53 protein-coding genes and 2 pseudogenes (1 of these 55 cut by a window edge) are annotated in these 56127 nt (G+C 60.4%); 28 read left to right on the top strand and 27 right to left on the bottom strand.

The features are described from left to right. From ACTJJN_RS05950 to ACTJJN_RS05940, 3 genes are all read left to right on the top strand, one after another. Positions 1-1112, top strand: the 3' portion of a protein-coding gene (locus ACTJJN_RS05950) for an MFS transporter (RefSeq protein ID WP_049770730.1). It extends 196 nt beyond the left edge of the window; the window shows 1112 of its 1308 coding nt (coding positions 197-1308); the start codon falls outside the window, past its left edge; it ends in the stop codon at positions 1110-1112. Between the two features lie 125 nt (positions 1113-1237). Next, positions 1238-2887, top strand: a complete 1650-nt coding sequence (locus ACTJJN_RS05945; protein WP_221100143.1) for a VRR-NUC domain-containing protein — start codon at positions 1238-1240, stop codon at positions 2885-2887. After that, on the top strand, positions 2884-5145 hold the full coding sequence (locus ACTJJN_RS05940; protein ID WP_440781100.1) for an ATP-dependent DNA helicase: 2262 nt from the start codon (positions 2884-2886) through the stop codon (positions 5143-5145). Before ACTJJN_RS05945 ends, ACTJJN_RS05940 begins: the two co-directional genes overlap by 4 nt. Before the next feature lie 97 nt (positions 5146-5242). Here the strand turns inward: ACTJJN_RS05940 and ACTJJN_RS05935 are convergent, their stop codons facing one another. Beyond that, positions 5243-6424 carry an NnrS family protein gene (locus ACTJJN_RS05935; protein ID WP_192907456.1) on the bottom strand — a complete coding sequence of 394 codons (1182 nt, stop codon included), beginning with the start codon at positions 6422-6424 and terminating at the stop codon, positions 5243-5245. 216 nt (positions 6425-6640) lie between these two features. Between ACTJJN_RS05935 and ACTJJN_RS05930 the strand changes: the two genes are divergently transcribed. From ACTJJN_RS05930 to ACTJJN_RS05885, 10 genes are all read left to right on the top strand, one after another. Next, positions 6641-7555 (top strand): site-specific integrase, encoded by a 915-nt coding sequence (locus ACTJJN_RS05930; RefSeq protein WP_047605149.1) that lies wholly within the window; start codon positions 6641-6643, stop codon positions 7553-7555. A 277-nt stretch (positions 7556-7832) separates the two neighbouring features. Further along, positions 7833-8666: an urease accessory protein UreD gene (locus ACTJJN_RS05925; protein ID WP_003253930.1), complete on the top strand. Its 834-nt coding sequence runs from the start codon at positions 7833-7835 to the stop codon at positions 8664-8666. Positions 8667-8675: 9 nt separating this feature from the next. Continuing rightward, on the top strand, positions 8676-8978 hold the full coding sequence (locus tag ACTJJN_RS05920) for an urease subunit gamma (RefSeq protein WP_003253929.1): 303 nt from the start codon (positions 8676-8678) through the stop codon (positions 8976-8978). Between the two features lie 19 nt (positions 8979-8997). Next, entirely contained in the window at positions 8998-9315 is a 318-nt protein-coding gene (locus ACTJJN_RS05915) for an urease subunit beta (RefSeq protein WP_102885441.1), read from the top strand. After that, the gene (gene ureC, locus ACTJJN_RS05910; protein ID WP_014591285.1) at positions 9312-11015 is read left to right on the top strand and encodes an urease subunit alpha; all 1704 of its coding nucleotides are present in this window, start codon (positions 9312-9314) and stop codon (positions 11013-11015) included. The genes ACTJJN_RS05915 and ureC overlap by 4 nt, the downstream gene beginning before the upstream one ends. Before the next feature lie 9 nt (positions 11016-11024). Next, entirely contained in the window at positions 11025-11534 is a 510-nt protein-coding gene (gene ureE / locus ACTJJN_RS05905) for an urease accessory protein UreE (protein ID WP_392521975.1), read from the top strand. An 18-nt stretch (positions 11535-11552) separates the two neighbouring features. Beyond that, positions 11553-12098 carry a HupE/UreJ family protein gene (locus tag ACTJJN_RS05900; protein WP_003253925.1) on the top strand — a complete coding sequence of 182 codons (546 nt, stop codon included), beginning with the start codon at positions 11553-11555 and terminating at the stop codon, positions 12096-12098. Beyond that, on the top strand, positions 12098-12772 hold the full coding sequence (locus ACTJJN_RS05895) for an urease accessory protein UreF (RefSeq protein ID WP_003253924.1): 675 nt from the start codon (positions 12098-12100) through the stop codon (positions 12770-12772). The genes ACTJJN_RS05900 and ACTJJN_RS05895 overlap by 1 nt, the downstream gene beginning before the upstream one ends. An 11-nt stretch (positions 12773-12783) precedes the next feature. Beyond that, entirely contained in the window at positions 12784-13407 is a 624-nt protein-coding gene (gene ureG, locus ACTJJN_RS05890) for an urease accessory protein UreG (protein WP_012052571.1), read from the top strand. Positions 13408-13675: 268 nt separating this feature from the next. Next, on the top strand, positions 13676-16144 hold the full coding sequence (locus ACTJJN_RS05885) for a phosphatidylinositol-specific phospholipase C domain-containing protein (protein ID WP_012052570.1): 2469 nt from the start codon (positions 13676-13678) through the stop codon (positions 16142-16144). A gap of 439 nt (positions 16145-16583) precedes the next feature. Here ACTJJN_RS05885 and ACTJJN_RS05880 read toward each other — a convergent pair whose 3' ends face one another. The 12 genes and pseudogenes from ACTJJN_RS05880 to mcpP form a co-directional block, all read right to left on the bottom strand. Next, positions 16584-17312, bottom strand: coding sequence for a DUF899 domain-containing protein (locus tag ACTJJN_RS05880; RefSeq protein ID WP_012052569.1), 729 nt, complete (start codon positions 17310-17312; stop codon positions 16584-16586). 94 nt (positions 17313-17406) lie between these two features. Then, positions 17407-19608, bottom strand: coding sequence for an LTA synthase family protein (locus ACTJJN_RS05875; protein ID WP_012052568.1), 2202 nt, complete (start codon positions 19606-19608; stop codon positions 17407-17409). Between the two features lie 135 nt (positions 19609-19743). Beyond that, positions 19744-21024: a hypothetical protein gene (locus tag ACTJJN_RS05870; protein WP_004577464.1), complete on the bottom strand. Its 1281-nt coding sequence runs from the start codon at positions 21022-21024 to the stop codon at positions 19744-19746. 46 nt (positions 21025-21070) lie between these two features. After that, complete coding sequence (locus tag ACTJJN_RS05865) at positions 21071-21823, bottom strand: hypothetical protein (protein WP_004577465.1); 753 nt, start codon at positions 21821-21823, stop codon at positions 21071-21073. A gap of 45 nt (positions 21824-21868) precedes the next feature. Further along, complete coding sequence (locus ACTJJN_RS05860; RefSeq protein ID WP_012052567.1) at positions 21869-22549, bottom strand: C39 family peptidase; 681 nt, start codon at positions 22547-22549, stop codon at positions 21869-21871. Positions 22550-22610: 61 nt separating this feature from the next. Beyond that, positions 22611-24062: a hypothetical protein gene (locus tag ACTJJN_RS05855; protein ID WP_012052566.1), complete on the bottom strand. Its 1452-nt coding sequence runs from the start codon at positions 24060-24062 to the stop codon at positions 22611-22613. Between the two features lie 49 nt (positions 24063-24111). Beyond that, the gene (locus ACTJJN_RS05850; protein ID WP_012052565.1) at positions 24112-24690 is read right to left on the bottom strand and encodes a hypothetical protein; all 579 of its coding nucleotides are present in this window, start codon (positions 24688-24690) and stop codon (positions 24112-24114) included. 1 nt (position 24691) lies between these two features. Then, the gene (locus tag ACTJJN_RS05845) at positions 24692-25129 is read right to left on the bottom strand and encodes a hypothetical protein (protein ID WP_003253914.1); all 438 of its coding nucleotides are present in this window, start codon (positions 25127-25129) and stop codon (positions 24692-24694) included. 297 nt (positions 25130-25426) lie between these two features. Further along, positions 25427-25996 (bottom strand): AAA family ATPase, encoded by a 570-nt coding sequence (locus ACTJJN_RS05840; RefSeq protein ID WP_012052564.1) that lies wholly within the window; start codon positions 25994-25996, stop codon positions 25427-25429. Beyond that, entirely contained in the window at positions 25993-26559 is a 567-nt protein-coding gene (gene pnuC, locus ACTJJN_RS05835) for a nicotinamide riboside transporter PnuC (protein ID WP_088512249.1), read from the bottom strand. Before pnuC ends, ACTJJN_RS05840 begins: the two co-directional genes overlap by 4 nt. 525 nt (positions 26560-27084) lie before the next feature. Beyond that, positions 27085-27819, bottom strand: a complete 735-nt coding sequence (locus ACTJJN_RS05830; protein WP_404940839.1) for a methyl-accepting chemotaxis protein — start codon at positions 27817-27819, stop codon at positions 27085-27087. 138 nt (positions 27820-27957) lie between these two features. Beyond that, positions 27958-28629, bottom strand: a pseudogene (gene mcpP / locus ACTJJN_RS05825) (methyl-accepting chemotaxis protein McpP); the annotation flags it as partial. Positions 28630-29019: 390 nt separating this feature from the next. Here mcpP and ACTJJN_RS05820 point away from each other — a divergent pair. Next, on the top strand, positions 29020-29850 hold the full coding sequence (locus tag ACTJJN_RS05820) for an undecaprenyl-diphosphate phosphatase (protein ID WP_003253910.1): 831 nt from the start codon (positions 29020-29022) through the stop codon (positions 29848-29850). Next, on the top strand, positions 29843-30256 hold the full coding sequence (locus ACTJJN_RS05815) for a DUF1294 domain-containing protein (protein ID WP_003253909.1): 414 nt from the start codon (positions 29843-29845) through the stop codon (positions 30254-30256). The genes ACTJJN_RS05820 and ACTJJN_RS05815 overlap by 8 nt, the downstream gene beginning before the upstream one ends. A 58-nt stretch (positions 30257-30314) precedes the next feature. Here ACTJJN_RS05815 and ACTJJN_RS05810 read toward each other — a convergent pair whose 3' ends face one another. From ACTJJN_RS05810 to ACTJJN_RS05795, 4 genes are all read right to left on the bottom strand, one after another. Continuing rightward, on the bottom strand, positions 30315-30674 hold the full coding sequence (locus tag ACTJJN_RS05810) for an MmcQ/YjbR family DNA-binding protein (protein ID WP_047605158.1): 360 nt from the start codon (positions 30672-30674) through the stop codon (positions 30315-30317). Continuing rightward, on the bottom strand, positions 30667-31584 hold the full coding sequence (locus tag ACTJJN_RS05805; protein ID WP_088512248.1) for a LysR substrate-binding domain-containing protein: 918 nt from the start codon (positions 31582-31584) through the stop codon (positions 30667-30669). The genes ACTJJN_RS05810 and ACTJJN_RS05805 overlap by 8 nt, the downstream gene beginning before the upstream one ends. A 176-nt stretch (positions 31585-31760) precedes the next feature. Continuing rightward, complete coding sequence (locus tag ACTJJN_RS05800; protein ID WP_129932661.1) at positions 31761-32684, bottom strand: LysR substrate-binding domain-containing protein; 924 nt, start codon at positions 32682-32684, stop codon at positions 31761-31763. A 146-nt stretch (positions 32685-32830) separates the two neighbouring features. Continuing rightward, positions 32831-33211 (bottom strand): helix-turn-helix domain-containing protein, encoded by a 381-nt coding sequence (locus ACTJJN_RS05795; protein ID WP_440781094.1) that lies wholly within the window; start codon positions 33209-33211, stop codon positions 32831-32833. Positions 33212-33934: 723 nt separating this feature from the next. On the opposite strand from ACTJJN_RS05795, the gene ACTJJN_RS05790 reads away from it, so the two are divergent. Beyond that, positions 33935-34435, top strand: coding sequence for a hypothetical protein (locus ACTJJN_RS05790; RefSeq protein WP_088512246.1), 501 nt, complete (start codon positions 33935-33937; stop codon positions 34433-34435). Positions 34436-34560: 125 nt separating this feature from the next. Here the strand turns inward: ACTJJN_RS05790 and ACTJJN_RS05785 are convergent, their stop codons facing one another. The 5 genes from ACTJJN_RS05785 to ACTJJN_RS05765 all read right to left on the bottom strand — a co-directional run bounded on the left by ACTJJN_RS05785 (position 34561) and on the right by ACTJJN_RS05765 (position 39552). Then, positions 34561-34950 carry a hypothetical protein gene (locus tag ACTJJN_RS05785; RefSeq protein ID WP_088512245.1) on the bottom strand — a complete coding sequence of 130 codons (390 nt, stop codon included), beginning with the start codon at positions 34948-34950 and terminating at the stop codon, positions 34561-34563. A gap of 13 nt (positions 34951-34963) precedes the next feature. Further along, a complete protein-coding gene (locus tag ACTJJN_RS05780) occupies positions 34964-35356 on the bottom strand; it encodes a hypothetical protein (RefSeq protein ID WP_088512244.1) in 393 nt (130 codons plus the stop codon). Positions 35357-35955: 599 nt separating this feature from the next. Further along, entirely contained in the window at positions 35956-37452 is a 1497-nt protein-coding gene (locus ACTJJN_RS05775; RefSeq protein ID WP_088512243.1) for an FRG domain-containing protein, read from the bottom strand. Between the two features lie 172 nt (positions 37453-37624). After that, positions 37625-38989, bottom strand: coding sequence for a reverse transcriptase domain-containing protein (locus ACTJJN_RS05770; RefSeq protein ID WP_085706262.1), 1365 nt, complete (start codon positions 38987-38989; stop codon positions 37625-37627). After that, complete coding sequence (locus tag ACTJJN_RS05765) at positions 38986-39552, bottom strand: SLATT domain-containing protein (RefSeq protein WP_088512538.1); 567 nt, start codon at positions 39550-39552, stop codon at positions 38986-38988. Before ACTJJN_RS05765 ends, ACTJJN_RS05770 begins: the two co-directional genes overlap by 4 nt. A 579-nt stretch (positions 39553-40131) precedes the next feature. Here ACTJJN_RS05765 and ACTJJN_RS05760 point away from each other — a divergent pair. From ACTJJN_RS05760 to ACTJJN_RS05740, 5 genes are all read left to right on the top strand, one after another. Beyond that, positions 40132-41184 (top strand): nucleoid-associated protein, encoded by a 1053-nt coding sequence (locus tag ACTJJN_RS05760; RefSeq protein ID WP_088512242.1) that lies wholly within the window; start codon positions 40132-40134, stop codon positions 41182-41184. Beyond that, positions 41153-42685 carry a hypothetical protein gene (locus tag ACTJJN_RS05755; protein WP_256596093.1) on the top strand — a complete coding sequence of 511 codons (1533 nt, stop codon included), beginning with the start codon at positions 41153-41155 and terminating at the stop codon, positions 42683-42685. Before ACTJJN_RS05760 ends, ACTJJN_RS05755 begins: the two co-directional genes overlap by 32 nt. Before the next feature lie 48 nt (positions 42686-42733). Beyond that, positions 42734-43027 carry an IS3 family transposase gene (locus ACTJJN_RS05750; protein ID WP_023661668.1) on the top strand — a complete coding sequence of 98 codons (294 nt, stop codon included), beginning with the start codon at positions 42734-42736 and terminating at the stop codon, positions 43025-43027. Further along, the gene (locus tag ACTJJN_RS05745) at positions 43024-43887 is read left to right on the top strand and encodes an IS3 family transposase (RefSeq protein ID WP_088512241.1); all 864 of its coding nucleotides are present in this window, start codon (positions 43024-43026) and stop codon (positions 43885-43887) included. The genes ACTJJN_RS05750 and ACTJJN_RS05745 overlap by 4 nt, the downstream gene beginning before the upstream one ends. Before the next feature lie 312 nt (positions 43888-44199). Continuing rightward, positions 44200-44811, top strand: coding sequence for an FMN-dependent NADH-azoreductase (locus ACTJJN_RS05740; RefSeq protein ID WP_003253906.1), 612 nt, complete (start codon positions 44200-44202; stop codon positions 44809-44811). 68 nt (positions 44812-44879) lie between these two features. On the opposite strand, the pseudogene ACTJJN_RS05735 reads toward ACTJJN_RS05740, so the two are convergent. From ACTJJN_RS05735 to ACTJJN_RS05725, 3 genes and pseudogenes are all read right to left on the bottom strand, one after another. Then, positions 44880-46081: pseudogene (locus tag ACTJJN_RS05735) on the bottom strand (NAD(P)/FAD-dependent oxidoreductase). An 80-nt stretch (positions 46082-46161) separates the two neighbouring features. Next, entirely contained in the window at positions 46162-46761 is a 600-nt protein-coding gene (locus ACTJJN_RS05730; protein ID WP_017147667.1) for a helix-turn-helix domain-containing protein, read from the bottom strand. Positions 46762-46800: 39 nt separating this feature from the next. Further along, positions 46801-48753: an oxidoreductase gene (locus ACTJJN_RS05725; RefSeq protein WP_014756420.1), complete on the bottom strand. Its 1953-nt coding sequence runs from the start codon at positions 48751-48753 to the stop codon at positions 46801-46803. A 173-nt stretch (positions 48754-48926) separates the two neighbouring features. Here ACTJJN_RS05725 and ACTJJN_RS05720 point away from each other — a divergent pair, with 173 nt between their 5' ends. The 6 genes from ACTJJN_RS05720 to ACTJJN_RS05695 all read left to right on the top strand — a co-directional run bounded on the left by ACTJJN_RS05720 (position 48927) and on the right by ACTJJN_RS05695 (position 52966). Beyond that, entirely contained in the window at positions 48927-49970 is a 1044-nt protein-coding gene (locus ACTJJN_RS05720) for an ABC transporter substrate-binding protein (RefSeq protein ID WP_017147666.1), read from the top strand. A gap of 22 nt (positions 49971-49992) precedes the next feature. Then, entirely contained in the window at positions 49993-50748 is a 756-nt protein-coding gene (locus ACTJJN_RS05715; protein WP_014756422.1) for a class II aldolase/adducin family protein, read from the top strand. Positions 50749-50910: 162 nt separating this feature from the next. Beyond that, positions 50911-51795: an EamA family transporter gene (locus ACTJJN_RS05710; RefSeq protein WP_003253899.1), complete on the top strand. Its 885-nt coding sequence runs from the start codon at positions 50911-50913 to the stop codon at positions 51793-51795. Between the two features lie 70 nt (positions 51796-51865). Then, on the top strand, positions 51866-52186 hold the full coding sequence (locus ACTJJN_RS05705; protein WP_003253898.1) for a YbjQ family protein: 321 nt from the start codon (positions 51866-51868) through the stop codon (positions 52184-52186). A 138-nt stretch (positions 52187-52324) separates the two neighbouring features. Continuing rightward, entirely contained in the window at positions 52325-52513 is a 189-nt protein-coding gene (locus ACTJJN_RS05700) for a hypothetical protein (RefSeq protein ID WP_003253897.1), read from the top strand. 141 nt (positions 52514-52654) lie between these two features. Then, the gene (locus ACTJJN_RS05695; protein ID WP_010953779.1) at positions 52655-52966 is read left to right on the top strand and encodes a hypothetical protein; all 312 of its coding nucleotides are present in this window, start codon (positions 52655-52657) and stop codon (positions 52964-52966) included. A gap of 46 nt (positions 52967-53012) precedes the next feature. On the opposite strand, the gene ACTJJN_RS05690 is transcribed toward ACTJJN_RS05695, so the two are convergent. Both ACTJJN_RS05690 and ampC read right to left on the bottom strand, forming a co-directional pair. Beyond that, on the bottom strand, positions 53013-53345 hold the full coding sequence (locus tag ACTJJN_RS05690) for a hypothetical protein (protein WP_003253895.1): 333 nt from the start codon (positions 53343-53345) through the stop codon (positions 53013-53015). A 300-nt stretch (positions 53346-53645) separates the two neighbouring features. Further along, on the bottom strand, positions 53646-54788 hold the full coding sequence (gene ampC, locus ACTJJN_RS05685; protein ID WP_440781090.1) for a class C beta-lactamase: 1143 nt from the start codon (positions 54786-54788) through the stop codon (positions 53646-53648). Positions 54789-54895: 107 nt separating this feature from the next. On the opposite strand from ampC, the gene ACTJJN_RS05680 reads away from it, so the two are divergent. Continuing rightward, complete coding sequence (locus ACTJJN_RS05680; protein ID WP_014756426.1) at positions 54896-55897, top strand: bile acid:sodium symporter family protein; 1002 nt, start codon at positions 54896-54898, stop codon at positions 55895-55897. The last annotated feature ends 230 nt before the right edge of the window (positions 55898-56127 follow it).

Below are 56127 nucleotides of genomic sequence, written 5' to 3'. Positions count from 1 at the left end.
TCGACCGCCTGGGCAGCAAGATCGCCCTCGGCGCTTCGTTGCTGGGCTGGTCGGTTGCCCAGGCGGCGTTTGGCATGGTCAACAGTTTTGCCGGTTTCATGGGCCTGCGGGTGTTGCTGGGGATTGGCGAGGCGCCGATGTTTCCATCGGCGGCCAAAGCATTGTCGGAGTGGTTCGACGCCAACGAGCGCGGCACCCCGACCGGTGTGGTCTGGTCGTCGACCTGTCTTGGCCCCTGCCTGGCGCCGCCGTTGCTGACGCTGTTCATGGTCAACTTTGGCTGGCGCGGCATGTTCATCATTACCGGCGTGATCGGCGTGGTACTGGCGCTGTGCTGGCTGACCTTCTACAAGAGCAAGGCCCGTTTTCTGGCAGAGCTTGCCGCCGAAGGCAAACCGCTGCCGAGTGAGCGCCAGGCTGCGGCCGCCACGGTAACCGCGCCGAAGGCTTCGTACTTTGCCGGCTGGCTTGATCTGTTCAAGCACCGCAGTACCTGGGGCGCGGTGTTGGGTTTCATGGGGGTGATCTACATGCTCTGGCTGCACCTGACCTGGCTGCCGGGCTACTTCGAGCGCGAGCATGGCCTGGACCTGTACAAGACCGCCTGGGTGGTGTCGCTGGCGTATGGCTTCGGTGCGGCGGGTACCATCATTGCCGGGCGCTTCTGTGACTGGCTGGTAAGGCGTGGCATGAGCGTGCTGGGCAGCCGCAAGTTCAGTGTCATCACTGGCCTGGTGCTGGCAGCGCTGTTCACCTTGCCACTGTCGTTCGTCACCGGCCTAACGGGGTGCATCATGCTGCTTTGCCTGGCGCTGTTCAGCATCAATATGGCCAGTGCCACCGCTTGGATGATCGTCAACACCATTGTCGACAGCCAGCGCGTGGCCTCGTTTGGCTCGATCCAGAACTTCGGCGGTTACATCGCAGGCTCGGTGGCACCGATCGTGACGGGCTTCAGCATCCAGTACTCGGGCTCGTTCACCACAGCGTTCATGATCAGCGCGGTGGTGGCGCTGTGCTCGGCGGTGGCGTATTTCCTGCTGCTTCAGGCGCCCATTGGCAGTGCCAGGGTCGAGGCGGGCGGGATGGCTGGCGCAACTGAACAGGCGTGAACGCTACGGGGGCTGCAGTGCAGCCCCTGAACCCTTGGTTGATTGTGACGCGACCCGCGGCGCTTGTCATGGAGGGGTATCTGTATGTATAAACAGTGCCTGTTGCCGCTACCTGACTTCCGCCCGTGATCGCCCATTCCGTCGACGACCCGTTCTACTACCTGCATAACTTCCGCCAGGTCGTGCTGTGGGTCGAACAGCGCTACCAGGACCTGCTCGATGACCAGGAACTGGCCTTCATCCGTGCCTTCAGTCAACTGCAAGCGCCAGCCCAGGCCTTGATGGTGCGCATGGTGATGCGCAAAGGCGAGTTGTTTCGCAGCGATCGGCTCGACTACGCCGAAATCGGCGATACTGCACTGGCGCTGCAGCCGTTGCTGGCCCTCGGCTGGGTACGGGAGCCCGAGCAACTGGACCTTGAACAGCTGTTCGCGTTGCTGCGCAAGGAAGAACTGGCCCGCTGCTTCGCCCGGCAACTGAACCGCCCGCGCGCGGCCAAGCATGAGTTGTTGGCACAGCTGCAACCCCTGGCGCTGGCAGCCCGGTCACTGGTCGAGTGGTTTCCTGCCAGCGAGGTGCGCATCCTCCAGTGGTGCCTGCAACCTCTGTGCGACCGCATGCGCCTGCTGTTCTTCGGCAACCTGTACCAGGACTGGTCAGACTTCGTCCTTGCCGACCTGGGCTTGCTGCGTTACGAGCAGGTGCCGTTCAGCTCCGATTCGCGTGCCTTGCAGCAACGTGACGATGTCGACCTGGCCATGGCGCTGCACCAGTGCGCCGAGCGCCTGGAGCAGGGCGGCGACCCGCTGCCGATCCTTGCCACCCTGCAGGGTCTGCACAGCAGCAACCCCTGGCTGGCCCGGCGCCATGCACGACTGCAATTCGCCGTGGGCCAACAATGCGAACGCCTGGGTGAATGGGACCTGGCCACGACGGTGTATGCGCAATGCAACCATCCCCAGGCGCGCATTCGCCAGGTGAGGGTGCTGGAGCGCACCGAACAGTGGCACCAGGCCCATGCACTGGCGGTGCAACTGGCTGCGGCACCTGCCAACGCGCTGGAGGTGCAGGCGCTGCAGCGCATGCTGCCACGCCTGGCGCGCAAACTCGGCGGCCCGCCACAGCGGCGCCAGCGCACCACGCCGCTGGAACTGATCGAGCTCGAACTGCCCCGCGGGGACGCTGCACTGGGCGTTGAAGAAGCCGTGCGTCAGCACCTGATGCAAGAGGGGGGGCAGGCGCATTACGTGGAAAACACGCTGTTCAACAGCCTGTTTGGCCTGTTGTGCTGGGAGGCCATCTTCGCCCCGGTGCCCGGCGCATTCTTCAACCCGTTCCAGGCCGCGCCACAGGACCTGCACGACAGCGACTTCCAGCAACGGCGCAGTGCACTGTTCGAACGCTGCCTCGGGAGGCTCGACGAGGGTAGCCATCGCCAGGCGATTCTCGACTGCTACGTGGCCAAACAGGGGCTGCAGTCGCCGTTCGTGTTCTGGTCCATGCTCAGCGAGGAACTGCTGGAGCAGGCCTTGGCTTGCCTGCCGGCCGCGGCGCTCAAGCAATGTTTCCTGCGCCTGTTGCAGGACATTCGCAACAACCGTACCGGCATGCCCGACCTGATTCAGTTCTGGCCCGAGCAGGGCCGTTATCGCATGGTCGAGGTCAAGGGGCCCGGTGACCGCCTGCAGGACAATCAGCTGCGCTGGCTGGAGTTCTGCAGGCAGCACGGCCTTCCGGTCGCGGTGTGCCACGTGCGCTGGAGCGAAACGCCTTGAGCTACAGCGTAGCGGTGCGCGCCTTGTGTGAGTTCAGCGCCAAGGTCGGTGACCTGGACCTGCGCTTCACGCCATCGCCCACCGCCCAGGAGGGTATCGAAGGGCATCAGCGGGTGGTGGCGCGGCGGGCTGCTGGCTACGAGTCGGAAATCGCCCTTGAAGGCCGGTTCGAAACCCTCAGGGTGCGGGGCCGCGCCGATGGCTATGACCCTGGCAGCAATCGCCTGGAAGAGATCAAGACGCACCGTGGCGACCTGGCGCGTCAACCGGCCAATCACCGTCAGTTGCACTGGGCACAGGCCAAGGTTTATGGCTGGTTGATGTGCCAGGCACGACAACTGCCCGCCATCGAGGTGGCGCTGGTGTACCTCGACGTGGACAGCGACAGCCAGACGCTGTTCACGGAGCACTGTTCGGCTGCCGAGCTGCAGGCCTTCTTCGAAACCCAGTGCCAGCGCTTTCTGGGCTGGGCCCGATCGCAGCAACGACGCCTGGCCGACCGTGACCAAGGCCTGCTGGCGCTGAGTTTCCCCTACCCACAGTTCCGAAAGGGCCAGCGGCAGTTGGCTGAAACCTTATACAAAGCGGTGAGCACCGGCCGTTGCCTGATGGCCCAGGCCAGCACCGGCATTGGCAAAACCCTTGGTACCTTGTTCCCGCTGCTAAAGGCCATGGTGCCGCAGCAGCTGGACAAGCTGTTTTTTCTCACCGCCAAGACACCAGGCCGGGCACTCGCCCTGGATGCCCTGCGCCAGATCACCGAGGCCACGCCGCAACCTGCCCTGCGCACATTGGAGTTGATCGCCCGCGACAAAGCCTGTGAGTACCCGGACAAGGCCTGTCATGGTGAGTCCTGCCCATTGGCCGCAGGTTTCTACGACCGTTTGCCGGCTGCGCGCGAGGCTGCGGCAGCACTGCCGTTGCTCGACCGCGCCAACCTGCGTGAAGTGGCCTTGGCGCACCAGGTGTGCCCGTACTACCTGGGCCAGGAGATGGCGCGCTGGGCCGACGTGCTGGTCGCCGACTACAACTACTACTTCGATGCGCATGCTTTGCTGTTCGGCCTGACCCAGCTCAACCAGTGGCGAGTGGCAGTACTGGTGGACGAAGCGCATAACCTGGTCGAGCGTGGGCGCGGCATGTACAGCGCCAGCCTTGACCAGGGCCAGCTGCTGGCGTTGCGCCAGAGCAAACCGCCTGGGCTGGTCAGTGCGCTGGACCGCCTGAACAGGCAATGGAACGCCCTGTATAAAGAGCAGCGTGCGCCGTACCAGGCCAGCGAGTCGCTGCCCGAAGGCCTGCTGCGCGCCCTGCAGCAGTGCGTCGGGGTGATTCAGGAACAGATGAACCAGGCCCCCACGCACATCGACCCCCAGGTGTTGCAGTTCTTCTATCAGGCCTTGCAGTTCTGCCGGGTTGCCGAGCTGTTCGACGAGCACTTTCTGTTCGACATCAGCCAGCGCCAGGGCCCGCGCAAGCGGCGGCTGGCCACGCTGTGCCTGCGCAATGTCACCCCGGCGCGGCTGCTGGCACCACGCATGCAGGCGGCGCGCAGTGTGACGCTGTTTTCCGCCACGTTGAGCCCACGGCACTTCTACAGCGACCTGCTGGGCATGCCAGCCGATACCGCTTGGCTGGACGTGGCCGCGCCGTTCCGTGCCGAACAGCTGGAGGTGCGCATTGCCAGCCAGGTGTCCACCCGTTACCAGCAGCGCCAAGCCTCCCTGGCGCCGATCGTTGACCTGATTGCCCGGCAGTATGAGCGTATGCCGGGTAACTACCTGGCGTTCTTCAGCAGTTTCGAATACCTGCAACAGGTGGCAGGGCTGTTGGCCGAGCAGCATGGGCAGATTCCACTGTGGTCACAGGAGCCGGGCATGGACGAGGCAGCTCGCCAGGCATTTCTCGATCGCTTTGTCGCCGATGGTCGAGGTGTGGGCTTTGCTGTATTGGGCGGCGCTTTCGGCGAAGGGGTGGATTTGCCCGGCACGCGGCTGATTGGTGCGTTTGTCGCTACCCTGGGGCTGCCTCAGGTCAACCCGGTCAACGAGCAGTTCAAACAGCGCCTGGGGCGGCAATTTGGCGCGGGTTTCGATTACGCGTACCTCTACCCGGGCGTGCGCAAGGTGATCCAGGCGGCGGGCCGGGTTATTCGGGGTGACCAGGACCGTGGCGTACTGGTGCTGATTGACGAACGCTTCGCCGAGCCCCGGGTTCAGCAGATGTTTCCAGGGTGGTGGGCGGCGGCTATTGTCTAGCGGTCTTTCGCCTTTGACGATCAGTCGCAATCAGGGGGGATCAAACCATCCACCAAGTTCCCCTCATGGCACACCGCCGCAAGGCGGCCCAAGCACGTCAACCGGGCATTCCGTCTGCCCGGGGCCGGAGCAGGATGGGCAGGTAATGGCGCAGGAACAGCAACAGCGCCAGGCTCCAGCACAGTGCCGAAACGCTTACCCCCAGCGATGTGAACAGCGGCAGAATCACCCGGGCCAAGGTCGCCAGTTGCATCAGGGCAAAGGCCCAGGCAATGCTGGTCGGCACCTGCAATGGCCTGCCGGTGTGGCCCAGGCTGACCCGCGCCATCATGGCCAGGATCAGCCCGGTCATGGCGCCAACGGTCAGAGCGTGGGTCACCAGGCTCGGGCTCAGGGCCACCCCGCTATGCCACAACGCCATGCCCAGGCAGGCCAGGGCGAGCCAGGCGTAGGCCAGGTGTAGCGACCACAGCAACGGTACGCGCCACAGGCCACGGTCATGCCACAGCACCAGTCGGGTCGCGTGCAGCGCGAACAAGGCAAAAAACAGCACCGCCAAATTTGCTTGCGGCGTATCGGCCAGGCCGGTGGCAAACGCCAGCGGTACTGCGACGCTGAGCAACAGGCAGGCTCGGTCCAGCCATGGGCGGGCAGGGGCCGCGTCAAGGTGACCCAGGCCACGGCGGGTAAAGAAGGGTATGACCCGGCCGCCGAGTACGGTCATCATCGCCGTCACCAGCCACAGCCCGGCAAATATTCCACGACGCTGCCACAGTTCGTCCTGGTGCAACCAGCCGGCCAAGGTCAGCCACTGGCAGGCGGCAATCAACAGCACCAGTACGACGATCGGGTAGTTGTTGCGCAGGCGCCGTTGCAGGACCGGTCGCGCCAGGCTCAATGCCACCAATGGCAGGAAGCTGCCCTCGACCAGTACCAGCAAGCTACCCGGTAGTGGCATAAACCAGCTTACCCGCCCCAGCAGCCAAAGCAGGAACACACCCTGCAGCGCCCGCCCGCTCAAGCCTGGGATGCCGCTCCAGTTCTGCACGGCGGTCAGCAGAAAACCCGCGATAATGGCGGCGGCGAAGCCGTAAAGCATCTCGTGGCGGTGCCAGGCGAGCATACCCCCGGGCGGTGCAGGGGCCAGTGCCCCAGCCAGTACGCCGGCCCACAACAGCAGGGCGATCAGCGCAAACAAACTGCCACCCAGGAAGAACGGGCGAAAACCCAGGCTCCAGACGGCTTGGCGTGGGCGTGAAGCAGTGGGTTGCAAGAGCATGGGCAGTCCTTGGTTCGTTCAGTAGGCTTCAATTGGGGTAAGATCACGATCCGTGCCAGTTTGCAAAGCCCTTGAATATCAAGGTGATGGCACTTCTCAGGGTCCGAATGACACGCGCGTATTGCGGTCATTCAGACTGGCTTGTATGTCGTTTTGACTTGCTTCAGGGTTTGCCTGGTTCAGTGCCGGCTGACGCTTCGCTACAGGATTCACGTTTTGTCCGACCTCTCGAAAAATCCGCTGCTGCAGTACATGGCCCGTCTGGCCCCATCCAGCCAGCAAACCATGCGCTACATTCTTCAGGACGCCGCCGACCGGCTAGGTTTTGTCGACTGCAACATTGTCGATGTGCCTTGGCATCGGCTCGAGCCGGGCCATGTGATTGCACTGGTGGCTGCCCTGCGTGCCGATGGCTACGCGCCCAACAGCTCGTCGCTGTACGTCAACGCGATTCGCGGGGTGATGAACGAGGCCTGGCGTCAGGGCCTGATCGACCACGAGCAGCTGTTGCGTATTCGCGAGGTCAAGCCGGCCACGGGCACCCGTTTGCCGCCAGGGCGCAACCTGCGCCGCAGCCTGATCCGCGAGCTGATGGATGTGTGCGCCGCCGACCCGCGGCCACAGGGGGTACGTGATGCGGCGATCATTGCCTTGCTGTACGGCACCGGCATGCGCAAGTCGGAGTCGGTCGACATCGACCTCGACCAGGTCGACTTCGAGGCGCGCAGCCTGCAGGTAGTGGGCAAGGGCAACCACCAGCTGGTCAAGTACGCACCGCCGTGGGCGTTCGAGAAGCTGCAGGCCTGGCTTGAACTGCGCCGCCAGGACCTGCCTGCCGGGGCGGAAGATGACCCGTTCCTGTTCAACCGCATCCGTCGCGGCAACCACATTACCCGGGCGCGCATTACCAAGCATGCGATCTACTACATTGCCCGCCAGCGCGGCGCGCAGGTGGGGGTGAAGATCATGCCGCACGATTTTCGCCGGGCATTCATTACCCGGGTGATCGAAGAGCACGACCTGTCGATTGCGCAGAAGCTGGCGCACCATGCCAATATCCAGACCACGGCCATCTATGACCGGCGTGATGACAACGAGCGTCGGCGAGCCGTGGACCGCTTCGATTACTGAGGCTTGATATTGTGGGGCTCAAAGCAGCCCCCTTTTCACGTATGCCGGCACCGAAACAGGGCCGACACACGCCCCTGCTTTGTGCGCCATTCCCCCGCATGCCCGATGCCAGAGCGGGCACCGCACAGGTTTCATCATCGTTCACCTGCGAAGTTGGCCCGCAACCTGCTATATCCAGCCTGCGAATTTGATCGAGTGGTCAGGCCGTGCGCGCTAGCAGGCGCCCGCGCCGGACCCTCTAAACGGCCAGCAGGCCACGGATTTCAGGGGCCGCAGGATGTCGCTCGCGGAGCAGATCGAACAACAACAAGACGATGCAGGCTGGAGTGCTCACCTGCAGTTGCGCTTTGTGCAGCGTGACGGCGTGACCCGCCTTGGTGCGTGGAAGCATTTCGGACCTCTTTTGGTGCAGCGGCCTTTCTATCCCGAAGGTGCGCCGTGCCATGTCTATGTCCTGCACCCGCCGGGCGGTATCGTCGCCGGCGACCGCCTGGAACTGGACATTCACCTGGAGCCGGGTAGCCACGCGCTGCTGACCATGCCCGGCGCCAGCAAGTTCTACCGCAGCATTGGCCCGACCGCGCGGTTGACCCAACGCTTCCACATGGCCACGGGCAGCACCCTGGAGTGGCTGCCGCAGGACAGCATCTTCTTCTCCGGCGCCCGCGCCAGCCTCGCCAGCCGTTTTACCCTCGAGCCGGGCGCCCGCCTGCTGGCCTGGGAAACCCTGTGCCTGGGCCGTCCGGTCATGAACGAGCGTTTCGACCACGGCGCCCTCGACAGCCTTTTGCACATCGAACTGCCTGACGAGGTTGGCCTGCATGAGCGCCTGCGGCTCGCAGGCGGGCACCTGGGCAAGCTGGGTGGGCATCCGCTACTCGCCACCTTTTGTGCCGCACCTGCCGATCAGGCAGTACTGGAGCAGGTGCGCCCGCTACTCGATGAACTGGGCAACCCGGCCGGTGCGACCCTGCTCGGGTCGTTGCTGGTGATCCGCGTGCTCGACCATGACAACCAACACCTGCAACGCACCCTGCAACGCCTGTGGCATGTGCTGCGCCCGGCCATCCTCGGCCTGCCAGCCTGTCCGCCGCGTATCTGGGCTACCTGAGAGAGCGCCATGGAGCTTACCCCGAGAGAGAAAGACAAACTGCTGCTGTTCACTGCCGCGCTGCTGGCGGAGCGGCGGCTGGCCCGTGGCCTGAAGCTCAACTACCCGGAGGCCGTGGCGCTGATCAGTGCCGCGGTGCTCGAAGGCGCCCGCGATGGCCGCACAGTCGCCGAGCTGATGAGCCTGGGGCGTGAAGTGCTGACCCGTGAGCAAGTGATGCCCGGTATCGCTGAAATGCTTCACGACGTACAGGTCGAAGCGACCTTCCCGGATGGCACCAAGTTGGTGACCGTGCATGACCCCATCGTCTGAAACCGCCAAGGAGCGTCGCATGATCCCAGGTGAAATCCAGGTCGCCGCGGGCGACATCGAGTTGAACAGTGGCCGAGAAACGGTCAGCGTCAGTGTGGCCAACCATGGCGACCGGCCGGTACAGGTCGGCTCGCACTACCACTTCTACGAGGTCAACGACGCGCTGTTATTCGACCGTGCGCCAACCCTGGGCTTTCGCCTGGACATCCCGGCCGGCACTGCCGTGCGCTTCGAGCCGGGTCAGGCGCGTACCGTGCAACTGGTGGCGTACGCCGGCAAGCGTGAGGTCTATGGTTTTCAGGGCAAGGTGATGGGCGCGCTGGAGGGCAGGGCATGAGCCGTATTTCCCGTCAGGCCTATGCCGACATGTTCGGCCCCACGGTTGGCGACCGCGTGCGCCTGGCCGACACTGCGCTGTGGGTGGAGGTCGAGAAAGACTTCACGATCTACGGCGAAGAGGTGAAGTTCGGCGGCGGCAAGGTTATTCGTGATGGCATGGGGCAGGGCCAGATGCTGGCGGCCGAGGCCATGGACCTGGTGTTGACCAATGCGCTGATCATCGACCACTGGGGCATCGTCAAAGCCGACATTGGCATCAAGCATGGACGCATTGCGGTGATCGGCAAGGCCGGCAACCCCGATGTGCAGCCGGGCGTGAACGTGCCGGTTGGGCCGGGGACCGAGGTGATCGCGGCCGAGGGCAAGATCGTCACTGCCGGGGGGGTCGATTCGCATATCCACTTCATTTGCCCGCAGCAGGTGGACGAGGCATTGAACAGCGGTGTCACCACGTTCATCGGCGGTGGAACCGGGCCGGCCACTGGCACCAATGCCACCACCTGCACGCCCGGCCCTTGGTACCTTGCGCGCATGTTGCAGGCCGCCGACAGCTTGCCGATCAACATCGGGCTGCTGGGCAAGGGCAATGCCTCGCGGCCGGACGCGCTGCGCGAGCAGATTGCCGCAGGTGCTGTCGGGCTCAAACTGCATGAAGACTGGGGCTCTACGCCAGCAGCCATCGACTGTTGCCTGGGCGTGGCCGAGGAAATGGATATCCAGGTGGCGATTCACACCGACACCCTCAACGAGTCGGGCTGTATCGAAGACACGTTGGCGGCCATCGGCGACCGCACCATCCACACCTTCCATACCGAAGGTGCCGGTGGCGGCCATGCCCCGGACATCATCCGTGCGGCGGGGCAGGCCAACGTGCTGCCATCCTCGACCAACCCGACCCTGCCGTACACGATCAACACCGTGGACGAGCACCTGGACATGCTCATGGTCTGCCACCACCTGGACCCGAGCATCGCCGAGGACGTGGCCTTCGCCGAGTCGCGCATTCGCCGCGAAACCATCGCTGCCGAGGACATCCTCCACGACATGGGCGCCTTTGCCATGACCTCGTCCGACTCCCAGGCCATGGGCCGGGTTGGCGAGGTGGTGCTGCGCACCTGGCAGGTGGCGCACCAGATGAAGCTGCGTCGCGGGCCGCTGGCACCGGACACCCCGTACAGCGACAACTTTCGGGTCAAGCGCTACATCGCCAAGTACACCATCAACCCGGCACTCACCCATGGCATCGGTCACGAAGTGGGCTCGGTGGAGGTCGGCAAGCTGGCCGACCTGGTGCTGTGGTCGCCAGCGTTCTTTGCGGTCAAGCCGGCTTTGGTGCTCAAGGGCGGGATGATCGTCACCGCGCCCATGGGCGACATCAACGGCTCCATACCCACCCCCCAGCCGGTGCACTATCGGCCGATGTTCGGCGCGCTGGGGGCGGCCCGGCATGCCACACGCATGACATTCCTGCCCCAGGCGGCAATGGACCGCGGGCTGGCAGAGGAGCTTAACCTGCGCAGCCTGATTGGCGTGGTCAACGGCTGCCGGCGGGTACGCAAGCCGGACATGGTCCACAACACCCTGCAGCCGCTGATCGAAGTCGATGCGCAGACCTATCAGGTGCGTGCTGATGGCGAGCTGCTGGTCTGCGAGCCGGCCAGCGAACTGCCGCTGGCCCAGCGCTATTTCCTGTTCTGAGGAGCACCCATGATTGTCTTGAGCCGCCGTATCTCCGAACCCGGTACGCGGGTTGTCAGTGGCACTGTCACCCTCGACGTGGACAGCCGTATCAAGAGCCGCCTGCGAGTAACCCTGGACGATGGCCGCGAAGCCGGGCTGATGCTGGAGCGCGGCCACCTGCTGCGCGGAGGTGAATTGCTGGCCGATGCCGAGGGCACCCAGCTGATCCGCGTGCTGGCGGCGCCCGAGGCGGTGTCGACGGTGCGCTGTGCCGATCCACACCTGTTGGCCCGCGCCGCCTACCACCTGGGTAACCGCCATGTGCCGCTGCAGATCGAACCCGGGCTGTTGCGCTTCCAGCACGACCATGTGCTGGACGACATGTTGCGGGGGCTGGGCCTGACGGTAGAGGCCGAACAGGCCCCGTTCGAGCCTGAAGCGGGCGCCTACCAAAGTGCACCGCATGGCCACAGCCACAGCCACAGCCATGCCCATGGCCACGATCACCCGTTCGTACGCCTGCCTGCCCATTCCTGAACTGCCCTGGAGCAACCGATGAAAAAGACTTTCGCCCTGTTTCTGTTGATGCTGGCACTGCCAGCCTTCGCCCATCCGGGCCATGACAGCAACCCGCTGCAGGACGGCCTGCTGCACCCGCTGACCGGGCTTGATCACCTGCTGATGCTGCTGGGCACCGGCGTGCTCGCCGCGTTGACCCGGCGCAACCTGACATTGCCCCTGGCGACCCTGGCGGCCATGTTCGGTGGCGCCGTGTGCGGTCACCTGTTCGGCGATGTGCTGGGCATGGAAACCCTGATTGCCGTGTCGCTGCTGGTGGCTGCCGGGGCGGTGCTGCTGCCGAGCCGCCAGTCGCTGCTGGCCATGGCCATGCCGGTGTTCGCCTTGTTCCATGGTTGGGCACATGGCGTAGAAGCCACGCCGAGCGCGTTCTGGCAATTCAGCGCGGGGTTTGTCGTGGTCAGCGGCTTGCTGCTGGCGGCGGGCTTTGCAGTCGGTTGCCTGCTGCGCCGCCACAGCGGCCTGCAGAAGGCCTTTGGCGGTGGCCTGTTGGCCGGCGCCGCGCTGGTGCTGGCCGGTTGATGAACAGCGACCTGGCGCTGCTGCGCCTACTGCAGTTGGCCAGCCCCGGCTTGCCGGTGGGTGGTTTTACCTATTCGCAAGGCCTGGAGTGGGCGGTCGAGGCCGGCTGGGTTCGGGGCGTGGACAGTTTTGTCGGCTGGCAGCGTGAGCAGGTTCACGACACCCTGGCCTGCCTCGACTGGCCGGTGCTGGCGCGTCTGTACCACGCCTGCCAGGCTGAGGACGCCGAAGCGTTCGGTCACTGGAGCCGGTTCTTGCTGGCCAACCGCGAAACCGCCGAGCTGCGCCTGGAAGAACAGCAGCGCGGCGCAGCGCTGGCGCGGTTGCTCGACGGCTGGCAACTGGGCCAGGCACCCGCCTGGCGCGCCAGCCTTGAGCTGACCCAGTTGGGCGGCATGGCCTGGCTGGCTGCGCACTGGGCCATCCCGTTGCGCCAACTGGCATTGGGCCATGGCTTTGCCTGGCTGGAGGGCGCGGTCATGGCCGGGGTCAAGCTGGTGCCGTTCGGCCAGCAGGCTGCCCAGACCTTGCTGCGCGACCTTGGCGCCGACTTGCCCGCTGCACTGGACCAGGCACTGGCCCTGGGCGATGACCAGCTTGGCGGCGGCCTGCCGCTGCTGGCCATCGCTTCATCGCGTCACGAAACCCAATACACCCGTTTGTTCCGTTCCTGAGGACTGCCTGCATGCAAAGCTATCAACAACCCCTGCGCGTCGGTGTCGGCGGCCCGGTCGGCTCTGGCAAGACCGCTCTGCTGGAAGCGCTGTGCAAGGCCATGCGCGATCACTACCAGATTGCCGTGGTTACCAACGACATCTATACCAAGGAAGACCAGCGCATCCTCACCGAGGCCGGCGCCCTTGAGCCGGAGCGCATCGTTGGCGTTGAAACTGGCGGCTGCCCGCACACGGCCATTCGTGAAGACGCCTCGATGAACCTGGCGGCGGTCGAAGCGCTGGCGCGCAAGTTCGGTAACCTCGAAGTCATTTTCGTGGAAAGCGGCGGTGACAACCTCAGCGCCACGTTCAGCCCGGAGCTGGCTGACTTGACCATTTACGTGATCGACGTGGCCGAGGGCGAGAAAATCCCGCGCAAGGGCGGCCCAGGCATTACCAAGTCCGACTTCCTGGTGATCAACAAGACCGATCTGGCGCCTTATGTCGGGGCTTCACTGGAAGTGATGGAACGCGACACCCAGCGTATGCGGCCGCAGCGGCCCTGGACCTTCAGCAACCTGAAGAAGGGCGAGGGGTTGCAGGCGGTGATCGACTTTATCGTCGAGCGCGGGATGCTGGGTGCGCGAGCCTGACAGATCGAGGTCCCTGCGGGCTTGTCCCGCGAAGGGACCGGTCCTGGGTAAATGAATTACGCGCGTTTGTTGAACTGCGCCAACGCTGGCAACAGTTGCTTGTCGATGGCCAGGGCGCACTGGCCCCGGTAGCTCAAGGCTTTCCGGGGTTTTTTTCGTCTTCGCGTTTGCTATTTCCCGGCCCCAGAACTGATATTTTTGCCAGTAGCAGCCTGTGCTTGCCGAGTGCAATGCTGACATCCCCTATAACGGAAGCAGGTGGATGGTCATGACTGAACTGGCGAGCGACGAATTCGAAGAGATCAGTTTTATCAGTCCCTCCGGGGACGTGCTCATCCGTGTCTACACCCCTAAGCAATGTACAGACCCGGTAGACTGGGGCGAATTCGAAGAAATTGAACGTCCGGCCATGCTTGTCAGGCCTGGTATGTTTGACATGGAGGTAGTGACACTTACCAACCCTGATGGCCGTTGGAGGCGAAGGATTGGAACGGTCAGACCCACAATGAACGCAGCACCCTCCGCAGCTAGTGAAAGTGCTCCGTTGAGCGATACCAATTCACCCTTCGTGAAGCACAGTCTGCAGACTGACGGTCAGTCAGAAGTACAATACGCCGATGGTTGGGAGATTTTATATCACGACGGGTCAGGTGTCAGGTTCAGTCTGTACGCTGATGGTTTTACAGGTGATCTTTCGGACTATGAATTCGCTCTTCCCTATTGGATTAGGGATGCTGAGGAAAGAATTGTCCACGGGGCTTGTAATTTTGAACAGTTGAGTACGCTTGGCGCGACCTGGGCATTTCGTCCTTTGGTACTGCTCGCCGGGAAAAAGGCGCGAGCCGAGGCAGTTCAACCGCAGGCAGACGTGGAGCAGACGTATCACGATAACAAGGTGCATTTCCGGTCCAAATATGGCCAACCCTTTGGAACGGCTAACGAGATTGTTTATGGCTCCTACGAAATTACGTCGGCGAAGGTTTCCAGTGGCCAAGATCCTGATAACTATATCGACCCACCGTTTACAAGAAGTTTCTCCAGCAATGGAACTATGAGCTTCAAGGTGGGGCGGCACGGTACGGACGCTGTCGCGAACTGGTTCAGTAGCTACATCAGTGATTCCGAGAATACGTTCGGGCATGCTCCAGGTAAGCTCAATTTTGGTTTCAAAGGCACGTTGAAACTGACCGTGACGGGCGGTAGTTTCAGTGGCATGGACCAAACGCTGGTATTCAAGGACGTTTTCATCGCTCAAGGTCATACAGGAACATCAAATAACTGGTGGTTCGGCGCCATTGGTGCCCGCAACCCGGACGATGGTAAGCGTTGGGTTCGAGTGGAGGGTAAGGCGCCGACGCCGTACGGGGAGTTTGATGCCTCGATGTATTTTCAGCGCGGCGGAGAGCCGCTCACGGACGACGAAATATTCGTATACGAGGGATCGCTAAATGCGCTGCCCACCGAGGCGTGGATGACCAGATTGATAGGTACGACTCGCGTGCAAGATATGGTGCTTCCCGGCAGCCATAACGCTGGCATGTATGGCCCACTGCATAATTGCACCGGGGGAGGCTTTGGTGAGGCAGCATCTAGAGCGCAACGCGCCTCCATTGCGGAGCAACTCCGGATGGGTGTTCGTTACCTGGATATCCGGGTCGCTCGCGCTGATGGTCAACTGCTTTGTTACCATCGGACAGGCACCGGCACGGGGCCGGGATGCGACGGCGCGACGCTCGACGAAGTACTCACTTCCGTTGACACGTTCTTGACAGAAAATCGCGGAGAGTTCGTGATCTTGAGCTTCACGCATATACCCGACGCTGACGTTTCAGCCATTCAAACGATGATTAATCGCCATGCGAATCGTCTGCACAAAGTCAGTGCCGAACCGGGTGAGCGCAAACCGGTGAACCAATTTATCCTGGAGGATTTGCGCGGGAAAATGCTGGTGGTCAGTGAAGGGTTGATGGATGCGCCTGACTCAGGGTTTTATAGAAAAACAAAGGGTCCAAATTCTTGGGATGCGTATCAAATTGTGGATGACTACGCTAATTCGAAAGACACAGATGCTGTGATTGAAGATCAGTTGGGTAAGTGGGCAAGGCATGTGCCGGGTGAATATGGCGTCGGCTTCATGCTCAACTGGACTCGCACCCCGCAGAGCGGGGCGGATTCGGTCGAAAAAATGGCGAAAGTCATCAATGAAAAACTGGCACACAATCTTAATAGCTACCCGGCTAACTGGAGTGCCCCGCAGGTGGTATTGCTGGATTTTGTGACGCCGGGGTATGTCAACTCCATTGTCAATCAAAACCTCGCAAATATTTCACGGCGCGACGAAGGCGATGAAGTGGAACCACCCGTTGGGGCGCGAGTCAACGTGAATATGTATCCACTGCCATTATTTGACGGTGACCCGGTCCGCAAAAAACTACCTTTCGGTTCGTTGATTCCACTCTGGAGGGAAACCGCCATCAGCAACGAGGGCGGAAGCGTGCGTTTCGCGGCGCGGCCGTACAATCGTAACAGGTTGATTACCTTTGGCGGGTTGGGGTTGCTGTGCTTCAGGCAATACATCATCTCTAAAGACTTTGAAGGTGATGGCTTTGAGGTGCCGTTGCTGTCGGATGTACCTACTAGTCTACCCAAAGGCGTCCGGGAGATACGATGGATAGGCACCAATGCCAAAATAAGATGGTTGCATCTGCTTCAATACGGCAAAGTGGACGCTGAATAATACAACGTCTATTTTCTGTATTGTCGCGAAACGCGCAGTGTGTTGACTTTCGGCGAGCAACTGGTGGCTCCGTTGATTGTTCTACCACTCAGGTGGGTAAGGGCAGCCCGATTATCCTCCCGGTATATTCGGCTGGCGGCGCGTCAGCGTGCACCTGCATCAAGGTATCCAGCAGCGTTTGACTGGCGAGGGAGAAGAGCGCCGCTCTTGGCCCCCGCCAGTTCAGCGTGAAGCGGCAACTGTTCGCTTGCGGCCAGTACGCCCTCGAACCCGTCCCGGTGCAACATGTGGTAAATATGCACGCGTTTTTGCGGGCAACCATCAGCGTTAATGCCTAACCCTGTGGGCACGCCCGCGAAGAAACCAACGCGGTGGATGGCACCGGCTCTGCCGGTGTTCGCTGGTAAAACCGTTCCCGCAGGTGTGCGTGTTGCCTGCATCATCTGTGACAGCAGTGAGGCTTGTCCGGTTGCCCTTCATAGCGGTCATGGTGCCGCACCCAGTCCATGGTCCCACCTTCATTGCGCCCCAGTGGCGCAATGTCGAGGAAGTTGTAGGTATTGACCAGAATGTCCAGCCCGCGGGCGTAGGTTGAGTAGGTGTGGTACACGCTGCCGTCGCCTTCGCGGAAAAACGCACTCAAGCCGGGCAGCTCGCTTTCATTGCCCTCATACGGCTCATAGTTGTACTGCCGCTGGCCTTCACTGCCGACACTGACGCCAAAGTCCTCGTTGAAGGGGCTGCCATGCGACGAATACCACGGGAACTGCCAGCCCATGCGCTGGCGAAATGCCTGAAATTCGGCATACGGGGCCCGTGACACCGCCACCAGCGACACATCGTGGTGGGCCAGGTGCAGGTTGGCGCCGTCAAAGTGGTCGGCCAGAAAAGAGCAGCCGGGGCAGCCCTCGCTCCAACCCTCGGCGAACATGAAGTGGTAAAGCAACAACTGGCTGCGGTCTGCGAACAGGTCGGCCAGGCTCAACGCGCCGTTCGGGCCGAAGAAGCGGTAATCCTGCTCGACCTTTACCCAAGGCAGGGCGCGACGGGCTGCGGCTAGCGCGTCGCGGTGGTGGGTAAACGCCTTTTCGTGCAGCCACAGTTGCTGGCGAGCTGCCAGCCACTGGCTGCGGGAAACCACCGGGTGCCTGCTTTCGCGGGTGCTCATGGTGCTGTCTCCTCGCTGGGGGATTCACACCTTGGTCGAGTACGACCAGGTCGATTCGACAAGCACCGGTGTCCGGGCGATGAGCGGTACCTGCTTAGCCCGAATGAGCGATATGCCCCTCGGCCAATTCATCGGCGTCGTCATCCTCACCCGGCAGGGCGGTGATCACGCTGAAGTCGCTGACTTCTACCTTGCCGCCGCCATAGCCCAGCAAGTGGAAGGAAAACGCCTTGCGCTCGGTCGGGTTGTCGAAGCTGAACTCCATCTCCAGTGGCGCGTCGGCAGTGACCTTTACCTCATCTGGCAGACCCAGCGGCACGTCCTGTTCCAACTGCTTGGCCTTGAGCCGGATATAAGCCGCACGTTCAGGGTCCAGCGAGCGGACCTTGACCCGCACGCGGGTATGCGAGCCTCCGGGCATTTCCAGATACTGGGCGCCAATGAGGTTGTCGGCCCAGTCATCGTGAATGCGCTTGCGCAACTTGATCGGCGAAGGGCCGCCAAACTGGTAACGCAGGTTGAGTGGGGTTTGCAGCAAGGATTGGTCGAGCACCCCGGCCAATGCGCCGATCTGTTGACCCAGCAAGCTGTCGGCCGGCCCGAGGTAGCGGGCCTGGTCGGCGATAAAGCCCTCACTGGCATAACGCCGGCAGCGCTGTTGGAAGTCACATTCGGTGAACAGGCCCTGGCCATTGTGGTAGCGCAGCATGCCGTTGGTGTAGGAGATCATTTCGCGGCCGCTGTCGTAGTCGCGGTACAACGAGCGACCGCCAAGCGCCACAGGAATGGGCAGTGCGAAGTAGTCGAGCAGCGAGGTGGCCAGGTCGATATGGCCGTAGGTGCCGCGCTTGATGGTTGGCAGCTGGGCTTGCTCCGGCGCCAGGGTAAGGTTGAAGCCCCAGGACGAGGCCAGGCGCACGCCATCGATGCCGTGAGACTCGTCGGAAGTCACCACCACCAGTGTGTCCTTGAGGACGCCCTGGCGCTCGAGATTGTCAAGAAATGCCCCGACTGCGTCATCCAGGTAGGCGACCGCTGCCTGTTTCGGTGTGTTGAAGCGCTCGAGGTACTCGGCCGGCGCCGAATAGGGCTGGTGGGTGCCCACGGTGAGCAACGTCAGCATCCATGGCTTGTCCTGCTTCTGCAGCTGGCCCACATAGCCCAGGGCACCTTCGAAGAAGGCGCGGTCATCCTTGCCCCACGGGAAGTCCAGGTAGTTCTTGTTGCCGAACCACTCCTGGCCATGCACCGAATCGAAACCGATGTGCGGCATGATGCGGTCCTTGGCCATGAAGCGCAGGCCCGCGCCTTGCAGATAGTGGGTGGTGAAGCCGGCCTGGCGCAATTGCGCCGGCAGGCAGGCCTGGTTGCGTTCGTTCTGGGTCAGCAGTTCTACGCCCTTGGGCGTGCCATTGGCCAGCTTGTCGTAATCGCCGCACAGCATCGCATACAGGCCACGGATGGTCTGGTGGGTGTGCAGCACGTAGTCTGGGGTGTTCATGCCGCGCTCGGCCCACTTGCTGAGCTTGGGCATCAAGTCGTCGTTGAAACGGCTGTTCAGCGCCTGGCGGTTAGGCTGCAGGTAGGCGCCCGGGATGCCTTCCAGGGTAATCACCAGCAAGTTGCGGGCGCTTCCAGGGCCGGCAAGCAGCCTTTGCCCATGCAAGTCGGATTGAGTCAGGCCGCTGCTGGCCAGCGGGGTGAAGGTTTGCGTGCGGCCCATCCAGCCTTCGACCTGGCGTTGCAGATTACCGACGCCGGCAGACATCAACTGGTGGGGGAGGTTGTATTGCCGCCACTGGTCGGCATCGGAAGGTACCAGCTGCTGGCTGCTCCAATGCGCGCCGAAAAGCAGTACGGGTATGGCCCAGGCTTTGCGCGGCAGTGGCTGGCTACGCCGTGCACGGCGTAGCCACGCACAGGCCAGCCAGGCCAGCAGGCCGCCACCCAGGGCCCAGGGCAGCCAGGCATGGGCCAGGCCGCCACCGGTCGAATTCTCCATGAATTGCGGGTCGGTCAGGTAGTTAAGGTCGGCGCTGGTGGGCAGTCGGCCCACTGCGCTTACCAGTTCGGCCGAGGCCACCCACAGCGCCGCCCAGGCCAGCAGCACGGGCAGCGCCAGCCACCACGGCCTGCGGTGTAGCAGCACTATCAACAGGCTGCCGAGGGCGAGATCGGACAGGTAACCGAACGGGTTGGACCAACCCAGCATGGCGCGCGTACCCAGTGGGATCACCAGCACCAGGGCCGCCAAAGCGGCAAGCCGGGTGCTTGGGTGGTCGGACAGGTTCTTCACAAAAACTTCCCTTTTGCCATTAAATCGTCATGCATCTGTGATTGATGATATCAGGCCAGGGCAGGGAAGGCGGCCGGTTACAAGGCTTGTAACCAAAGTCGGGCCCGTTCGCACGGGCCCGGCCGATGGCAACTATCAGAAGTAATAAGGGAATTTCAGGCTGAAAGAAAAGTCAGGTGCGTCATCGGTCAGACCAATGGACAGGTTGGGCACGATGGTCAGGTTGTCGGTGGCGGCGAAGGTCAGGCCGATGTTGAAGTTGGCGGCGTTGTAGTCACTGTTGGAGATCGATTGCCAGTCGCCGCCATCAGGTTTGATCTTGCTCTTGCGGGCGAACTGGTCGGATACCGAGAACGACATACTCATCTTTTCGTTAAGGGCAAAGGCGATGCCACCGCCGATCTGCCACGAGTCGCCAAGCTTGACGTCACCCGGCACCTTGCTGTTCACCTGCGGACTGATGTCGCTGAACGAGTCTTGCATGTTGTAGGTGTAGGACAGGCTGCCGAACAGCACGGCCGGGTCGAAGGTCTTGACCAGCGAGATGCCCGGTGTGATCGACCATACACCGTTGCCGGTCGGTAGGCTTTCCGGTACTGCGAGGTTGTTGTTGCCGTCCACCTCGCGCAGTTTGATGCCATAGGGGTCTTTGCCGGTCGGTGCCTTGATTCGCAGGGTGGCCACTGCGTCAGGCCAGGTTTCGTCCTCGTCGAGGAACTTGTAGGCCACCCCGACGTTGATATCGCCGATTTCCGGGTCGCGGGTCACGCTGGCATCGGAAGTGGTTGCCCCGGCTCCCCCCGCACCGCCAGACGAGTAGGTGGACTCGCGGTAAACCACGGGGACGTTGATATCGAACTGCCAGCGCTGCGCCAGGTTGTAGCGCGCGGTCATGTCCAGGGTCCAGTTGTCAGCCTTGATCCGGTCAAGGTTGATGCTGCCGAGGAAGATCGAGTCCAGTGCCAGAAAGCCATTGAGGGTCAGCGCACGGGTATCGTAATGGGTATAGGTAACGCCGGTTTCGAAGCTGAACTTGCCCCCGCCAAAGAATCCGCTGGCTTCGTCATACAGGTTGGAAACGCTTTGCGCCGGCTCGGAATCGGCTGTCAGCGCCTGGCCGTAGGAGCTCCCCGTAGTGCCCGGTGCGCCAGAGGCGACGGTCTGCGCACCTTTCACCCCTTCGGCCGGAGACTTGACCAAGCGTTTGGGTTGCGCGGCAGCAGGGGCCTCCTCGACCTGGCGCACACGTTGCTCCAGCACCATCAGCGCCTGTTGCTGTGCCTCATAGCGGCGTTTGAGTTCAATCAGTTCCTGTTTCAGCGCTTCGACTTGTGGGTCGGCGGCTGCGTAAAGTGCGGTGGCGGGGGCCAAGGTAGTCAAGCACACAAAAGCTCTGAGCGTAAAAGATCGGTACATGGAGTTGCCGTCCCTTCCAACTACTTTTGATGAGACTGAGCGTAGATCAGTATCCGAAGGTGCGAAGACCTTTGAGCTGGTCGAGGCTACCGTTGAGGGAAGCCGCTGTCGGCACGCTCTCGCGCATGACAACGTTCAGGGTGGTGACGTTGTTGACCAGGTTGCCGTTGCCAAGCAGCGTCGAGTTCTGCAGCAGGCCACCTTGGGCCAGGCGTTGCACGCTGCTGCCTTGGTTGTTGCTGGCATTGATGTTGAGCTGCACGCCCACACCGCTTGAGGACACACTGAGCGCGCCGGCGCCATTTTCCCCGACCAGGGTCTGGCCGGCGGCCAGTACCTGGCCTTGCTGTTGTACGGCGGGGGCCTGGTTGGCTTTGGTCACATTGATATCGACGTTGTTGTAAGCGGCGTTGTTGTCACCGGCTGCACGGACCACCTGGGTCACACCTTCGGTGGTGGTCAGGCCGTTGCCGCCCGTTACCACGCCAGTCCCGGCAGCAGACGCGCTGCTCGGCGCCGTACCTGCGCCTTTTCTATCGATCATCGAGACATAGAACTGGGGTTTGATGGTCGATTGCTGAACCTGCAGCGTGGACGTTGCCCCGATCACATCCCCTTTTGCATTTTGCCAGGTGCTGGACATGACAATGCCGAAGCTCACGATTCGTCCGGGCATCACATAGCGGCCCCGGAGGTTGGCCAGCTCCTGGTCCTTCAGTTCGATGGGTTTCAACGCCTCTGCGTGACTGGGCAAGCTGGCTGCCAGGCAGGCGATGGCCAACCACAATGAAGTCTTCATGAAATGCTCCCTGGAGCTTCATGCTCCTTGTCATTAGAACAGTCGTTAGAAGAAGTCGCTTCTGATGAAGCCGAAGTCCAGCAGCTCTGCGTCCTGCACGGGGGTGAAGTTGTTCACCCGGCCCTTGGCGGTCAGTGGCAGGGGCGGGTCGAGCAGGATGTTGTTCTTGTCGTAACCCTGGCCGATCACCGCGAAGATGATGCCGTTCCAGCCCTTGAGGAAATCGTCGACCTTGTATCGCCTGTGGCCCAGCACCGGATCACCGATGTACACCCAACCTTTGTCGACTTTCTGCATGACCACGAAGTGCTTGTAGCCGCGCACATCCATCAGCACCACGACAGGAATGCGTACGCTGTGCAGGGTTTCAGGTGCCACCCGGTAACCGCGGGCACGCATCCCGAGGCTTTCGACGTAGCGCTTCATGTCGAGCATCGAGAAGCCTTGCGTGCGCACAAGGTCCTGGTCGGCGTGGGCCAGCATGCCTTCGATGATCTGATGTTCGTCCACATCCAGCCAGTACGCCTGGCGCAGGATGGTCGCCAGCGCGGCGGCGCCGCAGCTGAAGTCGGTCTTTTGTTGCACCAGGTCGGCGAACTTACGTTCACGCAAGCTCTGGATCGGTTTGAACACCACAGCGCCGCCCGGCAGGACGGACAGCGGCATTTGTGCAGCTTCGCTCACGCTGGCCAGGCACAGCAAAAACGCCAAGGCGAAAATACGCATGATCGGATGCCTTACGGTGTGTTGAAGAAAGGCCCCCCGAAGGGGGCCTCAAGCACAGCGGTCAGAACGAAGTGTTGGAGATGGCCAGCGAGTTGCTTTGCTGGTTGCCCACACCGGCTGCTACGTTCACGCCCAGGTTACCGCTGCCACCGTTCACCGAACCGCTAAGGGTTGCAGTGTTGGTAACTGGGTTGGCCCAGCCGGTCGGGGTCAGCACTTGGAAGGACACAGTATTGCTCAAGTCGTAGGCGCTGCTTTCGCTGTAGCTCTTCGAAACGTCGTTCGAGGATTGTTTTGATTGCTCGCCAGACTTCGAGAACTCAGACGCCGAAGCATTCTCGTACGAAGAGTCGTGAGACTTGGTGTACGAAGACTCTTTGGACTTGTCGTACGACGACTGATGCGCCTTGTCGTAGTTGGAGTCGAATGCTTTCTCGAACGACGAGTCGTATGCACTTTCGTGCGACTTGTCGACCGACACATCCAGCGACGCGCTCAGCGAACCATCGAAGGTGCTGGAGCGGGTGCGCTCGCGACGGCCATCATCGGTGGTAAAGGTACGCGTGGCGTTGGCTGCAGCGTCCAGCGAAGCTGCCAGGCTGGCGCTGCTCGAGGCGCTGTGGCTGCCGCTGGCAGAGCCACTGGCATCCCAGCCGAACGAGCCACTTGCGCTCGAGTTGTGGGAGCCGCTGGCATTGCTGGATTGCGAGCCGCTGGCGTTCCAGCCACTGGAGCCGCTGGAACTGGCGCTTTGCGCACCGGCGACGCTGAAGCTCGAAGACGAGCTGCGGTCGTCGGTCGAGTTGAAGCTGCCTTCCTTCGAGCTTGAACCGCTGGCCGATTTGGTGATGGTAATCGTATCCACCCGATAGGTGCGGTCGGCGCTGTTGTTTACAATCAGGCCTGGGCCGTCCTGATTGGCCGAAGCCGTGGCAGTGGCGTTACCCAGCGGGGCACCGGTGTTGGCGATGGCCATGGTGTTTTTCTGTTGGTTGAGGTCGCCACCGGCAACGTTGATGCCAATGTTGCCCTCAGCCCCGCTGGCCGAGCCGCTCATCACAGCCGAAGACTGGGTCGAATAGTTGTCGACCCGGTTGTTTCTGCTGGTTTGCACAACGTCAGCTGTGGCACTGGCCATGCCGAACACGAAGCTGTTGTCCAGGCTCGAGTCGGAGCCTGCGTTGGCAATGGCAGCGGCGTTATCTTGCTGGTTGCCGTTACCGGCCGCCACGTTTATGCCAACGTTGCCGCTGGAGCCGGTGCCAGAGTCACTCATCTCGGCTTCGTTGATGGTGCCTTCATTGGAGATGCGGTTGCGAGTGCTGGTTTGGGTATCCCAGGCATTGGCCGTTGCATACACAGGGATCTTGGTGGGTGGAGGCGTGTGATGACCATTGTTGTGGTGGCCGTTATGGTGGTCATTACGCCGATCATTTTGCCCAGCTTGTACAGCAACAGCCATGACCGCAGCAATTGCGAAAACCAGAGGCTTGATTGCCATCGAGGGTTTCATGGTGATTCTCCGTACGCTATTAGGTTAAGTGTCGTTCTTAACTGCAGGGTCAATCCGCGACCCGGATGCTCAAGGTGTTGGCCATTCGGTTTCCCACCCCGGCACTCTGGTTCAACTGGATCACCCCTCGGCTACCGGTGAAGGCCTGGTCACTGGTGGTGACCTGGCGATAGCCTGCTGGAATGTCAGTTGCTCCTGAGTTGTTGATCAGCGCCACGTTCTGCTGCATGAGGACGCTGTCGTCGATGCTTTGCGGTTGTGCGCCAATGCTGATGTTCAGTGCGTTGGCTTGCTGGGTGTTGGCACCTGCGCTCTGGTTGACCCCCAGGGCGCCGCTGCCGTTGCTGAAAGCGTTGCCCTGGATGGTTGAGCGGGCGTCCATCGCGGGGTCGGCGGGCGTGTTGAGCCGTTGCCGGATCTGGGTGCTTGCATTGGCTTCGGGGCCGACGGCGATGGCACGCGCATTGACTTGCTGCTGTTTGTCGCCAGCGGCCTGGTTGACAGAGAGGTTGCCCTGATAGCGGCTGCCTGAACTGTCGATATCGGCGTTGTTGATGACGGGAACCAGGGATTGCGCAAAGGCCGGCGCAGTGCAAAGGGCGGCCAGCATCAGCAGTGTGCGCTTCATCTCACTTGCCCCCGCCGGTCAGAATCTGCAGCGGCGCGAGGCCACGCTGCACGCTCGAGTTGACCATGTTCGAGATACCGTTACCCGACCCCGTGCCGCGTCCGCCCGCCAAGTTGGGAAGCTGGTTCTGGTTGCCGAGGTTGCCACCCAGGTTGTTGGTCTGCTGGGTGACCAGGTTGCTGATGCCTGCACCGCTGCTGATGCCGGCGAAGTCGCCATCGCTCAGCTCGTTGGTTTGCTTGAGCACGTGGGCAGAAGGGTTGGCATTGACAGTGGTAGGGCTCGGGTCTGGGATCAGAGGGGGGATGGTCGCGTTGCGCACCTGCACATCGCGCTTGATGATGATGATCCCCTTGTCCGCCTGAGCCGTCAGGCTGAGTGACCCCAGTACACAACCCACCAGTAATAGGTGATAGAGGCGTTTGTCACGTTTCCTCACGACGGCAACTCCTTCTTTGAGCGCTGGCCCTGTTCAGCGATGCGAACGACAGAGCAGAAGGTGTGCCGCTTTTTAGAATCTTTTTTAGATCAGATAGTTAGGGCAAGAGGCTGACAAAATGCGGCGCATGTTGTCTCAGGCTTGAAACAGCTTGCCCTGCGCGTTGCCGGCAAAGTCAGCTGTGGCCTTGATTGGAAGGGTTTTTGCAAGTGTGTTTCACGGGCTTGACACTGCCCCCAGGACAGGGTCAAGCCCCGCAATTTCGGGGGCTTTGCCCCACCGGAGTGTGTCAGTGGTTTAACACTCGGTTGGGCATGATGGCGCATCGCTACCAAGCAGCATAGCAACCGATTGCAAGGCCAGCAATTGGCGTTGCGGCCAATTGCCATCGAGTATTTGGTGCGGCTGTTTGTGCCGCCTCAGCCACGCCTGGCTGTCGTCGAAAAAGCGCTGACGATCGCTGAGATCGGGTTGGCAACGCTGACCATCGGCAATCCAGTCCACCCCTTGCGGGCTGAGCAACAGGTGCAGGTCGTAACGCCGTGCCAGCAGTGCCTCTTCCAGCCAGGTTGGGCAGTCGTCGAACAGTGCCTGGCTCCAGAGCATGTTGCTCAGCAGGTGGGTGTCCAGAATTAGCAGTGGGGGCGCCAGCTCGCGCGCACGGTCCTCCCATGCCAGTTGCCCGCGGGCGATGGCGGGAATATCGGCGTAGCAGGTGTCACGGCATTGCTGGTCGATGAAATGGCGCACGTACTCGCCCACCACCACGCCACCAAAATGTGCCTGGATCACCCCGCTAAGCCAGCTTTTGCCACTGGATTCTGGGCCGCACAGTACCAGCACTTTCATTGCTTGTGGCGCACTCATGGCTGTACCAACGCCGGGTCGCGGCGCCATTCCAGCCAGCCGCGTACAGCAATCAGGGTGAGCACGGCGAAGAAGGCGGCGGTGAAATACAACTGCTGATGCAGGTATTGGCCCACATAGATGATGTCGACCACGACCCACAGGGGCCAGCACTGCAGGCGTTTCTGCGCCATCCACAGTTGCGCCACCAGGCTGAATCCGGTCAGGGTGGCATCCAGCCAGGGCAGGGCGGCATCGGTCCAGTTGGCCATGGCCGCGCCCAGGGCGGCGCTCAGCAGCACCCCGGTGGCCAGGCCGGTGAACAGTGCCGGGCGTTGCAGGCGGGAGACCTGACGGGCGTCTTCAGCGTGGCCGGGGCGCTTCCATTGCCACCAGCCGTACAGTTGCAGGATGGCGTAGGCCACTTGCAGCAACATGCCCGAGTACAGCTTTACCTCGTAGAACAGCCAGCCATAAATCAGCACCATGACCAGGCCGATTGGCCAGCACCAGGCGTTCTGCTTGACCGTGAGCCAGACAGCGGTTACGCCGAGGAGGGCGGCAATGAGTTCAAGGCCGGACATCGGCGATCCTTGGAGGCTACGGGGAAGGGGCGAGATTGTAGCGGGTCGGCCGGTGAAGGTGTAGGGCGCAGCGGTGGGATCCCCGGTTGTAGGAGCGGGTTTACCCGCGAACACCGGCAGCGCCGGTGCCATCCACCGCGTTGCTTCCTTCGCGGGCATGCCCACAAAGGATCGGCGGCGCCTTGATTACCAGCGCCCCGCCGCATCCTGGTCACTCTGCTTCCCCTCCACCCATCCAGTGGTGTGTCAATCAGCTTTGCCGGTGAAGATGACGCGTATCATCACTGACCTTCAGCGGGCTACACGCGCCCTGTGGGAGCGGCCTTGTGTCGCGATTGGGCCGCAAAGCGGCCCCAGGATTTCGGCTTTGATGCGCAGATTGTCNGACACAAGGCCGCTCCCACTCCAATCGCGCCAGCTTTCAGAAATTGAGCAAGACAGTTGCTTCCACAGGTGCAGCGCAGGCTTGAAGGTCACTCGATACCTGCGGGAGCAGGCATGCCCGCTCCCACAAAGGGCTTGTTCTCAGACCCGGAACTGCCGCAACAACTGCTCCAGCTCTTCGCTCAACCGCCCCAATGCCACCCCAGCATCGCTGGACTGACGCGCCGCATCGGCGGTCTGCTGCGACAACCCGGCAGTATCCAGCACATTGCGGTTGATCTCTTCGACCACATGCGACTGCTGCAAGGTGGCGCTGGCAATGGAGGCATTCAATGCGGTGAGGTTGTTCAGCACCTGGTTGATGGCGTCCAGGCTGGCGCCGGCCTCGCGGGCTTGTTCGACAGTCTGGCGCGATGCCTCGCTGCTGGTGTCTATGGCCTTGACCGCAGCGTCCGACTGACTCTGCAGGTGCTCGATCATGGTATGAATCTCGGCCGTCGATTGTGCTGTACGCTGGGCCAGCAGGCGCACCTCGTCGGCGACCACGGCAAAGCCTCGGCCTTGCTCGCCAGCCCGTGCAGCCTCGATGGCGGCATTCAGCGCCAGCAGGTTGGTCTGTTCGGCAATGGAACGAATCACGTCCAGCACGCCGCCGATGCGCGTGCTGTGGCCGGCCAGGTCGCGGATTACCTGTACGGCCTCATCGATGGTCAGCGACAGGCGGTCGATCTGCGCCAGGCTGCCGTGGATGGCCTGCTGGCCGTGCGTCACCTGTTGTTGTGCCGTCCGCATCTCTCCGGCGGCCTGTTCAGCGGTCTTGGCCACGTCCTGCACGGCGTAGGTCACCTCATTGACTGCAGTGGCCACCTGGTCCATCTGCAACGATTGCTGGGCACTGCGCTGTTGTGCGGCACCCGCATTGTCACCGACGTGCCCGGCGGACTGGGCCAATGCGTGGGCCGCGCCTTGCAGTTGGCCGACGACACCTTGCAGTTTGCCGTTGAAGCGGTTGAAGTGCTCGCCCAGGTGGGTGATCTCGTCGCTGCCATGGGTGTCCAGGCGCCGGGTCAGGTCGCTTTCGCCGCTGGCGATGTTGCCCATCGCCTGTACCGCTTCCTGCAGCGGGCGGGCGATGCTGCGGGCGATCAGCATGACCACCAGCGCCATCAGCAGGGCAATGCCCACACCAACCAGCGAAGCGTCGCGCAACTGGCGAGCGAATTCGGCCTGCACGTCATCGACGTACACGCCCGAACCGATGATCCAGCCCCACGGCTTGAACAACTGAATATACGAGGTCTTGGCTACCGGCTCACTGGCGCCGGGCTTGGGCCAGCGATAGTTGACCGGGCCGGCGTCCTGCTGGCGGGCAAGGGCGACCATTTCGTTGAACACGGCGAAACCATCGGGGTCGCGGATGGCTGAAAGGTCCTGGCCGTCGAGCTTGGGGTTGGCCGGATGCATGATCATCTTCGGCCCCAGGTCGTTGATCCAGAAATAGTCGTCATGGTCGTAGCGCAGCGCGCGCACTACTTGCAGCGCCTGTTGCTGGGCGGCTTCGCGGCTGAGCGTGCCGGCAGCTTCCAGGCCTTGGTAATAGGCCAGCACACCCGCGGCGGTTTGCACCACATGGCGGGTTTTCTCTGCCTTGGCCTGGTACAGGTCGCCATGGATCTGCCGCAGCATCAGCAGGCCCAGTACCACCAGCATAGCCACTGCCACCACAAGGATCAGCCACAGGCGCTGACTGATTGACATCGATCTCAAAGTGTTCATCCATCAGCTCCCGCATTGTTCTTTTTATTAAGGTGCATCGAAGCATGCTTTGCAGCGAGCCCACACTCGACTAATGGCTAAGTGCTATGTTGGTGATAGTCTGCAACGGGCCGGGTAAAGCAATTGCCAAGGGGCTCTATCAGGATTTCGGCCGCGCAAGATGAAACCTTTAACAGGCATGAACTTTTCCGCTGGCGTTGCGCCCAACAGTCGCTGTAAAACAGCCGGGCCGTGTAAGGCAATTTCAAGCAAATCAAGAACAAGGGGCCTGCGACAAGCAGAGCTCCATCCGGGGGAATGATGGATTTTTGGACTGCCTTCCAGGCAATCATCTTAGGCGTGGTCGAAGGGCTGACGGAGTTTCTGCCGATCTCCAGTACCGGTCACCAGATTATCGTCGCCGACCTGATCGGTTTTGGCGGCGAACGGGCCATGGCTTTCAACATCATCATTCAGCTGGCGGCGATCCTGGCGGTGGTGTGGGAGTTTCGCAGCAAGATTTTCGAAGTGGTCTTCGGCCTGACCCACCAGCCCAAGGCGCGCCGCTTCACGGGCAACCTGCTGCTGGCGTTCATGCCGGCGGTGGTCCTGGGTGTGCTGTTCGCCGACCTTATTCACGAATATCTGTTCAACCCCGTCACCGTGGCGGCGGCACTGGTGGTGGGTGGCGTCATCATGCTCTGGGCCGAGCGCCGTGAGCACCGTGTGGAGGTGGACCATGTGGACGACATGCGCTGGAGCCATGCGCTGAAAATAGGCTTCATCCAGTGCCTGGCGATGATCCCGGGCACGTCGCGCTCCGGTTCGACCATTATCGGTGGCCTGCTGTTCGGCCTGTCGCGCAAGGCAGCGACCGAGTTCTCGTTCTTCCTGGCAATGCCGACCATGGTCGGTGCGGCGGTATATTCGGGCTATAAATACCGTGACTTGTTCCAGCCCGGCGATCTGCCGGTGTTCGCGCTCGGCTTCGTGACCTCGTTCATCTTCGCCATGATTGCCGTACGGGCGTTGCTCAAGTTCATTGCCAACCATAGTTACGCGGCATTTGCCTGGTATCGCATTGTGTTCGGCCTGTTCATTCTGGCGACCTGGCAGTTCGGTTGGGTTGACTGGTCCACGGCACATGGCTGAGGCGCTGCGTGGGCAACGGGCTGAAGGCGTGCGCAATGTGCGCCTGAAGCTGCTGCTGTTGGGCGTGCTTTGCCTGTTGCCCGGCCTGGGGGCGGCGCGCATGGCCTGGAACGATCAGGCCTGGTGGCCGTTGGCGTTGTACCCGGCCATGAGCCTGATCAGCCTGTTGCTGTATTGGCAGGACAAGCAGCAGGCACGTAACCAGGCCTGGCGTACACCCGAGAAAGTGCTGCATGCCAGCGAGTTACTCGGTGGTTGGCCGGGGGCGCTGTTGGCGCAGCAGCTGTTTCGGCACAAGACCCGCAAGGTGTCGTTCCAGTTGGTGTGCTGGGGGATTGTGCTGCTGCACCAGGTGTTCTGGGCAGACTGGCTGTTTCTTGACGGGCGTTATCTGCCCCTTGGTTGATGTGCAGTTGTGCCGGCCTCTTTGCGGGTAATGCCGCGAAAGGGCCGGTACAGGTAGATCACATGACCAACCCCACCTGCAACCGCTTGGGCAACCGACGCACGACCAGCTGGTGCGACCGCTGCAACACCTCACACAGTTCATCACGCCCCATGGGGTAGGGCGGCGCCATGCTGACCCATCGCGCCCGCGCCAGGTACGGCGCCGGCCGTATCCCGGGGCGATCGCAATAACCCAGAAACAGCTCGTCGGCTACCTTGAACGACAACCCGGCACCCGCCAGGTCGAGCACCGCGAACATCTTGTTTTCTGCCACCGAAAACACTCGGATGCCGCCCCATTTGTAGTCTTCCCGCGCCCCCGGCAGGCTCAGACAAAATGCCGCCACCTGGGCCTCGCTCATCTTCCGTTCAGACATACCGCTCTCCACAAGCCTCGAATGACGCCGCCAGGTGATCGATCCACACTCGGACCGCAGGCAGCAGGCCGCGCCGGTGTGGGTAAACCGCCTGCAGGTAGCCACCCGGCAGCGACCAGTCTGGCAGCAGGCGCACCAGTTCGCCGCGTTCCAGTTCCTCTTCACAGAACATGCTGGGCAGCGCAGTGAACCCCAGCCCGGCACGTACAGCAGCGTTACGTACTACGAAATCATCGATCGCCAAGCGTGGCTCCAGCGCTATTTCCTGCTGCTTGCCATGGGGGCCGAACAGGCGGAAGTGTACCAGCCGGTCCGCTTCGGCTGCGCCCAGCACGGGCAATGATGCCAGCTCGCCCGGTTCGCGAATGTGGTCGGCAAAACCGGGTGCAGCCACCAGTTGCATTTGTGCCTGGCGCAGGCGGCGGGTGACCAGGGCCGGGTCTTCGTCGCCCAGATCGCGTACGCGCAACGCTACGTCAATGCCTTCGGAAATCAGGTCGACCCGGCGGTTGAGCAATACCATGTCCAGTTGCACCAGCGGGTACTGCTCGAGAAAGCGGCTGATCACATCCGGCAGGAAGGCGTGTGCCAGTGCCACCGGGCAGGAAACCCGCAAACGCCCGCGCGGTTCACTGCTCATGCTGGCCACGGTTTCGTCGGCGGCTTCGGCCTCCAGCAGCATGGCCTGACAATGATGCAAGTAACGTTCACCTACTGCGGTGAGCTTGAGTTGCCGTGTGGTGCGCTGCAACAGGCGTGTGCCCAGGCGCTCTTCGAGCTCGGCGATACGCCGCGACAGGCGCGACTTGGGGATACCCAGCTGGCGCCCGGCGGCGGCGAATCCGCCGGCTTCGACGACGCGCGCGAAGTAGAAGAGGTGACCTGTTTTCCTAGAGAAACCATTGATCAAAACTGATATTTCCTTTATCGATCAACGGGATAGAAGAATTTTGCTTTTGACGAATGATCAAAATCAGGACTTTGATCAGGCTCATTGATTGAGATTAGAATAGCCGAGGAGGAGAGGCTGGTGGAGCTCTCCAAATGCTGAAAGCAACGCATTGGCTAAGGACGCAACATCACCTTTTACAGAGGCCGGTCACCACAGCGATCGAACGCATGTGCCAGGTGATCCAACCAAGCCCTGACAGCCGGCAACACTCCACGCCTGTGCGGGTAGACCGCCTGGAGCCACGCAGGGGCGCAATGCCAATCAGGAAGCATGCGAACAAGCTCTCCGCTGGCCAGTTCGCTCTCACAGTGCATTAACGGCAAAACCGTGAAGCCCAGACCACCCAGCGCCGCTTCCTTACGCATGATGAAGTCTTCGACACCCAAACGGGCAGGCATAGCGATCTCGTACCGCTCGCCGGCCTGGTTGAACAAGCGCATTCTGGCCAGCCGGTCAGAGTCTAAAGCCCCCAGGAAGGGCAGAGCCATGAGTTCTTTGGGGTGACAAACAGGGTGGGCGGCAAGGAAATCCGGAGAAGCCACAACCTCCGTACGAGCCTCACGCAAGCGCTTGGTGACGAGATTTGGCTCTTCATCTTCGGCTTCGCGAACGCGCAGCGCGACATCGATACCTTCATTGATCAAGTCGACTCGGCGATTGACCAATAGCAGATCGAGCTGGACTTGTGGGTACCGGGTGAGGAAATCACGAACCAGTGGATTTAAGAATTGATTCGCCAAACCGACCGGGCTACTCACCCGTAGTGGGCCCCGTGGCTCACTGGTTGCGCTGGCAACCACTTCATCGGCTTGCTCAGCTTCCAAGAGCATTGCCTGGCAGTGGCGCAGGTACCGTTCACCTAAAGCAGTGAGCTGCAACTTGCGTGTTGTGCGTTGAAGGAGGCGAGCGTTGAGCCGCTCCTCCAATTCCGCGATACGGCGGGATAACCTTGACTTTGGGATGCCAAGCAGGCGGCCTGCCGCAGCGAAACCACCAGCCTCCACGACCTTCGCGAAATAGAAGAGGTCATTCAAATTTCGGGGTTCACCAATAGCCACTTTCGGACGACCTTAGGACATAGGGAGCTAGGCATGCAGGGCATGCATTATGCCTGAGTCGTCCTAGGCCTGTATCCGTTCACAATCGGGGTATGAAGGTCAGCCACGCCGCTGGGCTCTGAGTCATGACACTTGTACGCTGAGCTTCACGACTTCTTCAGGCGATTGCTGACGGTTTGCCGTGAAATCCCCAGCCTCCTAGCCACCTCGGCCTGGCTATAGCCTTGATCGACGAGCTCTTTGATTTGCTCTCTCAACTCCCGGGATGCCGCGACATTTGGGTGTGGCGTCTTCGACGGCAGCGCCGGTATCTCGCTGCAGAGCAAACCCGTGGACTCAGGGTCTTTTACAAGGTGATCCAAAACCTGTTGCGGTGTCTGTCCGCGCTCTGCAGCGTAAGCGACCGTCAGCAAGGTCAAAGGATCCACTCCCAGTGCTTTCGCCAGCTCTTGGCTAACGTCTAGCGTCACAGATCGAGCACCCGCTTCGAGACGACTAATGTAGCTAGGGTCGATGGCCTCTGCCAAATCCTGCTGCGATTACTCGCGGCGGGTACGAAGCAATTGCAAGGCTGCGGCAAAGTTTTCCGGACAGTCCACCTCTGGTGTCTAGATCAGATGACCTTTGACTTCCTCCGTCCCTTGATCTGAAGAGCTGACCCTATGGCCTTTGGGCTGTTCCCATAAGAAAAACCTAAAGGTGCGATTCTGACGGGGAGTGGAAAGAAAATCTCTCGAGAGTACCAACACATCAACGTGTAGCACTAATAACGTCCACAGGGCATTTGCGTGACGCTAATACCCGGAGCGCTGTTTCCGAGGAGTGCCAGTAGAGGCCCATGAAGCCTCCGAAAGAGCCTATGAGCAGTTGTGAGAAGTAAGGCGCCATACCCCCTTCGGCTGATCCTTTCTAAGCTAATACGTCCCCCGGTGCAGATTAGCGCCGGTCTAGGGGGCTGATGTCGCCAATCCCGATTCAAGAGCTTCAAGTATCAGTTATCGCCGCTGTCGGGCTGCTGGCCTGCGCAGGGATTTCCCGCAAGCCCGGAGATTCTCGTACCGTTCGACGTGATATGGCATCTCCCAGCCGGGTGTCAACTACCCTTAGCTTAGGGATACGTCCGAGGCCATCTTTCAGGATGTTTAGCCCACGTGGAGTCACCCGCTTCTGCTTGTAGGGCAGAGGGCATTACCAGCAATCAGCAAGCAGCAACCCACCTCCCCCCAACACTCCATACGAGAGGATAAGCCATGGCAGATGATTCCAGCTCAAACAAACCTAGCGGTACGGCTAATCTGGTGACCCATTACACCCAGTACAGCGATCTTGAGAAAGAGTATGACCCTGATGTCGCAGCAGGCCTGATGAAGAAGGCTTTGGAGCGTCAGGGGCTGCAGCAGAGCGGGGAGGGGGTTAAAGCGTGGGCGGCCATCAACAATGCGATCGTTACTAAGCCGGTAGACCTCGCCCAGGAGGTTGCTCAGGGTAGCGCTAAGGCTGATGCCGTGGTGCAAGGCCTTTTCAGTTCTGAGCCGGCGGCTGTAGATGCGTCAGCGGGTAATCAGTCTCAGATTTCCAGCGAAGAGATGGACACCGACGATTACGATTTTGAAAATTGCGATGCAGAGGCCGATGAAGAGGCTCAAGAAGACCCTCGACCTTCTCTAAGTGAAATTTATAACATGGACAGTGAGGAAGATGCACTAGACGAGGCGTATGACGACATGCTCAAGCTCATCGAAAAGCCATAGCGCCATAGTATCTGGAGGCTCCTTCTTGGTGTTACATGTAGTGGAAGTGAATCATTGTCCAGTCTTGCATGTGCATTGCAATCCACTGGTTGGAGCTCATCAATATGAGCCCCAACCAGCCTCCCTCACTTCGAGGCGGAAAGAAATCCATTAGTTATAAAGAATTTTGAAATCAAATCCCTGATGACCTCGCGATTCTCAAACGCCTGCTCGATCGAGTACCCCGCCTTCAGTACCTGATCTACTGCCTGATTTTCCACCTGCCTTACGAAGGCCTTAGTTCTTTCCTTGTCAAGACGCAGCTCCGGTAGTGGTTTCCCAGGATTCTCGTACACGAGTCCTTGCATAATGCCGTAAATGCAACTGCCAAATCCTTGGGCGTAAACGTGGGATGTGGTTCTCAGATGCTTCGCTAGCAGTTCGCTAAAGTAGCTAATGTCATCCTCACCAAGCAAGGCGCGAAGCTGACCAAAATCAACGTGGATGCCAATGTTTGGATCTTGGCACTCAAACATTGACTGGTATTCTTCAATCGTCCGCTTGCAGGGTGACAGCGCAACGTATGATTCTTTGCAATGCTACCGGCTCATCACAGAGCTGATCGGCGGCCTTACTCGCCTCGTCAACGGATGGGAAAAGAGCCGCAGTGATCGGTCGCATGATATGCCAGGCCTCGTTGTCATCCACATTCATCTCGACGCTCAAGAACCCCCGGAAAGCCTTCAGATCTTTCCAGCTCGTGAAGGCTGTGATGGGCTCTTTGGTGATCGAGAGGAAGGCATTGAAGGCATACAGGCTTCCCCATATACCCACCTGGGCACAGGTGGCATCGACCTTATGCTTGACGGTCTCTTCATTCAGCACGCCTAAGCGACGAAGAGTGCTCCTGTCATGAAGCTTGATTTGCGTGAGAGTGATCATTCTGACTGATACCTCGTGTTCACGGTGAGGCGGGCTAGATGTCCGTGGATGAACTCAGGGTAGCATGGGTTTTTGATTGTGCTTCCTGCGCGAAAGTTAAGGTGGGAGGTGCGGTTTTCAATATATCAGTAAATCGTTGATCGTAACTTTTGCTCGTTGGATATTTCTGTGTGGTGTTGAGCAAAGATATAGCTGTATAAGCAAGGTTATTTGTGGGGGTAGATGCCTACGTGGAGAATGGCAAGGTGCCAGTAAGTTTGGCGAGCTTAGTAGGCTATAAAATTGCCGTTAACAGCTTTGGGGCGTAACTCAAGTTTTCCAGCAGGTGGGTCGAATTTCAAAGGAGAGATTATGTTGGCAAGAGTTGCGGCGGTGAAAATATTTTGTGCCAACTTGCCGCTCGGAAGGCGCTTGCTGACTCATTGCAAGCGCCATCCTCGCCTCCCATTTTGAACGCTCAAAACGCCGTCTCTCTGACTGTTGCTTAATCGAGAGCCAGCATCTCACCAACTGCCGAAGCCGAAGCCGAAGCCGAAGCCGAAGCCGAAGCCGAAGCCGAAGCCGAAGCCGATGACTGTCGACTGTCGTTAGTGAATGTGCTATGAAATATTAAGGACAACTAGGTCAGCTGGGTTATACAGCACCAAAGACCGTTTCATGGCTAACTGCGATGGAATGATCTCGCGAGCGAAAATGCTCGATAGCTGACTGAAGTCGAACATCAGGCGAGGGTCGTGAGTTTTACGAAACGCTCCTACTATCGAGAGCACCGATCCCGGGTCTTTAAGACTTGAAATCCATGCCGGATCTAATGCGTTAAACATTTGGCTAGCTGAGCAGTATGCTTTGGAGTACGAATCGCCCTGGTAACCAAATTCGATGTATATGGCGTCCGGGATCCACTCCTGGAATGCCCTGTCAACCTTATAGCCTTCAGGCGAATAACAATCTGGAATTGAGCAAAAGTTAATCAAAGCAGAAATGGCACAGGCGATGTCTTCATTCGTATAGGGGAGATTTCGCATACCGTTCCATGCTTGACGAGCCGTAGATCTCAGCAACGCCTCGTCGACTTCCTCGGGAAGCCCGGTAAAGATCCACTCTACTGCTTGGGCTCGAAGCCCTCGTTGAGTGTTCAGTGCCCCTCTTATCGAATGTTTCACCTGATCGGCAAGACTGGGGGCTGTGGCCCCGTTACGAAGGGGCAAAGGCATATGGCGGCCAACGGTCGAATAAAATTGTTCGTTTGGATTTACTCGCCATGGTTCGAGTGCCTCGTCGCTCCATTGCGCGGTGGGGCTCAGCGGAGCGACGAATGAATCTGAGTCGTAGGTTTCGGGCGTCTCGATATAGATATTGCGGAACAGGCTTTGCTTTCCTTGCTCTTCTGCTATGGCACGGAGCATGGCATGGTTCTCTATGCGTCGCTCATTGAAGAAATACGTGTCGAGTGTTTGCTCCAAGGCGCTCTTGTGTGAAGGGTATATCTGTTCGCGCGATGGGAAGGCTGGAGCACCACTCCAAGGGAATACGATTCTATCCATGTCGTAAATCTGATACCATGGATGATTCGCGAACAAGAAGTGACCGTGCTGTGATTCCAGCCTCCAAAGATTAGGGACGTTAACCGTCACTGGCTCTGCAATAAGTGCTATTCCTTCAACCGAAGGGGGCAGATGACTATAAAATTCTTTAAGGTCTGAAGTATCTAGGCAGTAGATAACGCAATTGCCAGGCTCCTCGGGTGGAGATTGAGTGTCAGATGCAAAGAAGCCTGCAATTGTAGGTTCGGTGCTAAAGTCAATATAGTTCGTAGGGAATCCATAATGCTGAAGCACAGCGAATAGAGAATCGACGTGCTCTTCCTCTGCAAGATAAGCGAGAGCTGGCTGCTCGATCACCCAGTTCGTGAACCTCAGCAGCTTCTCATCAAGCTGAGATTTAGCGACCGGGTCGTGAAGTACTTTGCGCTCCAGCGACGAACTTGGCATCCACTCGCGGAGCTGTCCTCGAAACCAATCGTAGCGTCCTTCGGCTTTGAAACTCTCAGCAAGCGCAACTGCGTCTTCTACGTTCGCTGCTTTAAATACTGTCATCGATGATATCCATATATCAAATTATGCAGTCGATAGTTTGACCGCCTTGCACCAGTTTGTTCACTAAGCCCGTAACCTGAATTATTTGCCGTGGAGCATCAAGCCACTGCGCGGGTGACTGCTAGCCACGGCAAATTCAGAGTAGGAATTGATCTGGGCCCAAACGCCAGCTTCAGGAGGTTTGTGCGATATCTTCCTCCAGCTCCCGCACCGCTTTACTGGCTTTGATCTCAAAGCGGCGTTCGACCTCTGAATCGCTCAATTTTGCCGCTTCTGCGCCAAGCCACATAGCGAGCTTCTCGCGCTTCTGGGGCACCGTGAGAGCGTCAAGGTTTGGAATGTACCCATCGCCTGCCTTCATGCCTCGTTGAAGCTCGTAATAGGTCTTGATCAGCGACTTTGGGTGAATCTCGCCGCCAGGACAGAATCGATCGGTAAGCTTCCTGATGGTGTGATTCACGGAGCGTAGTTGTGCAGTCGTGGTGATCTGCGAGAAGTAGGCTGCCCAGCCGAGCCGCTTGCCCTTGAAAATGCAACCGGTGATCCTGAGGTTGAGCTTCCATTGGCAATAGGCAAGCGCACGCTCTTTATCTGCCATGCTACGGGCGGTCAGCAACTTGTGACGGTAAGCAGTGAAGATCTTGGCCACCGATGCTTCGAATCTCAGGATGCTCTCGTGACGTATCAGTACGTTGCCGCTCTCAATCTGATAACCCAAGAAACTGAAGGGCTCAGTCAGTGGCGCGACTTTGGATTTCGACTCAGGCCCAAAGTCATGAGGGTTGAGCTTCAACCCCTTTAGCTGGGTAATCAGCTCATTCGCTGTTGAGCGTGCCAAGCCTGCGGGCGCGAGGATCAGGATGTCATCCACGTAGCGCTTGTACCAAATGCCCGGCCTTGATCCAAAGGTGGCATCAATGCTTTGCAAGGCAATCTCTGCAAGTACGTTGGAGATTGCCAGGCCCTGCGGTACGCCAATAGTAGGTCGATCAGCACCTTTACCTCCCCTGGATTCAGGCACAGTGGGCGTGGTGAGGGCGCTGCTGATCAGCTTGCGAAGCTCTGGTTTTCTGATCTTTTTCTTTGTTGCCGAGGCTACAAGGTCATGGGGAATGGATGGATAGAACGTTTTCAGATCGATTTTGGCGTATTCAGCGTAAGCGCCTGAGTCGAGGGCTTTTTTCAGCGAGTCGATGACGGTCTGAGGGAGTGTGAGTTTCGCAAGGGGGAACACGTCAGAGAGGCAATTGCAGAGCGCGCGCAGGACGATACGGTCTCGGGCTGTGGGGATGGATATCTGCCTGGGAAGAGATGATGCCCCTTTGAGTATCAGTTTTTCCTTGTAGGCGGTGAAGCGGTACTCACCCTGGTGAACCTTTTCGTGAATGTGGTCGATTTCCGCACTCAGAATCTTGTTGAGGTTAGCCGGGCGCATACGGTCGAGCCCGATTGCACCAGATTGCTTGATTTTCTCGGTGTAGATTTCCAAAAGGTGCTCACGGCTGAAGCGCTTTTTGAAACTCAGGGCCGCGCTCATGGCTTGTTCCAAAACGAGTAAAGCCCGACTACCACAGGCAGTGCATAAAGCATCGTCGTGATCAAAAAGCGCATCGTCAGCCAGAACACTGCATTGAAGTACTCGAAACCCGTTGGAACTCGACTGGTAAGCCCAGTTGCGAACACCCGCGCTATGCGATCGTCGATCTCTCGATGATTTTCGGACTCAGCGAGCAATTCGTTGTAGCGGTTTACCTGCGCAGGTGTGGGCTTCGGGGCGTCAGGTTCAGATGACTCGTTGGGCAAATCACGATGAAGCTTCTGCAGCTCCAGATAATTCGTACGCATCAGCATCGCACGACCTCGGAAATCCCGATTCGCTACCGCGAGTGAGATGCCCAGCAGCGCGACGGATAGAATGGTCGCCATGACATCAGTGTCGGGGCCCAGCACTGTGCTGTGTCGTATGGTTAGCACCCCCAGGGCCGTGCTTAGAATCGCATACCAAACCAGCAAGAGCTGTGAGTGAAAGTCCAGCCACTCTAGGCGTTTATGAGCCTGAATTCGCGCCTTGTAAGTGAACCAGACGTTGTCCTTTTTCACGCACATCTCTCCATAGAAAAGGGGAGAAGGGGTGGGAGGATTTGAGTACCGTTGAACATCCCTAATGGGATCAGCGGGCCGAAGCCCAACAGCCGAAACTGTTTATTATCAGAACCGCCCTCGCTTGCGCGAGAGGAAGAGCCCACCCCTCCGCGAGTGATTCTACCGTGCCAGTATCACGGGTGGAACTGGTTCCACCTAAAGGGCTAAGCATTTTGTGAAATGCCGGATGAAGGGCACGGACTCAGATTCAGCCGCTGAAAACCAGCTAGAGTACAAATGTACTCTTCTGTGTAAGGTCTGACGCCTAGAGAGGGTGTCAAACTGAAATGCAGGCCGGCGTCGCTTCTACGGGATGCTCATGTACTCCTAATCCGGCAAATGCGTCATGCAGCGTGGCGTGCTGGCTGCTGGCCATCCTTTCCGGATATGCTCCGGCCACAGCATCACATCCAGCCCTACGCGGAGGTGGCCATCGGCCCTGCAGGCTGCAATTGATGCGTAATTGTCGCCTGGGCGCATGTCGAGGCGGGTGGTTCCTCTTCCTGGTCAGGAGGGGGCAGATTCCATGGAGATGGCATGAGCTTTTTTTCGGACGAAGAGATTGATTCACTCAAGATCACACGGATGATCTTGCATGTCGTGGGTACCAAAGACTTCGCGGCCATGCCAGAGCGGGCTCTGGAGGAGGAAGCGTTCTTCATCGGCAAGATCGTGGACATGGCCACCGCGCCGGTGTTCATGTTCAAAGCGGTATCGGTGACCCGTAACGAGGTCGAGGCGATCGCAAGTGAGGACACGTCCTTCGTGGCCGGCGCTCAGGCCCTAGCCGCCAGTTTCAACCGTGCGCACGTGGGTGGCAGTGCTGATGGCGTTCTGTTGATGTTCGAGCTGTCGGTGGCAGACCCGGATGTGAAGATCTATAGCCTGATCAAGTACGACTACAAGCTTGCGTTGGAGCAGAATGATGGTGCTCCAGGAAAGAAGCTGCGGCGTATCGTGAATGCCTTGGTGGACGAGAAGAAGGCCATTCAAAAAACGGCGCTGATTCGGGTGATCAGCGGGGTTGCCGACCAGAACATTTCGGCCACCGACCGCACCAAGCAAGGGGTTGATCTTGCCGACTACTTCGCCGATTTCTTGGCTGTGAGCAGGGCAGTTTCGGACACCGAGCTGAGCGAGATCACCCGCAAAGTCCTCAAGGCGGCACTGCAGACCTGCATTGAGCACCTGCCCGGTCAGGATATAGCCAAGGCGCTGCAGCGGGCCCAAGCCAACCTGGGCACTCGCCGGCGCATTGATGAAGAGGCGATCGTTGAGGCAGTGATGCTGGCAGCGGGGCATCCTGAGGATGAGAAAATCGCCAACCGCCTGGAGCGTGAGACGCGTAGTCGTGTCAGGAAAAGCAAGCTGCACGAGCTGAGCTTCAAGCCTGATCGCCGGATCCTCCGACAGCCCTACATGCGCAAGATCGTCACGGCTGAGGGCGTCACGATTCTCTTCCCCGATCGGAAGGAAAACCCCAATGTCCAGGTGATACAGCTCGACGGAGATAAGAAACAAATCATCGTCGACACAGACCGAGTCAAGGAGGACAGCGTTGTCACACCAAAGCCTGGCCAGCCTGCTTAACGAGCTATCGCGCAAGCGTCAGGCGCTAATCACAGAGGGCAACCTGACGCTCATCGTTTCCGACCTATCTGCGGAAACTGCTCGGTCGATCAAGAAAGCCGCTGTCACTGCTGCCTGGTCATTCACGATCTACGACTGCGCGAGCAGCGAAACTGACGTCGATGATGAGGATGAAGATTTTGGGCCGTTTCGCGTTGAGCTGGAGAAGCCACTTCCGGAAGACCATGTCCAGGAACAGGCCCTCTATGTGGCGACGGAAGTAGGCTTCAAGGCGTTCCTGGTCAATGGGCACGCTGCTGCACGTTGGCACCTGCTTGGCCTCACTCAGCCTTTCGTTACCAGAGCGAGGGCATATTGTGGTTGGGGTGAAGAGGGCGACTACACCGAATCACAGGCGACCAAGTCACCCCGCCTCCTGGTGAAAGAATCAGCGACCCTCCGCAAAGTACCGGAGGATGTGCGCCTTTGGTTGCTCGCAGAAGGACATCATCTCGATGAGGCTGATCCTTTACACATGCTCTGGGCAGGTCAGGCATTCGGTGCCCTGAGCCGTTGTTTTGCGAATGAAATCGACACCAGTGGTAGCAAGCTCACCTTCAAGGGGCCGCCCAAGCTAAACCTTGCGATCCCAGAGGCGGTAGAGGGTCATGCTCCCATCTCGCTTAAAGACTTCGAGGTTGTCCAGGAAGCAGCGGCATGGGTGTTCGATAACGCGCGGGAAGCAGAGGTGAAGCACATCCTGTTGTCCGCCGAAATCGCGCGTTCCGGTCGGGCGGACGGGGAGGTACAGGAGTACTTCAGGGAGAACCTGGCCGCTGCCTTGGATTGCGCGAGAATCGCTTATCAGATGGCGGTCTCGGAAATCACCAAGGACACCCTGAAATCCCTGACAGATCTTCGTAAGGCTGTGACGGAGGAAACGTCGAAGGCCACAGACGCGACCCGGCAAGCAATCGCAGCGATCTCCACGGCGCTGACCGTTGGCTTGGGCCTCATCGCCGCGAGGCTCACGTTGCAGATCAACCCGTACCTGATCTCGATCGTCATGGCGGTCGCAGTTGGCTACACGGTACTGAACGTGATGTCGGGCCGTAAGTTCATCAATATCCAGCGAAAGCTTCGTAAGGACTGGCAGCCAAAGCTGTATCGCTTTCTGTCTGAAGCCGAATTCAAGAAGATGGTAGGGGATCCGATTGAGCAAGCCGAAGGGCTCTTCTACAAGGTGAGTTGCCGGGGTATTGCGATGCTTGGGGTCGCGGCCCTGGGTATTTCCATATACGCCTTTACCTACAGCGCCCCTGCACCCTCATCGTCGACGTCTATAGTTCCCCCGCCCCAAGCTCCAGCAGCTCCAACAACCCCACAGCCGTCTGCCAGCGACCCGGCGACTCAGCCTCAGATTAAGTCTCAGCCAGCCCCTACCTCTCAGCCCGAGATTACCCCGCAGCGAGAGCCGGCGCCTCAGCCTGAGATAAGGCCACAGCCTGGGCCTGCCCCGTGACAGCGGACGCCAAGAAGCGATACTTACATCGCTATCTTGGAGGTTGTCATGTACCCAACCACTCGCCGCAATTACACCGATGAGTTCAAGATTCAGGCCGTTGCGCTGGCTGAAACGCTTGGCAGGACGGAAGCTGCTCGCCAGCTGGAGATGTCTGTGAAGACGTTGGACAACTGGGTCAACGCTTCCCGCAACGGCCAGCCGTTGAGCTCTCCTGACCGTCGCGCAATCACCAGAGAGGACAGCGAGTTAGCACGATTGCGAGCCGAGAACGCCGAGCTGAAACTGGAGCGTGAAATCCTAAAAAAGGCGGCGGTATTCTTTGCCAAAGAGTCCAGGTGAGATACGCCTTCGTCGCTGAAGAACGGGCTCAGTTCCCGGTGCGTCTGTTGTGCCGGGTAATGGGTGTCTCGGTTTCAGGGTTTTACGACTATCAGCATCGCCAAGGCCGTCCAGATCCGGATGCACAAATACGCATCGATCTACACAAGGTTTACGCGGCTAGCCGCAAGACCTATGGCCGACCACGGCTAGTCGAGGCGCTAAGGCAGCAGGCCTATGCGGTAGGTCATAAGCGCGTTGATCGGCTGATGCATGAAGAGCACATACAAGGCCGATCCAAGGGCGGTTTCAGGCCGTGCACCACCGACAGTCACCATGCGCTGCCAGTGGCGAGCAATTTATTGGGTCGTCAGTTCTCCGTTCAAAGCTCCACCCCAGCCTGGGTCAGTGATATCACTTACATCGCTACGAAAGAGGGCTGGCTTTATCTGGCAGTGGTACTGAGCATCCAAACCCGCCAGGTGCTAGGTTACAGCCTGGCGGACAGGATGCCTGACGACTTGGTCGAGCGCGCTTTTATGAACGCCTGGAACGCATGTTTGGGCGTCTACGGAGTGATTTTCCATTCCGATCAAGGGCGCCAGTACGCGAGCAGCAGGTTTCGTCTCGCTTTGGCCAAGAAGGGCTTCGCGCAAAGCATGAGTCGGAGAGGAAACTGCTGGGATAACGCCGTAGCTGAGAGTTTCTTCGCTACATTGAAGAGAGAGGAAGCCTACGCGGTCTACCCCACAAAGAAACAGGCTCACCTGGCACTTGCCAGCTACATCCATGGGTTCTGCAACAGCTGTCGACTGCATTCAGCATTGGGTTACCGTTCACCGAACGAATACGCAAAAGGCTTAAGGCAGTTGGCTCTGTAGCCAGCTTCTTGGCGTCCGCTGTCACGGGGCAGGCCCATGCGTTATCTAACCCTGAGTAGGCTGCGGGATTGATGTCAGTACGCGCTCAAAGGGCTGGAGCTTGATGTTGAAGAGGATAGGGTTTTGATCAAAATCGGGGGGTTAAGTGGTTCGTCTAGGAAAACGTTGAGGTCTTGCATGGGCATGTCTCACTGTTCCATCTGTGGGACAAACTAACGCATTTTTGCTGACTTATCAGCTATTGATCACTTCGATAGGATTCTCCCCATCGTGATCGCCCACAGATGCGGTCTTCACTCACAGGAGAGTCCCATGAAACTGTTGCACATCGATTCGAGCATCCTGGGCGACAATTCCGCCTCGCGTCAGCTGAGCCGCGAAGTGGTCGAAGCCTGGAAGGCTGCAGACCCAAGCGTTGAGGTGGTTTACCGCGACCTGGCTGCCGATGCCATTGCCCACTTCTCCGCCGCCACCCTGGTCGCTGCAGGCACCCCTGAAGACGTACGCGACGCAGCCCAGGCTTTCGAAGCCAAGCTGAGCGCCGAGACGCTCGAAGAGTTTCTGGCTGCCGATGCCGTGGTGATTGGCGCGCCAATGTACAACTTCACCGTGCCGACCCAGCTAAAAGCCTGGATTGACCGTGTGGCCGTCGCCGGCAAGACCTTCAGCTACACCGAAGCCGGCCCGCAAGGCCTGTGCGGCAACAAGAAAGTGGTGCTGGTTTCCACTGCGGGTGGCCTGCACGCTGGCCAGCCGACTGGCGCCGGGCATGAAGACTTCCTGAAAGTGTTCCTGGGCTTCATTGGTATTACCGACCTGGAAATTGTCCGGGCCCACGGCCTGGCCTATGGCCCGGAGCAGCGCAGCCAGGCGATCGATGCTGCACAGGCGCAGATTGCCAACGAGCTGTTTGCGGCCGCCTGATCAAGGGAGCGGTGGGTTGCAAGCGTGGCCCTGTCGAGGGACAAGGCCACCCCAACCCGTAGAAGCGTTCAGGCTACCGGAATAAGCGGATCAGCGGCTGCCAAGGCTGCTGCACGGTCAGCCGCTGGCGGATAAATCCACACTGAATTGATCTGGCGCTTCAGCGCTTTGGCTTCGGCCTTGTCCTCCGGTGGCGACACCTCACGATCCCATCCTTCGGTATACACCGCACCCCAAGCCCCCAGGTCCAGGCAGGTCACGTACTTGGGCTGGCTGTAAGCCATCGGTGGCACGCCAATCAGCTCGGCCGCGGCATTGTTGCCTGCGTGGCGCCCCAGCGGAATCGCATGCTGGCACGACATCATTGCAGGGTTGCCAAGCGCGTCACAGGTGGCGTAAGCCACGTCTCCCGCGGCATACACGGCATCATTGCCCTTGACCTTCAGGTTGCCATCGACATGCAAACGGCCGCGGTTGTCGCGCTCGCCGCTGATCTGTTCGGTGAGCGGGTTGGCCTTGAAGCCAACCGTCCAGACCACCGTGCTGGCGTCGATACGCTGGCCGTTGTCCAGCTGCACACCGGCAGGGTCTACCGAAACCACCGTGGCACCGCAAACCCACTCCACGCCCAGGGCCTCGCATGCCTGCTCGATGGCTGGGCGGATGCCGTCACCCAGGGCTGCGCCAATCCTGGCGCCGCGGTCGATTACCACTACGCGCAACGCGGCGTCTTCACCCAGTATCGCGCGCAAGCGGGCCGGCAATTCGGTGGCCGTCTCGATGCCGGTAAAACCGCCCCGGCTACTACCACAGTATTGCGTGCCGGCGTGTTCGGCAGGCTGGCCAGTGACTTCAGGTGGGTTTCCAGGCGTGCGGCGCTGTGGAGCTTGTCGACGTCGAAGGCATGCTCGATGCCGTCCATGTCAGGGCGCTCAAGCTCACTGCCGCAGGCCATGATCAGGCGGTCATAGGGCAGGGTGCAGCGAGTGCCGCTGCGGGTGCGATAGCCCACGCGGCGGGCCGCTTCATCGATGTGGTATGCCGTGCCCTGCACGAAACGGACATTGACAGCGTCGAACAGCGCCTGCAGGGGTGCGGCCAGGGTATGCACGTCTGGCTCATAGAAGCGCGGACGCACATGCAGCTCAGCCTGGGGCGCGAGCAAGGTGACCTCGACGCCCTTGCTGCCGTTGAGGTCAAGCTGGCGGATGGCGCTGAGTGCGCTCCACAGGCCGGCAAAGCCCGCACCAATGATCAGGATCTGCTTCATGGTTGTGCTCCTTTGAAGTTCGGTGGACAAGGTAGACCGTATTGCCGGTCAACGGTGTTACCAGTGCTTGCTGGAGTGCTTCAGAAGGTTGGCGGCGTGATCACCCAGATCACCACGGCATCCACTTCACCGGGGTTGCCGTAGCGGTGGGGTTCCTGGCTCGAGAAGCTGAAGCTGTCGCCTTCACTCAGCTGGAAATGCCGCTCGCCTACCCACAGCTCAAACGTGCCGCTGAGCAGGTAACCGGCTTCTTCGCCGTCGTGGCTGTAGCTTTGCTGGCTGTAGGTACCTGGCGGGAAACGTGAGTGCAGCATCTCCAGCTGGCGGTTGGGCTGGGGGGTGAGCAGTTGATCGACGATGCCATCTTCGTAATGCACGCTCAGGCGGCTGTTACGCCGCACCACATAGCCTTGGTCTTCGGGCGCGGTGGTGGCTTCGCTGGCGAAGAACCACTGGATGGTCACGCCCAGGCTGCGGGCGATATTGAACAGCGCCGGGATCGACGGGTAGGAGAGGTTGCGCTCCAGCTGGCTGATGTAGCCTGCGGTCAGTTCACTGTGTGCGGCCAGCTCCGCCAAGGTCATGCCGCGGCGCTTGCGCAGGCCGCGGATGCGGGTGCCGAGGAACTGCGGCGCGGCGCCCCCGGGTTCGCTGGCGGGGGGCTGGGAGGGTTGGCTCATGCGCGTCGGTCCATCGCAAAAGCCGCAGTATGTACAGCCTCAGAGTGCCCAGGCAACCGTCAGGCCATCGTGAATCGCTTCTTCGGCCGTGCGCGGCGCCAGGCAGTCGCCAATCCGCCGTACGTCCACCACACCTGCCAGTTCAGTGGCCAGGTGGTCTTGCGGTAGATGCCCCATGCACAGCACCAGGGTGTCGATGCCTTCGAAGATCATCGGATCGCCGCTGGCGGTGTGCTGCAAATACACCGTGTTGTCGTCGCTGCCATACAGGCGTGCGTATGGGGTGACAGGGATACCCAGGCGATGTAGCTCGCCGGCCAGTTGGTCACGTACATAAAGCGGCAGGCTCTCGCCGCAATGAGTGCCGTTGACCGCCAACTGGACCTGATGGCCTTCGCGCACCAGGCGTTCGGCGATACCGGGGCCGATCCAGTCACAGCGCCAGTCGATCACCAGCACCGAACGCCCCGGTTTCACCTCATTGCGCAGCACTTGCCAGGCGTCCACTACCTGAAGCTCGCCGGTACGCTCGAACGCCGGCCAGTAGGGGGTGGCGCCGGTAGCGGCAATGACCAGATCAGGGCGCTCACGTTCGACCAGCGCGCGGTCGACCCGGGTGTTGCGCACCACTTCTACACCTGCCAGGGCCATTTCCCGTTGAAGGTTGGTGCTGGCACCCCCGAACTCGCTACGCCGTGGCAGCAGTTGGGCCAGCAGCACCTGTCCACCGAGCTGCGGGCCCGCCTCGTACAGCGTGACCTGGTGCCCGCGCGCGGCGGCCACGGCGGCGGCCTTCATGCCGGCCGGCCCGCCGCCGGCGACCATTATGCGCTTGGGCGAGGAAGTGGGCGTGAGCTGCCCGTACTGCAACTCACGCCCGGTTTCCGGGCGCTGGATGCAGGAAATAGGCAAGCCACGATGGAAATGGCCGATGCATGCCTGGTTGCAGGCGATGCAGGCGCGCACGTCTTCGACCTGGCCGCGTTCGGTCTTGCCTGGCATCGACGGATCGCAGATCAGCGCCCGGGTCATGCCGCACACATCAGCCTGGCCGCGGGCCAGGATCAGCTCGGCTTCCTGGGGCTGGTTGATGCGCCCGGTGACGAACAGGGGGATAGCCAGTTGTTGCTTGAAGGTGCCAGCCTCGCGGGCCAGGTACGCCGGTTCGATGGCCATTGGTGGCACGATATGGACCGCGCCACCCAGCGAGGCCGAGGTACCGGCGACGATATGCAGGTAGTCGAGTTGGCCCTGCAAGGCCACGGCAGCAGCCAGTGACTCGTCTTCACTCAGGCCCTGGCTGTCGCGCTCGTCAGCGCTGATGCGCAGGCCAATGATGAACTGCTCATCGGTGGCGGCGCGCACCGCGGCCAGCACTTCGCGCAAGAACCTCAGGCGCTGATCCAGGTCACCGTTGTAGCCATCACTGCGTATGTTCACCCGGGGGTTGAGAAACTGCGCGGGCAGGTAGCCATGGCTGGCTACCACCTCGACGCCATCCAGGCCGGCCTGGTGCAGGCGGCGTGCGGCGCCGGCATAGCCCTGGACGATTTCGTCGATCATTGCCTGGTCCAGCGCCCGTGGCATCACCCGGAAGCGCTCATTGGGCACCGCAGAGGCCGAGTAGGCTACCGCCAACAGGCCGTCTGCCGATTCCATGATCTCCCGCCCGGGGTGAAACAGTTGCGACAGCACCACGGTGCCATGCGCGTGGCAGGCCTCGGCAAGCTGGCGGTAGCCGTCGATGCAGGCATCGTCCGTGGCCATTAGCACATGCGAGGTGTAGCGGGCACTGTCGTGCACCCCGGCGACCTGCAGCACGATCAGGCCAACGCCGCCGGCAGCGCGGTCGCGCTGGTAGGCGATCAGTTTGTCGTTGACCAGGTTGTCGGTGGGCAGGCAGGTGTCGTGCCCGCTGGACATGATGCGGTTTTTCAAACGTTTGCCGCGAATCTGCAAGGGCTCGAACAGGTGTGGGAAGGCGGTCTGCATACAGGCGGCTCCGGTACGTTGTTGTTATTTTTCTATCAAAGTGTAGCAATAGTAAAAAATCAACTTGTTTTTTTACTGGTGTCTGTCTAGGTTTTCCTCACTCGCATGGCGAGGGTGTGACCTCAAAACAACAAGAAAACGGGCCCGTCGGGCACCGCCAGGAGGAAACAACGATGCAGCTATATCCACGTGTGACCGGCCTTTGTGCAGCCTTGCTGGCCCTTGGCCTGGGCACTGCGCAAGCTGCGCAGCAGATGGTTGTGGTCGGTTATGGCGGCGCGGGCCAGAAGGCCCAGGATGAGGCGATTTTCAAGCCCTTCATTGCCCAGGACGGCAGCCAGCTGATCCAGAGTGAATACAACGGCGAAATGGCGCGGATCCAGGTCATGGCCGACACCGGCAACGTCGATTGGGATGTGGTGCAGATCGAAGGCCCTGACTTGATGCGCGGCTGCGACGAAGGGATCTACGAGCACCTGGACTGGCAGCGCCTGGGCCATGCCGCCGAACTGATCCCGGCAGCCGCACAGGATTGTGGGTCGGCCGCGCTGGTCTGGAGCGTGGCTATTGCCTACGACCGCAGCAAGCTGGCCCAGGCGCCGGCGTCGTGGGCCGACTTCTGGGACGTCGACAAGTACCCTGGCAAGCGCGGCCTGCGCAAGCGTGCGGTGTACAACCTGGAGTTCGCGCTGTTGGCTGACGGGGTCAAGGTCGAAGACGTATACCGGGTATTGTCCACGCCGGCAGGCGTCGAGCGGGCCTTCGCCAAACTCAGCGAACTCAAACCCCATATCCAGTGGTGGGACGCCGGCGCTCAACCCGCGCAATGGCTGGCAGCCGGTGACGTGGTGATGACCTCCACCTACAGCGGAAGAATTGCGGTGGCGGCGCAGCAGGGCAGCCCGTTGGCCGTGGTATGGCCTGGCAGCCTGTACGGTATGGACTATTGGGCGATCATCAAAGGCTCGCGGCATGTCGACCAGGCCAAGCGGCTGATTGCCTATGCCAATCAGCCGGATACCCAGGTGCGGTATGTACAACAGATCCCCTATGGGCCAACCAATACCCAAGCCGCGGCCAGGCTTGACCCGGCGCTGGCCAACTGGGTACCCACTTCGCCACAGAACCTTCAAGGGGCGCTGGCCATGAACGTGGAATTCTGGGTCGATCATGGCGAAGAACTGGAGCAACGCTTCAACGCCTGGGCCAGCAAATAGCGTTCAGTAAAGGGGCAACAAGATGACTTCAACGGAACTAAGCCTGCGTCGGGAGCTGGCTGCCTGCTACCGGCTGATCGCGCACTTTCGCATGAGCGATCTCATCTTCACGCATATCTCCCTGCGCCTGCCTGGGCCGGAGCACCATTTCCTGATCAACCCGTATGGCCTGCTCTTCGAGGAGATCACAGCGTCCAGCCTGGTGAAGATCGACCTGCAGGGGCGGCCGGTGGGGGCTGCCCGTCACCCGGTCAACCCGGCCGGGTTCGTCATTCACAGTGCCATTCACGCTGCCCGCGAGGATGCCCGGTGCGTGCTGCACACCCACACCCGCGCAGGCTGCGCGGTGGCCGCACTGGAATGTGGCCTGCTGCCGGTCAACCAGATGTCCATGGAGTTTTACGGCAATGTGGCTTACCACGCCTACGAGGGCGTCGCGCTGGACATGGATGAACAGCAACGGCTGGTGGCCGACCTGGGCAACAAGCCGGTGATGATGCTGCGCAACCATGGCCTGTTGACCACGGGGCGCAGTGTGGCTGAAGCCTTCTTGCGCATGTACTACCTGGAGAAGGCTTGCGAGATCCAGTTGGCGGCGCAAAGTGCTGGGCAGCTGGTATTGCCGACGACCGAAGTGTGCGTGCGTACCGAACGGCAGTTCAACGCGCCGGGGAGAGGGTTGAAGCAAGGGGAACTGACCGACCCGGATGCGCTGCAATTGGCGTGGGCGGCGTTGTTGCGAATGTTGGAAAAGGTGGCGCCTGGTTATCAGGATTGAACCTGCGCTTGCTGATTTGGCAGTTAGTCGTGCAAACGACAGCGGGCGGACGGAACAGTCACTGTAGTGCAACCATTGCTTTCAACTGTGCTGGTCCCTTCTCAAGGAATACCGTTATGCTGTAACGAAATATGTCTAAAAAGCCTGCAGAAGGAAGTCGCAATGCCACTCAAGGACCTGCTTATCGCCCTGGTGGTGATTGTCGCCTGGGGCGTCAACTTTGTGGTCATCAAGGTTGGCCTCGACGGGCTGCCACCGATGTTGCTGGGGGCATTGCGTTTCTTGCTGGTGGCGTTCCCGGCGATCTTGCTGGTCAGGCGGCCCAAACTGCCGTGGCGCTGGCTGATCGCTTACGGTGCGACCATTTCACTGGGCCAGTTCGCGTTCCTGTTTCAGGCCATGTACAGCGGCATGCCGCCAGGGTTGGCTTCGTTGATCCTGCAGTCGCAAGCCTTCTTCACCCTCGGTTTTGCGGCGTTGTTTCTCGGTGAGCGGCTGCGCCTGGCCAGCGTGCTGGGGCTGCTGGTGGCGGCCGGCGGCCTGGCACTGATCGGCAGCGAAGACGGCGGCCATGTGCCCATGCTGGCGTTGGTGCTGACCCTGTGTGGCGGTGCAATGTGGGGCCTGGGCAACATCATTACCCGGCGGTTCGGCTCGGTCGACCTGGTCGCGTTGGTGATCTGGGGTGGGCTGATCCCACCACTGCCATTCCTGGCACTGTCCTGGTGGCTGGAAGGCCCCGAGCGCATTGGCCATGCCTTGGCCAATATCAGTTGGAGTTCGGTGCTGGCCCTGGCGTATTTGGCCTTTGTGGCCACCATGCTCGGCTACAGCCTGTGGAGCAAGTTGCTGTCGCGTCACCCGGCAGGCAAAGTGGCGCCGTTCTCGCTGCTGGTACCGGTGATTGGCCTGAGTTCGTCGGCGTTGCTACTGGGAGAGCGCCTGACCGCTACGCAGGGCTGGGGCGCATTGTTGGTGATGGCCGGCCTGCTGGTGAATGTATTCGGTGCGCGCATCGGTCAGCGTTTGCGGGCTGCCAACGCGTAAAGCGCTTAAATCCGGCGACCTGCGCTCTGTTAGAATCGGCCTCTTTTTGCCAGGCCAACGGAGCGCATCCATGATCATTTCCACCACCAGCCAGCTCGAAGGCCGCCCGATTGCCGAATACCTGGGCGTGGTCAGTTCCGAATCGGTGCAGGGCATCAACTTCGTGCGCGATTTCTTTACACGGTTTCGCGACTTCTTCGGTGGCCGTTCGCAAACCCTGGAAAGCGCGCTGCGCGAGGCCCGGGAGCAGGCCACTGAAGAACTCAAGGCCCGGGCACGACAGTTGCAAGCCGATGCGGTAGTGGGGGTTGATTTTGAGATCAGCATGCCGTCGGTACAGGGCGGCATGGTCGTGGTATTTGCCACCGGCACGGCAGTACGCCTGAAGTAAAGCCTTTTGCCATTGGTCGGCTGCAGGGTTCTTGTCCGGTCGGTCCGCAAATGACCAGCTAGTCTCACTTTCACAGGCCGCGTTTCCTGGGCAACTTGTCTGGTTGCCGACGCGACCGCCACTGGAGGGAGACAGGGCATGAGCGAATCCTTTTTCGAAGACCTGAACGATGCGTTCCCGATCAACAGCCAGGTGCGTTGCGGCCAGGCGGCATTTCGCCTGGGGTTCGCCCACATGACGCTGGATGATTCCGAACAGCTCCAGCCTGCACATTTGCAGCGCAGCAAAAAAGGCCGCTTCATGCCGCGGGTACCGCTCAAGAAGTGATCCCGCGTCTGCACACGCCCCGCCCAACGGCGGGGTTTTTATTGCTATTCGTTGATCCGCCTCATGGTATTGCCCGGTAGCGCTCGCCGGATGGCCCGGCCTGTGGTTTTCTGACGCGGCATTCCAGCAACGGAGGATTGAATGCTCATGCGAGTCAGGGAAGAAACCTATTGGCAGTGGGCCGACGCACAGTTGCACAGCCGCTGCCACGACGAAGCACTCAGCGACGGCACCACACTGGACGTGCAGGTGCGCTTGTCGCGCCTGGGGGCGACGCAGCTGTTTCTGGGGTTGTACGCCGGGGATGGGCGGGCGTTGCTGGAGGAGTATTACCCTGCGCTGCCGGGCGAGACCATGACCCGTGCGCTGGTGTGGGGTGTCGACCGCGCCCGGGCGATGGCAACAGGCGCTTTGCCTTTGCCGGAAACCCGTCTGCAGCGGCGCCAGGCATGAAAAAGCCCGGCCAATGCGGGCCGGGCTCTGGTAAGGGTGCGAACCCTCAATTCAGCGGTTCGATCACCTTGACTGCCTGCTGCTCACGGGCAGCGGGCCATTCTTGTTGCAGGGTCTGCAGCACGCGGCCAACGAATTCGGTGTCGGCGGCGGCTTTCTTGCCGACGTAGCCTTGGCCACGGCGGTAGACCTTGAAGCGGGCACGCATGCTGGGCAGGTGCTCTTCAAATTCATCTTCGACGGTGTTCGGTGGCAGGCGGTCGAGGCGCACTTCACCGGTTTGGCTAACCCACAGCAAATGGTCGTCAAGGCTGTCCTTGCGCACGGCGAACAGCTGGGCCAATTGGTCGATAGTCGGATTGTTGTTCAAGTTCATCATAAAGCCCCCATTACCCATTCATAGGTGATTTTCACAGTTGGCGCTATCACGGTGTAGCGCACTACCAAGGCTGCTACAGCAGCATCGCAACAGGGGCTTTCTCACGCTGCCTTTTGGACAGTTTCCCTCTCCACGGACGGCCTGCGTTACCGCGCAGGCCGTCTGGAACACCCTTGCCACCGCTCCCGATCGGGGAGACGGCTTCATCATGCCCAAGCGCGATGAACGGCGTCAACCATTTTGTAGTGAATATTTTTGCTCACTACATTCTGTCGTTTTGTCCGACAATCAACGCGAGCGTTATAAGCCGGAAAGGATGTCGAAGGCGGCTTGCACCCGCGCCTGGTTGGGGTAATTCCGATTGGCCAGCAGCACGACTGCCAGCTGTTCTGCCGGCACGAACGCGGCGTACGCGCCGAAGCCGTTGGTGGCGCCGGTCTTGTTGTACCAGGCTGCCGGTAGCGCGGGCAGGGCCGGCTGCAAGCGAGTGGTGGCCTGCGGTTCGCGGATCAGCCGTGGGCTGTTGCCATCGATCAGTGTGCTCAGCGTGACCGGGTAGGGGTAGCGTTCCCAGCCCAGGCCTTGCGTCATGGCGCCAACCTGGAAATAGCCCTGCTGGGTAATGGCGGTGGCTTTCACCAGGGCCGGTGGCAAGCCCTGCGGCTGCATGTGCAACCGCACATAGCGCAGCAGGTCGCTGGCGCTGGTTTTGATGCCGTAGGCCTCATCGGCGTAGGGGCCGGGCCCTACACGCACCGGCTTGTCGTCGGCGTCATACCCTTGGGCATAAAGCCCCTGGGCGCTGGCCGGAACCTGAAGGTAGGTATTTTTCAGGCCCATCTTCGTCAGCAGGCCCTCACTCATCAGCGTGGAAAACGGTTGATGCTGCGCACGGGCGGCCAGGTCACCAAACAAACCCAGGCTGGGGTTGGAGTAGCAGCGCTGGGTGCCGGGTTTGGCGCGAGGTTGCCAGTGGCGGAAGAAATCGACTACCTGCTGCGGTGTTTGCACGGTGTCGGGGAACTGCAGTGGCAGGCAGTCGGCGCTATAGGCGCCCAGTTCCAGCACCGTCGCGTCGCCGATGGGGACGCCGGCCAGTGCCGGGTGATAGCGCTTGGCCGGGGCCTCGAGGTCAAGCTTGACCTCGGCGCTGGCAAGCGCGGCCAGGGTGGCCGTATAGGTCTTGCTCAGCGAACCGATCTCGAACAGCGTATCGCGGCTTACCGGTACGTTGTCGGCCTTGCTGGCCACACCGTAACTGAAGTAATGCGCGTGGTCGCGTGCATAGATGGCCACAGCCATGCCGGTGATGCCTTGTTCCTGCATGAGCGGGCGGATGATCTGGTCGACCTTGGCCTGTAACTGGTCGTCGGCCTGGGCGCTGGCATGGCCCAAAGCAAAGGTAATGGCGGCTGCAAGTGTAGCCAGACGTGGGCGGAGCATGGAGAGTCCTTTTTGTGGAACGTGTCCGTTGAGCGATACCGCTCGGGGTTCCGGCGTTAGCGACGGAGAGCCAAAGACCTTATCGTCTGCCCAGCCACCATGACAAGATGGATACAGTGATGAAGTATTTGCGCATGTTATTTGACAATTTCACCTTGGCCTTGCTCGGTGTGGTACTCATCGCCACCGTGCTGCCTTGCTCGGGCGATGGCGCGGTGTTTTTCGGCTGGCTGACCAACCTGGCCATCGGCCTGTTGTTCTTCCTGCATGGCGCCAAACTGTCCCGTGAAGCCATCATTGCCGGTGCCGGGCACTGGCGCCTGCACCTTCTGGTGTTCTCCTGTACTTTCGTATTGTTCCCACTGCTGGGCCTGGCGTTCAAACCTCTGTTCGTACCGCTGGTGGGTAACGAGCTTTACCTGGGCATCCTGTACCTGTGTGCCTTGCCTGCAACCGTGCAGTCGGCCATTGCCTTTACCTCGCTGGCCCGCGGTAACGTGCCGGCAGCCATCTGCAGCGCAGCGGCCTCCAGCCTGTTGGGTATCTTCCTCACCCCGTTGCTGGTGATGCTGCTGCTGGGGGCCGGTGGTGATACAGGTTCCGGCCTGGATGCGGTGTTGAAGATCACGTTGCAGCTGCTGGTGCCGTTCGTTGCCGGGCAGGTCGCGCGGCGCTGGATCGGCGCCTGGGTCAAGCGCAATGCGCGCTGGCTCAAAGTGGTGGACCAGGGTTCGATCCTGCTGGTGGTGTACACCGCCTTCAGTGAGGCCGTGGTTACCGGGCTGTGGCACACCGTATCGCCGCAGCACCTGGCGGGGCTGTTCGTAGTGTGCGCAATTCTGCTGGCAGTGGTGCTGTTTGGCACCCGCTTGCTTGGCAAGGCGCTGGGCTTCGACCTCGAGGATCGCATCACCATCCTGTTTGCCGGCTCCAAGAAAAGCCTGGCTACGGGTGTGCCCATGGCCCAGGTGTTGTTCGTGGGCAGTGGCATTGGCGCGATGATTCTGCCGCTGATGCTTTTCCACCAGATACAGCTGATGGTGTGTGCTGTGCTGGCGCAGCGTTATGCCAGCCGCGAGCAGGAGGTGGAGGTTTCGGCGTTGTCTTGAGCGCCTTTGCGTTCCCATGAAGATACTGTGTTGGCGGTCAAGCTTTTCTGCGGTGCTCAGCGCTGAAAAGCTTGGTCGTATCAAGGGGTTGATACCCGCGAAGCACGGCGGGCCTGCTGGCCAATTTCTACCCATCGTTCACCGTTGCCGCCGCTACCGTATTCGCGGGTAAACCCGCTCCTACACCTGATCGGGGGGGGACACACATTGGTGATTGGGTGCAGGCCGTC

The organism is Pseudomonas sp. 22515, assembly GCF_052044625.1.
In the GTDB taxonomy this organism is placed as follows: Bacteria; Pseudomonadota; Gammaproteobacteria; order Pseudomonadales; family Pseudomonadaceae; genus Aquipseudomonas; species Aquipseudomonas alloputida.
Note: the sequence above shows the minus strand (reverse complement) of the source record. Positions and strands in the feature narration are given on the sequence as shown.

What these genes read in the sequence shown, in the direction of transcription:
- ACTJJN_RS05935 (WP_192907456.1), bottom strand. Translation starts at nt 6,424, where the DNA reads ATGCTCTTGCAACCCACTGCTTCACGCCCACGCCAAGCCGTCTGGAGC.
- ACTJJN_RS05925 (WP_003253930.1), top strand. Translation starts at nt 7,833, where the DNA reads ATGTCGCTCGCGGAGCAGATCGAACAACAACAAGACGATGCAGGCTGG.
- ACTJJN_RS05920 (WP_003253929.1), top strand. Translation starts at nt 8,676, where the DNA reads ATGGAGCTTACCCCGAGAGAGAAAGACAAACTGCTGCTGTTCACTGCC.
- ACTJJN_RS05915 (WP_102885441.1), top strand. Translation starts at nt 8,998, where the DNA reads ATGATCCCAGGTGAAATCCAGGTCGCCGCGGGCGACATCGAGTTGAAC.
- ureC (WP_014591285.1), top strand. Translation starts at nt 9,312, where the DNA reads ATGAGCCGTATTTCCCGTCAGGCCTATGCCGACATGTTCGGCCCCACG.
- ureE (WP_392521975.1), top strand. Translation starts at nt 11,025, where the DNA reads ATGATTGTCTTGAGCCGCCGTATCTCCGAACCCGGTACGCGGGTTGTC.
- ACTJJN_RS05900 (WP_003253925.1), top strand. Translation starts at nt 11,553, where the DNA reads ATGAAAAAGACTTTCGCCCTGTTTCTGTTGATGCTGGCACTGCCAGCC.
- ACTJJN_RS05895 (WP_003253924.1), top strand. Translation starts at nt 12,098, where the DNA reads ATGAACAGCGACCTGGCGCTGCTGCGCCTACTGCAGTTGGCCAGCCCC.
- ureG (WP_012052571.1), top strand. Translation starts at nt 12,784, where the DNA reads ATGCAAAGCTATCAACAACCCCTGCGCGTCGGTGTCGGCGGCCCGGTC.
- ACTJJN_RS05885 (WP_012052570.1), top strand. Translation starts at nt 13,676, where the DNA reads ATGACTGAACTGGCGAGCGACGAATTCGAAGAGATCAGTTTTATCAGT.
- ACTJJN_RS05880 (WP_012052569.1), bottom strand. Translation starts at nt 17,312, where the DNA reads ATGAGCACCCGCGAAAGCAGGCACCCGGTGGTTTCCCGCAGCCAGTGG.
- ACTJJN_RS05870 (WP_004577464.1), bottom strand. Translation starts at nt 21,024, where the DNA reads ATGTACCGATCTTTTACGCTCAGAGCTTTTGTGTGCTTGACTACCTTG.
- ACTJJN_RS05865 (WP_004577465.1), bottom strand. Translation starts at nt 21,823, where the DNA reads ATGAAGACTTCATTGTGGTTGGCCATCGCCTGCCTGGCAGCCAGCTTG.
- ACTJJN_RS05860 (WP_012052567.1), bottom strand. Translation starts at nt 22,549, where the DNA reads ATGCGTATTTTCGCCTTGGCGTTTTTGCTGTGCCTGGCCAGCGTGAGC.
- ACTJJN_RS05855 (WP_012052566.1), bottom strand. Translation starts at nt 24,062, where the DNA reads ATGAAACCCTCGATGGCAATCAAGCCTCTGGTTTTCGCAATTGCTGCG.
- ACTJJN_RS05850 (WP_012052565.1), bottom strand. Translation starts at nt 24,690, where the DNA reads ATGAAGCGCACACTGCTGATGCTGGCCGCCCTTTGCACTGCGCCGGCC.
- ACTJJN_RS05840 (WP_012052564.1), bottom strand. Translation starts at nt 25,996, where the DNA reads ATGAGTGCGCCACAAGCAATGAAAGTGCTGGTACTGTGCGGCCCAGAA.
- pnuC (WP_088512249.1), bottom strand. Translation starts at nt 26,559, where the DNA reads ATGTCCGGCCTTGAACTCATTGCCGCCCTCCTCGGCGTAACCGCTGTC.
- ACTJJN_RS05830 (WP_404940839.1), bottom strand. Translation starts at nt 27,819, where the DNA reads ATGGACCAGGTGGCCACTGCAGTCAATGAGGTGACCTACGCCGTGCAG.
- ACTJJN_RS05820 (WP_003253910.1), top strand. Translation starts at nt 29,020, where the DNA reads ATGGATTTTTGGACTGCCTTCCAGGCAATCATCTTAGGCGTGGTCGAA.
- ACTJJN_RS05815 (WP_003253909.1), top strand. Translation starts at nt 29,843, where the DNA reads ATGGCTGAGGCGCTGCGTGGGCAACGGGCTGAAGGCGTGCGCAATGTG.
- ACTJJN_RS05810 (WP_047605158.1), bottom strand. Translation starts at nt 30,674, where the DNA reads ATGTCTGAACGGAAGATGAGCGAGGCCCAGGTGGCGGCATTTTGTCTG.
- ACTJJN_RS05790 (WP_088512246.1), top strand. Translation starts at nt 33,935, where the DNA reads ATGGCAGATGATTCCAGCTCAAACAAACCTAGCGGTACGGCTAATCTG.
- ACTJJN_RS05785 (WP_088512245.1), bottom strand. Translation starts at nt 34,950, where the DNA reads ATGTTTGAGTGCCAAGATCCAAACATTGGCATCCACGTTGATTTTGGT.
- ACTJJN_RS05780 (WP_088512244.1), bottom strand. Translation starts at nt 35,356, where the DNA reads ATGATCACTCTCACGCAAATCAAGCTTCATGACAGGAGCACTCTTCGT.
- ACTJJN_RS05775 (WP_088512243.1), bottom strand. Translation starts at nt 37,452, where the DNA reads ATGACAGTATTTAAAGCAGCGAACGTAGAAGACGCAGTTGCGCTTGCT.
- ACTJJN_RS05770 (WP_085706262.1), bottom strand. Translation starts at nt 38,989, where the DNA reads ATGAGCGCGGCCCTGAGTTTCAAAAAGCGCTTCAGCCGTGAGCACCTT.
- ACTJJN_RS05760 (WP_088512242.1), top strand. Translation starts at nt 40,132, where the DNA reads ATGAGCTTTTTTTCGGACGAAGAGATTGATTCACTCAAGATCACACGG.
- ACTJJN_RS05750 (WP_023661668.1), top strand. Translation starts at nt 42,734, where the DNA reads ATGTACCCAACCACTCGCCGCAATTACACCGATGAGTTCAAGATTCAG.
- ACTJJN_RS05740 (WP_003253906.1), top strand. Translation starts at nt 44,200, where the DNA reads ATGAAACTGTTGCACATCGATTCGAGCATCCTGGGCGACAATTCCGCC.
- ACTJJN_RS05730 (WP_017147667.1), bottom strand. Translation starts at nt 46,761, where the DNA reads ATGAGCCAACCCTCCCAGCCCCCCGCCAGCGAACCCGGGGGCGCCGCG.
- ACTJJN_RS05725 (WP_014756420.1), bottom strand. Translation starts at nt 48,753, where the DNA reads ATGCAGACCGCCTTCCCACACCTGTTCGAGCCCTTGCAGATTCGCGGC.
- ACTJJN_RS05720 (WP_017147666.1), top strand. Translation starts at nt 48,927, where the DNA reads ATGCAGCTATATCCACGTGTGACCGGCCTTTGTGCAGCCTTGCTGGCC.
- ACTJJN_RS05715 (WP_014756422.1), top strand. Translation starts at nt 49,993, where the DNA reads ATGACTTCAACGGAACTAAGCCTGCGTCGGGAGCTGGCTGCCTGCTAC.
- ACTJJN_RS05710 (WP_003253899.1), top strand. Translation starts at nt 50,911, where the DNA reads ATGCCACTCAAGGACCTGCTTATCGCCCTGGTGGTGATTGTCGCCTGG.
- ACTJJN_RS05705 (WP_003253898.1), top strand. Translation starts at nt 51,866, where the DNA reads ATGATCATTTCCACCACCAGCCAGCTCGAAGGCCGCCCGATTGCCGAA.
- ACTJJN_RS05700 (WP_003253897.1), top strand. Translation starts at nt 52,325, where the DNA reads ATGAGCGAATCCTTTTTCGAAGACCTGAACGATGCGTTCCCGATCAAC.
- ACTJJN_RS05695 (WP_010953779.1), top strand. Translation starts at nt 52,655, where the DNA reads ATGCTCATGCGAGTCAGGGAAGAAACCTATTGGCAGTGGGCCGACGCA.
- ACTJJN_RS05690 (WP_003253895.1), bottom strand. Translation starts at nt 53,345, where the DNA reads ATGATGAACTTGAACAACAATCCGACTATCGACCAATTGGCCCAGCTG.
- ampC (WP_440781090.1), bottom strand. Translation starts at nt 54,788, where the DNA reads ATGCTCCGCCCACGTCTGGCTACACTTGCAGCCGCCATTACCTTTGCT.
- ACTJJN_RS05680 (WP_014756426.1), top strand. Translation starts at nt 54,896, where the DNA reads ATGGATACAGTGATGAAGTATTTGCGCATGTTATTTGACAATTTCACC.